54 protein-coding genes and 3 tRNA genes (1 of these 57 cut by a window edge) are annotated in these 56,194 nt (G+C 60.2%); 35 read left to right on the top strand and 22 right to left on the bottom strand.

The features are described from left to right. The 6 genes from gyrB to dnaA all read right to left on the bottom strand — a co-directional run. On the bottom strand, positions 1-1,306 hold the 5' portion of the coding sequence (gene gyrB / locus C4N23_RS08755) for a DNA topoisomerase (ATP-hydrolyzing) subunit B (protein ID WP_097839567.1). 689 nt of this gene lie to the left of the window's left edge; the window shows 1,306 of its 1,995 coding nt (coding positions 1-1,306); it begins with the start codon at positions 1,304-1,306; its stop codon lies beyond the left edge, outside the window. 36 nt (positions 1,307-1,342) lie between these two features. Further along, a complete protein-coding gene (gene remB, locus C4N23_RS08750) occupies positions 1,343-1,597 on the bottom strand; it encodes an extracellular matrix regulator RemB (RefSeq protein ID WP_055189075.1) in 255 nt (84 codons plus the stop codon). Between the two features lie 47 nt (positions 1,598-1,644). Beyond that, positions 1,645-2,778 (bottom strand): DNA replication/repair protein RecF, encoded by a 1,134-nt coding sequence (recF, locus tag C4N23_RS08745; protein ID WP_112145479.1) that lies wholly within the window; start codon positions 2,776-2,778, stop codon positions 1,645-1,647. Positions 2,779-2,781: 3 nt separating this feature from the next. Further along, positions 2,782-2,997 carry an RNA-binding S4 domain-containing protein gene (locus tag C4N23_RS08740; RefSeq protein ID WP_055189079.1) on the bottom strand — a complete coding sequence of 72 codons (216 nt, stop codon included), beginning with the start codon at positions 2,995-2,997 and terminating at the stop codon, positions 2,782-2,784. A 10-nt stretch (positions 2,998-3,007) separates the two neighbouring features. Then, positions 3,008-4,114 (bottom strand): DNA polymerase III subunit beta, encoded by a 1,107-nt coding sequence (gene dnaN / locus C4N23_RS08735; RefSeq protein ID WP_112145477.1) that lies wholly within the window; start codon positions 4,112-4,114, stop codon positions 3,008-3,010. Between the two features lie 401 nt (positions 4,115-4,515). Next, positions 4,516-5,838: a chromosomal replication initiator protein DnaA gene (gene dnaA / locus C4N23_RS08730; protein ID WP_005929139.1), complete on the bottom strand. Its 1,323-nt coding sequence runs from the start codon at positions 5,836-5,838 to the stop codon at positions 4,516-4,518. A 378-nt stretch (positions 5,839-6,216) separates the two neighbouring features. Between dnaA and rpmH the strand changes: the two genes are divergently transcribed. The 15 genes from rpmH to C4N23_RS08655 all read left to right on the top strand — a co-directional run bounded on the left by rpmH (position 6,217) and on the right by C4N23_RS08655 (position 19,116). Continuing rightward, positions 6,217-6,351, top strand: coding sequence for a 50S ribosomal protein L34 (gene rpmH / locus C4N23_RS08725; protein WP_005924258.1), 135 nt, complete (start codon positions 6,217-6,219; stop codon positions 6,349-6,351). Positions 6,352-6,594: 243 nt separating this feature from the next. Continuing rightward, a complete protein-coding gene (gene rnpA, locus C4N23_RS08720; RefSeq protein WP_055189083.1) occupies positions 6,595-7,002 on the top strand; it encodes a ribonuclease P protein component in 408 nt (135 codons plus the stop codon). Further along, positions 6,999-7,295, top strand: a complete 297-nt coding sequence (gene yidD, locus C4N23_RS08715; protein WP_112145475.1) for a membrane protein insertion efficiency factor YidD — start codon at positions 6,999-7,001, stop codon at positions 7,293-7,295. Before rnpA ends, yidD begins: the two co-directional genes overlap by 4 nt. Positions 7,296-7,385: 90 nt before the next feature. Further along, the gene (locus tag C4N23_RS08710; protein WP_242983762.1) at positions 7,386-8,456 is read left to right on the top strand and encodes a YidC/Oxa1 family membrane protein insertase; all 1,071 of its coding nucleotides are present in this window, start codon (positions 7,386-7,388) and stop codon (positions 8,454-8,456) included. Between the two features lie 5 nt (positions 8,457-8,461). Then, positions 8,462-9,619: an RNA-binding cell elongation regulator Jag/EloR gene (gene jag, locus C4N23_RS08705; protein ID WP_112145473.1), complete on the top strand. Its 1,158-nt coding sequence runs from the start codon at positions 8,462-8,464 to the stop codon at positions 9,617-9,619. Positions 9,620-9,813: 194 nt separating this feature from the next. Beyond that, on the top strand, positions 9,814-11,184 hold the full coding sequence (gene mnmE / locus C4N23_RS08700) for a tRNA uridine-5-carboxymethylaminomethyl(34) synthesis GTPase MnmE (RefSeq protein WP_097839574.1): 1,371 nt from the start codon (positions 9,814-9,816) through the stop codon (positions 11,182-11,184). A gap of 37 nt (positions 11,185-11,221) precedes the next feature. Next, positions 11,222-13,096, top strand: a complete 1,875-nt coding sequence (gene mnmG / locus C4N23_RS08695) for a tRNA uridine-5-carboxymethylaminomethyl(34) synthesis enzyme MnmG (protein ID WP_112145472.1) — start codon at positions 11,222-11,224, stop codon at positions 13,094-13,096. A 15-nt stretch (positions 13,097-13,111) separates the two neighbouring features. Continuing rightward, positions 13,112-13,666, top strand: coding sequence for a prolyl-tRNA synthetase associated domain-containing protein (locus C4N23_RS08690; protein ID WP_342587751.1), 555 nt, complete (start codon positions 13,112-13,114; stop codon positions 13,664-13,666). A 2-nt stretch (positions 13,667-13,668) separates the two neighbouring features. Then, positions 13,669-14,376 carry a 16S rRNA (guanine(527)-N(7))-methyltransferase RsmG gene (rsmG, locus tag C4N23_RS08685; RefSeq protein ID WP_112145470.1) on the top strand — a complete coding sequence of 236 codons (708 nt, stop codon included), beginning with the start codon at positions 13,669-13,671 and terminating at the stop codon, positions 14,374-14,376. Positions 14,377-14,532: 156 nt separating this feature from the next. Further along, positions 14,533-15,327 (top strand): ParB/RepB/Spo0J family partition protein, encoded by a 795-nt coding sequence (locus C4N23_RS08680; protein ID WP_055189097.1) that lies wholly within the window; start codon positions 14,533-14,535, stop codon positions 15,325-15,327. Between the two features lie 229 nt (positions 15,328-15,556). Further along, on the top strand, positions 15,557-16,393 hold the full coding sequence (locus C4N23_RS08675) for a ParA family protein (protein ID WP_055189098.1): 837 nt from the start codon (positions 15,557-15,559) through the stop codon (positions 16,391-16,393). Between the two features lie 21 nt (positions 16,394-16,414). After that, entirely contained in the window at positions 16,415-17,278 is an 864-nt protein-coding gene (locus C4N23_RS08670; RefSeq protein WP_112145468.1) for a ParB/RepB/Spo0J family partition protein, read from the top strand. Between the two features lie 81 nt (positions 17,279-17,359). Then, positions 17,360-18,691, top strand: coding sequence for a serine--tRNA ligase (gene serS, locus C4N23_RS08665; RefSeq protein ID WP_097839578.1), 1,332 nt, complete (start codon positions 17,360-17,362; stop codon positions 18,689-18,691). 185 nt (positions 18,692-18,876) lie between these two features. Continuing rightward, positions 18,877-18,953: transfer RNA gene (locus C4N23_RS08660), tRNA-Met, on the top strand. Positions 18,954-19,044: 91 nt separating this feature from the next. Next, positions 19,045-19,116 (top strand) — tRNA-Glu (locus tag C4N23_RS08655). Positions 19,117-19,299: 183 nt separating this feature from the next. Here the strand turns inward: C4N23_RS08655 and C4N23_RS08650 are convergent. The 6 genes from C4N23_RS08650 to C4N23_RS08625 form a co-directional block, all read right to left on the bottom strand. Beyond that, positions 19,300-19,968 carry a hypothetical protein gene (locus C4N23_RS08650; protein ID WP_055189103.1) on the bottom strand — a complete coding sequence of 223 codons (669 nt, stop codon included), beginning with the start codon at positions 19,966-19,968 and terminating at the stop codon, positions 19,300-19,302. 149 nt (positions 19,969-20,117) lie between these two features. Continuing rightward, entirely contained in the window at positions 20,118-20,774 is a 657-nt protein-coding gene (locus tag C4N23_RS08645; RefSeq protein WP_112145466.1) for an HAD family hydrolase, read from the bottom strand. Between the two features lie 70 nt (positions 20,775-20,844). Then, complete coding sequence (locus C4N23_RS08640) at positions 20,845-22,230, bottom strand: YdbT family protein (protein ID WP_242983761.1); 1,386 nt, start codon at positions 22,228-22,230, stop codon at positions 20,845-20,847. Continuing rightward, positions 22,221-22,658 (bottom strand): PH domain-containing protein, encoded by a 438-nt coding sequence (locus C4N23_RS08635; protein ID WP_112145464.1) that lies wholly within the window; start codon positions 22,656-22,658, stop codon positions 22,221-22,223. The genes C4N23_RS08640 and C4N23_RS08635 overlap by 10 nt, the downstream gene beginning before the upstream one ends. After that, positions 22,655-23,320: a potassium channel family protein gene (locus C4N23_RS08630; protein ID WP_097839582.1), complete on the bottom strand. Its 666-nt coding sequence runs from the start codon at positions 23,318-23,320 to the stop codon at positions 22,655-22,657. The genes C4N23_RS08635 and C4N23_RS08630 overlap by 4 nt, the downstream gene beginning before the upstream one ends. A 25-nt stretch (positions 23,321-23,345) precedes the next feature. Next, positions 23,346-23,759: a potassium channel family protein gene (locus C4N23_RS08625; RefSeq protein ID WP_055192424.1), complete on the bottom strand. Its 414-nt coding sequence runs from the start codon at positions 23,757-23,759 to the stop codon at positions 23,346-23,348. 210 nt (positions 23,760-23,969) lie between these two features. Here C4N23_RS08625 and C4N23_RS08620 point away from each other — a divergent pair, with 210 nt between their 5' ends. Beyond that, positions 23,970-24,800, top strand: a complete 831-nt coding sequence (locus tag C4N23_RS08620) for an undecaprenyl-diphosphate phosphatase (RefSeq protein WP_112145462.1) — start codon at positions 23,970-23,972, stop codon at positions 24,798-24,800. 62 nt (positions 24,801-24,862) lie between these two features. Continuing rightward, a complete protein-coding gene (locus C4N23_RS08615; RefSeq protein WP_112145460.1) occupies positions 24,863-25,987 on the top strand; it encodes a DUF362 domain-containing protein in 1,125 nt (374 codons plus the stop codon). A gap of 50 nt (positions 25,988-26,037) precedes the next feature. On the opposite strand, the gene C4N23_RS08610 is transcribed toward C4N23_RS08615, so the two are convergent. Beyond that, the gene (locus C4N23_RS08610; RefSeq protein ID WP_112145458.1) at positions 26,038-26,631 is read right to left on the bottom strand and encodes a hypothetical protein; all 594 of its coding nucleotides are present in this window, start codon (positions 26,629-26,631) and stop codon (positions 26,038-26,040) included. A gap of 259 nt (positions 26,632-26,890) precedes the next feature. Here C4N23_RS08610 and C4N23_RS08605 point away from each other — a divergent pair, with 259 nt between their 5' ends. From C4N23_RS08605 to gluQRS, 3 genes are all read left to right on the top strand, one after another. Continuing rightward, positions 26,891-28,432: a PTS transporter subunit EIIC gene (locus tag C4N23_RS08605; protein WP_112145456.1), complete on the top strand. Its 1,542-nt coding sequence runs from the start codon at positions 26,891-26,893 to the stop codon at positions 28,430-28,432. Positions 28,433-28,549: 117 nt separating this feature from the next. Further along, the gene (locus tag C4N23_RS08600; protein ID WP_055192433.1) at positions 28,550-29,860 is read left to right on the top strand and encodes a M18 family aminopeptidase; all 1,311 of its coding nucleotides are present in this window, start codon (positions 28,550-28,552) and stop codon (positions 29,858-29,860) included. Next, positions 29,857-30,801 carry a tRNA glutamyl-Q(34) synthetase GluQRS gene (gene gluQRS / locus C4N23_RS08595; RefSeq protein WP_112145454.1) on the top strand — a complete coding sequence of 315 codons (945 nt, stop codon included), beginning with the start codon at positions 29,857-29,859 and terminating at the stop codon, positions 30,799-30,801. Before C4N23_RS08600 ends, gluQRS begins: the two co-directional genes overlap by 4 nt. Positions 30,802-30,850: 49 nt before the next feature. On the opposite strand, the gene C4N23_RS08590 is transcribed toward gluQRS, so the two are convergent. From C4N23_RS08590 to C4N23_RS08575, 4 genes are all read right to left on the bottom strand, one after another. Next, positions 30,851-31,504, bottom strand: a complete 654-nt coding sequence (locus C4N23_RS08590; protein WP_242983760.1) for a phosphatase PAP2 family protein — start codon at positions 31,502-31,504, stop codon at positions 30,851-30,853. Between the two features lie 239 nt (positions 31,505-31,743). Next, positions 31,744-32,544 (bottom strand): hypothetical protein, encoded by an 801-nt coding sequence (locus C4N23_RS08585; protein ID WP_112145453.1) that lies wholly within the window; start codon positions 32,542-32,544, stop codon positions 31,744-31,746. Between the two features lie 18 nt (positions 32,545-32,562). Then, the gene (locus tag C4N23_RS08580) at positions 32,563-33,921 is read right to left on the bottom strand and encodes an MATE family efflux transporter (protein ID WP_055192114.1); all 1,359 of its coding nucleotides are present in this window, start codon (positions 33,919-33,921) and stop codon (positions 32,563-32,565) included. Positions 33,922-34,023: 102 nt separating this feature from the next. Further along, positions 34,024-34,815 (bottom strand): hypothetical protein, encoded by a 792-nt coding sequence (locus C4N23_RS08575; protein WP_112145451.1) that lies wholly within the window; start codon positions 34,813-34,815, stop codon positions 34,024-34,026. Between the two features lie 257 nt (positions 34,816-35,072). On the opposite strand from C4N23_RS08575, the gene C4N23_RS08570 reads away from it, so the two are divergent. The 6 genes from C4N23_RS08570 to C4N23_RS08545 all read left to right on the top strand — a co-directional run bounded on the left by C4N23_RS08570 (position 35,073) and on the right by C4N23_RS08545 (position 44,021). Next, positions 35,073-36,728, top strand: a complete 1,656-nt coding sequence (locus C4N23_RS08570) for a putative manganese-dependent inorganic diphosphatase (protein WP_112145449.1) — start codon at positions 35,073-35,075, stop codon at positions 36,726-36,728. Between the two features lie 341 nt (positions 36,729-37,069). Then, positions 37,070-38,500: a Wadjet anti-phage system protein JetA family protein gene (locus C4N23_RS08565; protein ID WP_055192120.1), complete on the top strand. Its 1,431-nt coding sequence runs from the start codon at positions 37,070-37,072 to the stop codon at positions 38,498-38,500. After that, positions 38,484-39,089, top strand: a complete 606-nt coding sequence (locus C4N23_RS08560; protein ID WP_055192122.1) for a DUF4194 domain-containing protein — start codon at positions 38,484-38,486, stop codon at positions 39,087-39,089. Before C4N23_RS08565 ends, C4N23_RS08560 begins: the two co-directional genes overlap by 17 nt. Then, entirely contained in the window at positions 39,086-42,424 is a 3,339-nt protein-coding gene (locus C4N23_RS08555; protein ID WP_112145447.1) for an ATP-binding protein, read from the top strand. Before C4N23_RS08560 ends, C4N23_RS08555 begins: the two co-directional genes overlap by 4 nt. Further along, positions 42,417-42,656, top strand: coding sequence for a hypothetical protein (locus C4N23_RS08550; protein WP_112145445.1), 240 nt, complete (start codon positions 42,417-42,419; stop codon positions 42,654-42,656). The genes C4N23_RS08555 and C4N23_RS08550 overlap by 8 nt, the downstream gene beginning before the upstream one ends. A 12-nt stretch (positions 42,657-42,668) precedes the next feature. Next, positions 42,669-44,021, top strand: a complete 1,353-nt coding sequence (locus C4N23_RS08545; protein ID WP_112145443.1) for an MATE family efflux transporter — start codon at positions 42,669-42,671, stop codon at positions 44,019-44,021. 42 nt (positions 44,022-44,063) lie between these two features. Here C4N23_RS08545 and C4N23_RS08540 read toward each other — a convergent pair whose 3' ends face one another. Then, a complete protein-coding gene (locus C4N23_RS08540; RefSeq protein WP_112145441.1) occupies positions 44,064-44,603 on the bottom strand; it encodes a histidine phosphatase family protein in 540 nt (179 codons plus the stop codon). 10 nt (positions 44,604-44,613) lie between these two features. Then, positions 44,614-44,823 carry a hypothetical protein gene (locus C4N23_RS08535; RefSeq protein ID WP_055192132.1) on the bottom strand — a complete coding sequence of 70 codons (210 nt, stop codon included), beginning with the start codon at positions 44,821-44,823 and terminating at the stop codon, positions 44,614-44,616. Between the two features lie 121 nt (positions 44,824-44,944). On the opposite strand from C4N23_RS08535, the gene C4N23_RS08530 reads away from it, so the two are divergent. Both C4N23_RS08530 and C4N23_RS08525 read left to right on the top strand, forming a co-directional pair. Continuing rightward, positions 44,945-45,865: a LysR family transcriptional regulator gene (locus C4N23_RS08530; protein ID WP_112145439.1), complete on the top strand. Its 921-nt coding sequence runs from the start codon at positions 44,945-44,947 to the stop codon at positions 45,863-45,865. A gap of 298 nt (positions 45,866-46,163) precedes the next feature. Beyond that, entirely contained in the window at positions 46,164-47,669 is a 1,506-nt protein-coding gene (locus C4N23_RS08525; protein WP_112145437.1) for a carbon starvation CstA family protein, read from the top strand. Between the two features lie 31 nt (positions 47,670-47,700). Here C4N23_RS08525 and C4N23_RS13815 read toward each other — a convergent pair whose 3' ends face one another. Further along, positions 47,701-47,994, bottom strand: a complete 294-nt coding sequence (locus tag C4N23_RS13815) for a hypothetical protein (RefSeq protein WP_146746478.1) — start codon at positions 47,992-47,994, stop codon at positions 47,701-47,703. A gap of 131 nt (positions 47,995-48,125) precedes the next feature. Between C4N23_RS13815 and C4N23_RS08515 the strand changes: the two genes are divergently transcribed. The 5 genes from C4N23_RS08515 (at position 48,126) to C4N23_RS08495 (ending at position 53,012) form a co-directional block, all read left to right on the top strand. Beyond that, positions 48,126-49,631, top strand: coding sequence for a carbon starvation CstA family protein (locus C4N23_RS08515; RefSeq protein ID WP_112145433.1), 1,506 nt, complete (start codon positions 48,126-48,128; stop codon positions 49,629-49,631). Between the two features lie 155 nt (positions 49,632-49,786). After that, positions 49,787-50,803, top strand: coding sequence for an ATPase P (locus C4N23_RS08510; RefSeq protein ID WP_112145431.1), 1,017 nt, complete (start codon positions 49,787-49,789; stop codon positions 50,801-50,803). Between the two features lie 93 nt (positions 50,804-50,896). After that, positions 50,897-51,925 (top strand): aldo/keto reductase, encoded by a 1,029-nt coding sequence (locus C4N23_RS08505; RefSeq protein ID WP_112145429.1) that lies wholly within the window; start codon positions 50,897-50,899, stop codon positions 51,923-51,925. A 6-nt stretch (positions 51,926-51,931) separates the two neighbouring features. Further along, the gene (locus tag C4N23_RS08500) at positions 51,932-52,723 is read left to right on the top strand and encodes an acyltransferase family protein (protein ID WP_112145427.1); all 792 of its coding nucleotides are present in this window, start codon (positions 51,932-51,934) and stop codon (positions 52,721-52,723) included. Positions 52,724-52,733: 10 nt separating this feature from the next. Beyond that, a complete protein-coding gene (locus C4N23_RS08495) occupies positions 52,734-53,012 on the top strand; it encodes a hypothetical protein (RefSeq protein ID WP_112145425.1) in 279 nt (92 codons plus the stop codon). 64 nt (positions 53,013-53,076) lie between these two features. On the opposite strand, the gene C4N23_RS08490 is transcribed toward C4N23_RS08495, so the two are convergent. After that, on the bottom strand, positions 53,077-54,444 hold the full coding sequence (locus tag C4N23_RS08490; protein ID WP_112145423.1) for an MATE family efflux transporter: 1,368 nt from the start codon (positions 54,442-54,444) through the stop codon (positions 53,077-53,079). A 220-nt stretch (positions 54,445-54,664) separates the two neighbouring features. On the opposite strand from C4N23_RS08490, the gene C4N23_RS08485 reads away from it, so the two are divergent. Beyond that, positions 54,665-54,738, top strand: a tRNA-Arg gene (locus C4N23_RS08485). A 182-nt stretch (positions 54,739-54,920) separates the two neighbouring features. On the opposite strand, the gene C4N23_RS08480 is transcribed toward C4N23_RS08485, so the two are convergent. Next, positions 54,921-55,697 (bottom strand): type III pantothenate kinase, encoded by a 777-nt coding sequence (locus C4N23_RS08480; protein WP_112145421.1) that lies wholly within the window; start codon positions 55,695-55,697, stop codon positions 54,921-54,923. 141 nt (positions 55,698-55,838) lie between these two features. Here C4N23_RS08480 and C4N23_RS14040 point away from each other — a divergent pair, with 141 nt between their 5' ends. Then, complete coding sequence (locus C4N23_RS14040) at positions 55,839-56,078, top strand: hypothetical protein (protein ID WP_181567101.1); 240 nt, start codon at positions 55,839-55,841, stop codon at positions 56,076-56,078. Positions 56,079-56,194: the final 116 nt, after the last annotated feature.

The raw sequence follows: 56,194 nt of genomic DNA, 5'->3' as shown, positions 1-56,194 counted from the left end.
GGCTGGTCTCCAGCGCGCTCTTGCGGCGGACCAGCTCACGGGCCTTCTTGGCGGCAGCGCGGGCGCGAGCGGCCTGTGTGGCCTTTTCAAAGATGGCCTTGGCCACGCCGGGATTCTCCTCGAAGAATTCCATCAGCTTGGTGTAGACCATGTTGGAGACGAGGGTGCGGATCTCGGTATTGCCGAGCTTCGCCTTGGTCTGACCCTCGAATTCGGCCTCCTGCAATTTCACGGAGATGACGCAGATCAGGCCCTCGCGGACATCGGAGCCAGAAAGGTTCTCGTCCTTATCCTTCAGCAGACCGTGGCTGCGGCCGTAATCGTTGAATACGCGGGTCAGGCTGGTGCGGAAGCCCTCTTCGTGGGTGCCGCCGTCGGGGGTGTTGACGTTGTTGGCAAAACTCAGCACCAGCTCGTTGTAGCTGGAATTGTACTGCAGCGCGATCTCCGCCATGCCGCGGTCGGTCTGGCCCTTGAGGTAGATGACGTTGGGGTGGAGCACTTCGAGGTTGCGCTTCTCATTCAGGTAGGTGACAAAGCTCTTGATGCCGCCCTCATAGCACATGACCTCGGTGCGGTAGCAGGGGTCGCCCTCCTGCCCATCCTCCAGAACGGGGGTGTAGAGTTCCCGCTCGTCGGTCAGGGTGATCTTGACGCCCGCGTTCAGGAAGCTTTCCTCCCGCAGACGCTTTTCCAGCGTCTCGAAGTTGTAGACGGTGGTGTCCTTGAACATCTCCGGGTCCGGCTTGAAGGTGACACGGGTGCCGGTGACGCCCGGCTCCACAGTGCCGATGCACTTCAGCGGGCCGTCCGGGTCGCCGCGGCGGAAGGTCTGCTCATACTCATGGCCGTCCCGGCGGACATTGACGGTCAGCCACTCGGAACAGGCGTTGACGACGGACGCGCCGACGCCGTGCAGACCGCCGGCCACCTTGTAGCCGGAGTTCTCGCCGCCGAACTTGCCGCCAGCGTGGAGGATGGTGTAAACGACGGTGACGGCGGGCAGACCGGTATCGGCCTGAATGTCCACGGGGATGCCGCGGCCGTTATCCGTGACCTGAATGATGTTGTCCTTTAAGATCTTGACCTCGATGTGGTTGCAGTAACCGGCCAAGGCCTCGTCGATGGCGTTGTCCACGATCTCGTAGACCAGATGATGCAGTCCGCGCTCACCGGTGGAACCGATATACATGCCGGGGCGCTTGCGCACCGCTTCCAAGCCCTTCAGGACCTGAATCTCACTGGCGTTGTACTCGTGGTCCGTCGCGGTTTCCACGTTGGTGCTGGTGATGATTTCCTCTGCCATATCCTTTCTCCCTTTTTGATTTTCTATCGTAAAATTTTATTGGATGGTTTGTTCAGCGCGCCGTTTCATCGCGGCGCTGGACAACTCCGAAAGATACACCGTATCCACCGGGGCGTCCGCTAACACATAACACTGGGGCAGCTCTTCCGAAAGGCTGACCACGGCCCCGTTCTTCTGGGCGTAGTTCAGAAACTCACGCCCGCGGGGGGAGATGGTGGTGGTCTCCAGATTGAAGATTCCGATGATGTCCCGATCGTTCAGAACATAGTCGCGCCCCAAGTGAATATACATTTCGTATTATCTCCATTTGTTAGCAGGGGCAGCCCTCGTCTGCCAGTTCAAGCCTTGGTCAGCACACCGCCGTTCATGCGGTAGACCTCGCCGTCCGTTTTCAGGAAGGCGGTGTCGTCGCAGCTGGTGACGAAGGTCTGCTTTTCCCGCATCCGGGTCAGCAGATACTGCTTGCGTCCATCGTCCAGCTCGCTGAGCACATCGTCCAGCAGCAGCACCGGGTGCTCGCCGGTAATGGCTGCTGCAGCCGCAGCTTCCGCCATTTTCAGGCTCAGGACCACGCTCCTCTGCTGTCCTTGACTGGCAAACACTTTGGCAGGCTGCCCATCGAGCAGCAGTTCGATGTCCTCCCGGTGGGGGCCGCAGAGGCTTTGCCCGGCCCGAAGCTCCTCGCTCTGGCGGGCACGGAGCAGGTGGGCCAGACCGCCCGGCTCAAACTGGGCAGCATAGTGCAGCTCCATCCGCTCCGCCCCATGGGAGAGCTCGGCATAATTGCTGCACGCAAGGGGGCCCAGCCGCTCAAGGTAAGCCCGCCGCCTCTGCTGGATGGCCTCGCCCTGCACGGCAAGCTCCGCATTGAGCACTTCCAGCAGGGCCGCTTTTTCAGCATAGGGACGTTCTGGCCCCGCTGCAGAACGGCGAAGCAGCGCGTTTTTCTGCTGCAACGCCCGGATGTAGCGGCGGTAGACCGTCAGGTAGCCGGGGTAGAGCTGGCAGAGCGCCGCGTCCAGAAACTTCCGCCGCCCTTCCGGCGCCCCTTTGACAAGGCTCAGGTGGCCGGGGTCGAAGACCACCGCCGGAAAGCTGCCCGCCAGCGCCGATGCCCGCTTGGGCGGTGCCCCGTTCACCGAGGCGTTCCGCCCCGGCCGGGAGGAGTCCGGCGTACCGATGGTCATCCGAATGCGGCGCTCTTCTTCAGGCTCTTCCAGCAGGAGTTCTTCCGGGTGCTGTGCGCTCAGGGTAGACGCTTCCAGCACGGCAAAGGGTTCGCCCCGCCGCACCAGTTCGGCATCCTTGCCACCCCGGAAGCTTTTGCCGCCGGTCAGCAGCCAGATGGCCTCCAAAAGGTTCGTCTTGCCTTGGCCGTTATTGCCGCAGATGACGGTCAGCTCCCGGCCCGGCGTCAGGCTGGCCGACGCGATGTTGCGATAATTTTGGACTTCCAGTGAGAGCAGACGCATGGTTTACTGGCCCTGCCCCACGGTCACGCTCTGGCCGTCCAGCTCAATGACGTCGCCCGCGCGGCACTTTTTGCCCCGCATGGTGCAGACTTCGCCGTTCACTTTGACGGCACCACCCTGCACCAGCTCCTTGGCTTCGCCCCCGGTCTCACACAGACCCGCGTATTTCAGCAGGGCATCCAGCTTAATAAATTCCGTATGGATGAGAATTTTTTGCATATTACGCCTCTCAATCGTTCTTGAAGCGGACGGGCAGGACCAGATACAGGAAGTCGCTGCCCTCGGCGGGCAGGACCTTGACCGGACTCAGAGGGCCGCTGATCTCCAACCGAACCTGCTCTGTGCGGGCGTTGCGCAGCGCATCCAGCAGGTAGCGGTTGTTGAAGCCGATCTCCACATCGTCGCCTTCGCACTGGGCGTTGAATTCATCCACCACGCGGCCAAGGTTGGTCTGGCAGCGGACGACGACTTTACCCGCAGTAAAACTGATGCGGAGGGGATTTTTTAAACGCTCTGTAATAATCAGAGAAGCGCGCTCAATGGTCTCGATGAACTCCTTGGTATCCAGCGTCACGCGGGTGCGGCTGCCGTCCGGGATGACGTTGTGATAGTTGAGGAATTCGCCCTCGATCAGGCGGCTCATGATGGTGTAGCCCGCAGTCATGAAGACGACATAGCGGCGGTTGGCGCAGATGTGGACCAGCTCTTCGTCATCGTTGGCCAGCAGGTGCGATACTTCGTTCATGGTCTTGCTGGGCACGATGATCCGGATATCCTTCACGGCCTTGATGGGGCGCTCGACGATGGCCAGACGGTAGCCGTCCAGCGCAACGACGGTCATCTTATCGGGCAGGATCTCGAATAATTCACCGGTGTGCGCAGGTTTTCTTTCGTCCTGACTGACGGCGTACAGGGTACGGTCGATGATATCCCGCAGCACGCCGGTCTGGATGGTCAGGGTCTCTTCGGCGCCGGTGTTGGGCAGTTCGGGGAAATCGGTGGCCGACATGGATTGGATCTCGAACTGGGCGACGCCGCTCTGGATGGTGGTCTTGCCGTTGTCGGCAGACTGGATCGTGATCTGGCCGGAGGGCATCCGGCTGACCATGCTGCTGAGCAGCTTTGCGTTCAGCACGATCTCGCCGGGCTCCTTGACGTTGGCTTCAATGGTGGTCACGATGCCCATTTCAAGGTCGTAGCCGGTCAAAGTCAGTTGAAAACCTTCGGCTTTCAGCAAAATGCCTTCCAGCACGGGGATGGTGGAGCGGAGGGTGACAGCTTTGGAAACGCCATCGATCGCAGCGCTCAACAGGGTCTTATCGCAGATAATGTTCAATCTATTGTCTCTCCTTTGTTTGGATTCCGGTTTTCAGGTGCTTTGCCCATGGATCTGGATGCAGAACCGCCTGATGTATATTGAACTTGTTGTAGTAACCGTAGTAGGGGGTGGGGAAGATGTTGAAAAGTCGGAAAGTTGCTGGAATCATGCCGGGCTGGGGTTTTCCACGGGATTGTGGATCCGGTGTGAAGGAATTGTTGAATCGTGTGGTTCGTGGGTTCTTTCCACAGACGATGTGGATTGTGGGTGTTGAATGTTGAAAACTCTGTGGAAAGAGTGGAAAGATTCGCCCGCTTCCCACAACATCTTGTTCCAGTTTCCACGGAAATGCCCGATTTTCTCCTATATTTTGGGGTCACGCCTCTGAATGAGTATGACTTTTCCTCCCCGGAAGGGGGTTATGCCTTCACGTTTTTGATGATGTCGCTGACGGTCTCCCGCAGGTGCTGGTCGTTCTTCATATCCCGCTCCATGGTCTTCAGGGAGTAGACGATGGTGGAGTGGTCACGGCCGGAGAACTCGCGGCCGATCTCCTCCATGCTCATGCCGGTAACTTCGCGCAGGATGTAGATGGCGACGCGGCGGGCCGAGGCGACGTTGGCATTCCGCTTGGTACCGCGAATGTCGGCGGGGGAGACGTTGAAGGTGCGGGACACTTCGCCCACGATCTTCTCGATGGTGACGGGCACCGGCTGGGTCTCGTTCAGGATGTCCTTGATGGCATTCTGCGCCACGCTGATGACAGGCTGGATGCCCTCCAGCATGTAGTAGGCGTTCAACTTCTTGACGGCGCCTTCCAGCTGGCGGATGTTGTTCTTCAGGTGGTTGGCGATGAACTCTGCCACATCTTCGGGCAGGTCAAGGTGGAGCAGCTCGGCCTTGCGCTTGACGATGGCCACGCGGGTCTCGAAATCCGGCGGCTGGACATCGGCGGTCAGGCCCCACTCGAAACGGGTGCGCAGACGCTCTTCAAGGCTCTTGATCTCCTTGGCGGGGCGGTCGGAGGCGATGACGATCTGTTTGTGGGCATCGTGCAGGGAGTTGAAGGTGTGGAAGAACTCCTCCTGCGTGGACTCCTTGCCCGCGATAAACTGGATATCGTCCACCAGCAGCAGGTCGGCCACGCGATACTTCATGCGGAAGTCCTCGGTGCTGCCCGCGCGGATGGCGGCGATCAGCTCGTTGGTGAACTGCTCACAGGTCACGTACATGATGACGAAATCGGGGTGGGTGCGCTTGATCTCGGTCTGGATGGCCGTCAGCAGATGGGTCTTGCCCAGACCGGAACCGCCGTAGATGAACAGCGGGTTGTAGGCTCCGGAGGGGTTGGCCGCCACCGCCTGCGCCGCAGCAAACGCAAACTGGTTGGACGGGCCCTTGATGAAGTTTTCGAAGGTGAATTCGTAGTTGCCCTGCGGGGAGGCGGGGTTCGCCTCGTACTGCTGGGCCAGCACGACTTCGTGCGGCGGGGTGCTGGGCACCACGAGGGTGATGTCCACGTCAAAGCCCAGCACGGTCTTGAAGGCTTCCTTGAGCAAGCCAAGGTAGCGATCCGTCACGATCTTGCAGATGAAGTCGTTCCGCACCGAGAGGGTGATGTGGCTTGAGTCCTCAAAGCTGATGGGCTCAAGACCATCGATATAGAGATTATAGGTCGGCTCGGCCATCTGCGTTTTGCAGTACGCCTGTGCGGCCTCTAAAACGTCCTTGAAAGAATCCATAAAACATCCACTCCATTGAAGTTTTCAACAATGCTGCTGATACTAGGTTAGTATACCACAAAAATCTCCCTGCGTCTATATTCTATAATGTAATTTATAATACATAAGAAAAGACGCACCTTCGCACCTCCGCGCGGCTTGTGTCCAAGAGAAAAAACAGCCACAAGATATGGTGGAAGAAAAGTTTTCCACGGGAGAAGGGTGAAAAAGTTGAAAGATTTTTCACACCCGGTTTTGAAAAAAGTTTGCTGGAAAGCGAAAAAAATGCTTGACAGAAGGGGATAGTGTGCGATATACTGTTGAATTGCAAGCCTGTCCCCATTTTGGGACCAGAATAGACCCCATAACCGGGGACGAGTTTTTACGGAGGATACAACCATGAAGAGAACTTTTCAGCCCAAGAAGCGTCAGCGCAAGGAAGTTCATGGCTTTCTGACCCGCATGAGCACCAAGAACGGCCGCAAGGTCATCAATGCTCGCCGTGCAAAGGGCCGCAAGAGCCTGACCGTCTGATCCAGCAAGCGTTGAGCGAAGGATCCGGCGCAGAATTGAACATGCGCAAAAAGGCTGCTGATATTGGATTGGCGGCCTTATTTTTTTATTTCCGCGCGGTTTGACTAAAAAATAAACCGAAGATTTGGCACAAAAAACGTCCGGACAGGCTTTTCATGTCGGCGTTTTTTTGCTATACTGAATTTTGAACTTTGCCTTTCTGGCAAATGTTCGGACTTTACCTGAAAAGGAGGCGCCGAAGGAGTGCGCTATCGTCCCATCCGCCGCAACAGCGAATATGGCCGCGTGTATGCCCGCGGCAAGTCCTATGTGAACCCGGCGCTGGTCTTGTATGTGCTCAAGACCCGCGGCAAGAAGACCCGCGTGGGCCTGACGGCCACCAAAAAGATCGGCCACGCCGTCCAGCGCAACCGCGCCCGCCGCGTGATGAAGGCCGCTATCGACGAGCATCTGGATCATAACATCGGCGGCTACGACCTGATCTTCGTGGCCCGCGGCATCACCCCGCATCTCAAGAGCTGGCAGCTCAGCGAAGTGGTAGCCAAGCTCTTTGCACAGGCCGGTCTGCCGGATAAGGCAAAGCAGCCGGGCGCAAAGGCCCCCGCTACCGTCCCGCCCGCCCGCAAAGCTGCGGCAAAGGCGAAGGAATGAGCCTTTCGCAGTTCGCCCGGAACGCGCTGTGCGTGCCCATCCGGCTCTATCAACGCTTTATCAGCCCCGGCCTTGGCCGCAACTGCCGCTTCACCCCCTCGTGCAGCCAGTACACGCTGGAGGCCATCCAGACCCACGGCTGCTGCAAGGGTCTGTTGCTGGGCGCATGGCGGATCGCCCGCTGCAACCCGCTGGGCCGCTGGGGGTATGACCCGGTGCCGCCAAAAGGGAAATGGGTCAGCCCGGAGCGGAAGCTCTCGGCTTCGAGGCTTTACCAAAAGCGGCATGAATAGCTTCTTGTGACGCACCGTACTGTGGGCGGTGTGTCCTTCGCATAAAAATTCAACGTCCCGCACCACAGGCGGGGCAGAATGGACGAAGATATGAATCCTTTATACATCCTCGGCTGGCCTCTCGGCTACGTTATGGAGTGGATCTACAAGCTGATCCCGAACTACGGCTGGGACATCATCCTGTTCACCCTGCTGATCACGGTCATCAAGATCCCGCTCCAGCTCAACCAGCAGAAGAGCATGGCCAAGATGTCCGCGTTCCAGCCCATGATCGCCGACATCCAGAAGAAGTACCGCGATAAGCCCGATAAGCAGCAGGAAGAGCTGATGAAGCTGCAGGAGCAGGGCTACAAGCCCACCGCCGGCTGTATGCCGATGCTCGTCAACTTCCTCGTCATGTTCGGCGTTATCGAAGTTGTGTACCGCCCGCTGCAGCGCATCTTCCACATCGGCGCCGATGCTCTGACCGCCGCCGGTGAGGCTCTGACCGCCCTCGGCGTCAGCTTTACCACTGTGACCCGCGATACCAACATCATCGCGCAGGTCATCGCGGGCGAGAGCACCGTGACCAGCTGCTTCACCCCGGAGCAGGTCAGCACCATCACCGAGTTCGGTCAGCACATGGACTTCTTTGGCATCGATCTGACCCGTGTGCCCCAGTACAGCTTGGCCGCAGAGAACCTGCCCCTGCTGATCCTCCCCATTCTGGCCATTGTGACCATGTTCATCTCCACCCACATCAGCATGAAGGCCTCCGGCCAGCAGATGCAGGGCGGCATGAAGATGACCATGTATATGATGCCGCTGATGTACCTGTTCTTCTGCTTCACCGTTCCCTGCGCATTCTCCCTGTACTATGTCGTCTCCAACATCCTGATGACCGTGCAGAGCATCTTCATGAAGAAGATCTACGACCCCGAAAAGATGAAGGAAGAAGTCTTGGCTGAAATGGCTGCCCGCAAGAAGGAGCAGAAGCGCGGTGTGAAGAACACCACCATCAAGGTCATCGACGAAAAGACTGGCCAGACCGTTGAGAAGAACATCTCTGCCAGCGAGATGAACAAGCGCCGTCTCGAATATGCCCGCAAGCTGGACGAAGAGCGCTATAAGGACGAGCGCACCGTTCCGCTGAGCGAGCTGAATAAGAAAGAGGAGGAATAACGGTTATGATCCATACTCAGGAAGCAACCGGCAAGACGGTTGATGAAGCCCGCGCAAAGGCCTGCGCCCTGCTGGGTGTGCAGGCTGAGGATCTGAATGTGAGCTATGAGGTTCTGGAAATGCCCCAGAAGACGGGCTTTCTGGGTCTGAAGCTGACCCCCGCCAAGGTGCGTGTCAGCGTGGAAGAACCCGATGTCCCCGCCGCCCCCATTGTGGAGGAGGCCCCGGCACCCGCTGCAGAGGAAAAGGTGGAAGCACCTGCTGAAGAAGCGGCGGCTCCCGCCCCGGCCGAGGATGTTCCCGCCGCGGAGCAGCCCGCTGCTCCGGTGGAGGAAGCTGCTGCTCCGGCCGAAGAGACGGCTGCTCCTGCAGAGGAGGCCGAAGAGGTCGAAGTTCCCATCAACATCGAAGAGAACAACAAGGTCAAGGCCGCTGTGGACTACCTGAAGGAAGTCATCACCCTGATGGGGGTCAGCGACGTGACCTTCAGCGCCGTGCAGAAGGGCGAGGCGACCATCATCCGTCTGGATGGCGAGAAGCTGGGTGCCCTGATCGGCCGCCGCGGCGAGACCATGGAGAGCTTGTCCTATCTGGCAAGCCTCGTGGCCAACCGTCTGGAAGGCGACTACATCAAGCTGGGTCTGGACGTGGCCGGCTACCGCGACAAGCGCGAGAGCGACCTGACTGCACTGGCACAGCGCATCGGCGCCAAGGTCCGCAAGACCGGCCGCAGCTTTGCGATGGAGCCCATGAACCCCTACGAGCGCCGCATCATCCACTCCGCCATCGGCAAGATGGAAGGTGTCCGCAGCGAGAGCAAGGGCGAGGGCCGTGACCGCCGTGTGGTCATCTACTCCACCGCCCCCGATGCACAGACCGACAACACCTACGGCGAGCGCCGCCCCCGCGGCAATGGCCGCCGGAACAATGGCGGTTATCGCGGTGGTTCCCGCAGCGGCAATCGGAACGGTGAGCGCAGCGGCTATCGCAGCGGCAGCCGTGGCGGCTCCCGTCCGTCGGGCAGCCGCGGCCCCCGCACGTCCAGCGTGCCGGAGCGCACCTACGCCCCCCGTGACGCTGAGAATGCCGCCCCTGTGGCACCCAAGCGCACCGAGCGCGTGGATGATTTCGCCGATTTCAACTTTGGCAAGATCGAGATCTGATCACTGAATTTTCAACCATTCTGCTCCTTTCTGGTGGAAAACTGCCGGAAAGGGGCATTTTTTGTGCCGGAGTGGGGGCTGATTCTATCTTTTTCGCGGCACACGTGTTATAATAAAAAGTGGATGTATACCGCCAAACCGGAAGATTCCCGCACCGGCGGGCAAGCCGGGCGCTGAATGGGGAGGGAACACAGATGCAGAATATGACCATTGCGGCCATCGCGACCGCACCGGGGGCGGGTGGCATCGCCGTCGTGCGCCTTTCGGGGCCGGAGAGCTATGCGGTGGCGGCGCGGGTGTTCCGTCCTGCGAACCCGAACAAGCGGGTGGAGGACGCCAAAGGCTACACCGCCTTGTTCGGAAAATTTCTGGAAGGGGAGGACGCCTTTGACGAGGGAGTGGCCCTCTTCTTCCGGGCACCCCACAGCTACACCGGCGAGGACGTGGTGGAGCTTTCCTGCCACGGCGGCAGCGCGGTGGCGCGGCGGCTGGTGGAAAGCTGTATCGAAGCCGGGGCGGCCCCTGCGGCCCCCGGTGAGTACACCCGCCGCGCTTTCCTAAACGGCAAGCTCAGCCTGACACAGGCCGAGGCCGTCATGGACATCATCTCGGCGGATGGGCGGCAGGGCGCCGCGCTGGCCAATGCGTCGCTGGGCGGTGCGCTGGCCAAGAAGATCGCAGCAGAAAAAGAGGCCCTGACCGCCTTACAGGCTCATCTGGCCGCGTGGGTAGACTTCCCCGAAGAGGATGTCCCCGAACTGGACGAAGCCCATTTGCAGACCGTGCTGGGCGGCGTGAAGGACGAGCTGGACACCCTCATCCAAAACTACGACGCCGGGGCCGTTCTGCGGGAGGGCGTGGACTGCGCCATCGTGGGCCGGCCCAACGCGGGAAAATCCACCCTGCTGAACCTGCTGGCCGGATTCGACCGAGCCATCGTCACCCCGGTGGCGGGCACGACCCGCGATGTGGTGGAACAGGCGGTGCGGCTGGGGGACATCCGGCTGAACCTCTTCGACACCGCCGGTCTGCGGGACACCGAAGACCTCATCGAGGCCGAGGGCATCCGCCGCAGTTGGAAGAAGCTGGACGAGGCGGGGCTGGTGCTGGCGGTGTTCGACGGCTCTGCGCCGCTGACCCGCGAGGACTTTGAGCTGGCCCGGAAATGCGCCGGACGCCCGGCCATTGCCCTCATCAACAAAGAGGACAAGCCGACCCAGTTCGACGCGGAGATCATCGCACCCTATTTCGCGATGGTGCTGCCGGTCTGCTGCCAAGAGGAGGGGACCCGGAAGCTGATCTCCTCGGCGGTGGCGCGGCTGCTGGGCACAAACCAGATCGACCCCCACGCCGCCAGCCTTTCGGGTCAGCGGCAGCTGGCTGCCGCCACCCGTGCGCGGGAAGCCGTTGCCGGGGCGCTGGACGCCGCCGCTGGTGGGTTCGGGCTGGACGCCGTGTCCGTCTGTGTGGACGACGCGCTGGATGCCCTCTGCGACCTGACCGGCGAAAATGCGTCGGAGGCCGTCATCAACGAAGTATTTGAACGCTTTTGTGTGGGAAAGTAACAGTTAGAGAGCAACTGTAAAATAGAGGGAAACAAACGTGAATCATTTGGGAGATTATGACGTCATCGTGATCGGTGCGGGCCATGCGGGCATTGAAGCGGCCCATGCGGCGGCCGCACTGGGCGCGAAGACGGCTGTTTTTACCATGAGCTTGGATGCCATCGGCAATATGCCCTGCAATCCCAGCATTGGGGGAACGGCAAAAGGAACGCTGGTACGTGAATTGGATGCACTCGGCGGCGTGATGGGTCTGGCGGCGGATGCCACCTACCTGCAAAGCCGGATGCTGAACAAGGGCAAGGGCCCGGCAGTCCATGCCCTGCGGGTCCAGACCGACCGCAAACGTTACCACGAATATATGAAGCACGCGCTGGAACTGACGCCCGGCCTTGCCATCCATCAGGCGGAAGTGGTTTCCATCGAGGTGGAAGACGGCCACGTGAAGGGCGTTGTCACCCAGTTGAACGGCGAGTACGGAGCCAAGTGCGTGGTCATTGCTACAGGCACCAACCTCGGTGGCAAAATTTTTGTCGGCGATGCGTGGTATGCTTCCGGCCCGGACGGGATGCACGCGGCCAACGCACTGACCGAGAGCCTGAAAGCGGCTGGTCTGCCCCTGCGCCGGTTCAAGACCGGCACCCCGGCCCGTGTCCACCGCCGGAGCATTGATTTTTCGAAGCTGGAATGCCAGCCCGGCGACCCGGACAACGAATTGCAGCCCTTCAGCTTCATGACCGATGCCCCCATGCACAACAAGGTGGAGTGCTGGATCGCCTACACCAACCCGGAGACCCACAAGATCATTCTGGACAATATCCAGCGCAGCCCGCTTTACGGCGGCATGATCGAGGGCGTCGGCCCACGGTACTGCCCGTCCATCGAGGATAAGGTCGTCCGCTTTGCGGGGAAGGAGCGCCACCCCATCTTTGTGGAGCCCTGCGGCGAAAACACCGAAGAGATGTACTTGCAGGGCGCGTCCAGCAGCTTGCCGGAGGATGTGCAGAACGCTTTCTACCGGAGCATCAAGGGTTTCGAGAACATCGAGATCATGCGCCCGGCCTACGCCATCGAGTACGACTGCGTGGACCCCACCAGCTTGGAGGCTACGCTGGAAAGCAAGCAGGTTCGCGGCCTGTATGGAGCCGGGCAGTTCAACGGCACCTCCGGCTACGAGGAAGCCGCTGCGCAGGGTCTGCTGGCGGGCCTGAACGCCGCCCGCAATGCGCTGGGCGAAGACCAGCTCATCCTGCCCCGCCACACCAGCTACCTCGGCACCTTGGTGGATGACCTTGTGACCAAGGGCGTTATGGACCCTTACCGGATGATGACCAGCCGGAGCGAATACCGCCTGACCCTGCGGCAGGACAACGCCGACCGGCGGCTGACTCCCATCGGCCGGGAATACGGTCTGGTGCAGGACGACCGCTGGGCCAAGTACCAGCAGACACAGGCTGTTTTGGACGTGGAGCGCCGCCGTCTGCACGAGACGCACCTCCGTACCGCTGACCTGCGGGCCGCCATGGAAGCAGCGGGCCTTGCCCCGGCAGCAGAGGGCGGCATTGCGGAAGAGCTGCTCCGCCGCCCGGAGATCAGCTACCCGCTCATCGCCGGTCTGATCGGCTGGGGGGAGGGGATCACCCCGATGCTGGCCGAGCGGCTGGAAACGGAGATCAAGTACGCGGGCTACATTGCCCGGCAGGACCGGATGATCCGCGACGTGGCCCGCCACGAAAAGACGCTGATCCCGGAGAATTTCGTCTACGAGAACCTGACCGGCCTGACGCTGGAAGCCCGCGAAAAGCTGGCCCGCATCCGCCCCAAGAACCTTGGGCAGGCGGGCCGCATCCCCGGCGTTTCGCCCTCGGATGTCGCCCAGCTGAGCATTGCACTGGCTGCGAAAAACGATACTTGATAAAGGGACGATACAATGGAACTGACGCTTTATAAGGGTCGCCCCCACGACTGCACCGGGCGGCTGGAAAAAGAGGTGCGCACCTACGATCTGCTGGATAAGCTCGGCATGGAATACTGGCGCACCGACCATGCCTTTATGAAAGCTGACACAATGGAGGATTGCAAGGTCATCGACGACTGCCTCGGCGCGACGGTCTGCAAGAACCTCTTCCTCTGCAACCGGCAGAAGACGAACTTTTATCTGCTGATGATGCCGGGGGATAAGCCCTTCAAAACGAAGGAACTTTCCCATCAGCTCGGCATTGCCCGCCTGAGCTTTGCCTCGCCGGAGGATATGGAGCAGTACCTCGACTGTACGCCGGGTTCCTCTTCCATTATGGGCCTTGCCAATGACCCGGAGAACCATGTTCAGCTCCTCGTGGACGAAGATGTGGTCAAGGGTGAGTTTCTGGGATGCCACCCCTGCATCAATACCTCTTCGCTGAAGCTGCGGACGAAGGAAGTGCTGGAAGTGTATCTTCCCGCCGTGCACCATGAACCGATTTACGTGAAACTGACGGGAGAATAAAAATGATCGACAAAAACAGATTGGAACAAAAGTGTTCCACATGGAACATTTCTCTGACCGGCACCCAGCTCGACCAGTTGGACGCCTTTGCCGAGATTCTTGTGGAGTACAACCAGAAGGTCAACCTGACCGCCATCACCGACCCGGAGGGCATCGAGGACAAGCACTTCCTTGACAGTCTGCTCTTTGCCTCCCAGCCCGAAGTGGCGGGGAAGATGGTGGACGTCGGCGCGGGCGCGGGCTTTCCCGGCATCGTGACCAAGATCTACAAGCCGGAACTGGAGCTGACCTTGATGGAACCCACCGGCAAGCGGGTGGAATTTTTGAAGTATGCGTGCGGCCAACTGGGCCTGACCGGCGTGGAGTTCGCCAAGGAGCGCGCCGAGGAAGCGGCCCGCAAGGTCTGGCGGGAGCAGTTTGATCTGGCCTCGGCCCGCGCTGTGGCGGCGCTGCCCATGCTGGCGGAGTATTGTCTGCCGCTGGTCAAGGTCGGGGGCAGCTTTCTCGCCATGAAAGGCGCTTCCGGCGAGGAGGAGCTGAACGCTGCCCGCGGTGCCATCAAGAAGCTGGGCGGCGAGTACAGGGAGACCCGCACCCTCCACCTGCCGGGCGGCGACACCCGCACCCTCATCCTCTGCAAAAAGATTTCGCAAACTCCGACAGCCTACCCCAGAAATGGCGGCAAAATCGCAAAAAGTCCACTGAAATAACGCTGCAACGAAAGAAATATGAAACACCCTGCCGAACGAAACTTCTGGCGGGGTGTTTTGTTTTCTGGTACACTGGGGATGGAACAGCGTAGTTTTCCACCTTTTCCTGAGAAATGGTTGAAAACAAACGCAACCTTTGGTGAAAGGAGTCACATTATGTTTGAACGCAAAAAATCAGCCGGGAAGATCTTTCTTCTCCCGGTGGACGACATCCATCCCTCACCCTATCAGGCGCGGACCAGCTTTGACGAAGCGGAGCTGGCGGGCCTCGCCCAGAGCATCCGGGAAAATGGTCTGCTGCAGCCCATCACGGTGCGGAAGACGGAAAACGGCTACGAACTGGTCGCGGGGGAGCGGCGTCTCCGGGCCTGTAAGCTGGCCAAGATGAGCACCATCCCCTCCATCCTCTGCGATTATTCGGATCACCGCACGGCGGCGCTGGGGCTGCTGGAAAACTTGCAGCGGGCCGACCTGAATCCCTTTGAACAGGCGCAGGGGCTGCGGGATGTCATGGTCCTGTGGGACTGTACCCAAGCCGAAGCGGCCAAGCGGCTGGGGATGGCCCAGCCCACCTTGGCCAACAAGCTGCGGCTGCTGCAGTTGACGCTCGACCAGCGGCAGTTCATTTTGGACAACGGCCTGACCGAGCGCCACGCGCGGGCGGTGCTGCGCTTGCCTGAAAACCGCCGCAGCGAAGCCCTCATCATGATCGCCAAGCGGAAGATGAACGCCCGCGCCACCGACCTTTACATCGACCAGCTCCTCAACGCCACAGCGCAGGGCAAGCACCATATCTCCATGGTCAAAGACGTCCGCATCTTCGTGAACACCATCGACCACGCCATCCGCCTGATGACGGACAACGGCGTGCCCGCCACCGCCCACCGCGAAGAGCGGGACGGCTATATCGAATATACCGTCCGCATCCCCACCGCCGCTGCGCAGAAGTAGGGGAGAACCCCCCTCTTTGCTGTTCCACATGGAACAATCTGGGAGCAAAATCAGAAAAAACTGCGAAAGAAACCCTGCTTTTGCGTAAAATTATGAAGAATCGGGTTCAAAAAGCCGCGCTGATGTGCTATACTAAAGAATAAAGGGGCTTGCAGACGGGAAAACGGCAGCCCGACCTCGAATGTTCCACGTGGAACAAATAAGTTTTCCTGAGAGGAAGAAAACGCGCGTGGCAAAAATAGTTGCAGTTGCAAACCAAAAAGGCGGCGTCGGTAAGACGACCACCGCCGTAAACCTGTCGTCCTGCGTTGCGGCGCTGGGCAAAAAGGTGCTGATCGTGGATCTGGACCCGCAGGGCAACACCACCACCGGCTACGGCATCCCGAAGCGGAGCGTGGAGCTGGGTACTTATGAAATGCTGATCGGCGAGGCGAGCGCCCGCGAGGCGGTCCGGCACACCGAGTTCCGCACCGACGTCATCGGCTCCAACACCCGGCTGGCCGGTGCGAGCCTTGAGATGATCGACCTGCCCGGCCGCGAGAGCCGGCTGCGCAAGGCGCTGGCCGAGGTGCAGAAGGACTACGACTTCATCTTTGTCGATTGCCCTCCCAGCCTCGACCTGCTCACGCTGAACGGCCTGTGCGCCTGTGACAGCGTGCTCATCCCCATCCAGTGCGAGTATTATGCGCTGGAGGGTCTGTCGGAACTGATCAGCACCCTGAAGACCATCCGCAAGAAGTATAACCCCTACCTCGACATCGAGGGCGTGGTCTTCACGATGTTCTCCGGGCGGCTGAACCTGACGATGCAGGTCGTGGATCAGGTCAAGAAATATTTCGGCGCGAAGGTCTATAAAACGACGATCCCGCGCACGATCCGCATTTCGGAAGCGCCCAGCTACGGCCAGCCCATCAATTTTTATGAGCCAAAGGGCAAGGGCAGCGAGGCCTATATGGACCTCGCCATTGAGTTCGTGAAGAACAACCGCCCCCACGAGCCCGCCAAGCGGCGCACCAAGGCGGCCAGCGCACCCGCTGAGAAGAAAAACGCGCTGGAAGAAGTTTGAGCAGAAGGGTAGAGGGAGAACATGGCAAAGAAACGAGGAGGCCTTGGCCGGGGATTGGAAAGTCTGTTTGAGGACGTTTCCCCCAGCTTTGAGTCCGAGAACAAAGTCGAAACTCTGCCCCTGCGGGAGATCGAGCCGGACCCCGGCCAGCCCCGCAAGACCTTCGACGATGAGGCGCTGGGCGAGCTGGCCGCCAGCATCGCGGAGCACGGGCTGATCCAGCCCATCGCGGTGCGGCCCAAGGCTGCGGGCGGCTATCTCATCGTGGCGGGTGAGCGCCGCTGGCGTGCATGCCGGATGGCGGGCCTGACCGAGGCTCCCGTCGTCGTCAAGGATGTGACCGACGAACAGGCGATGGAGCTGGCACTGGTGGAAAACCTTCAGCGCGAGGATCTGGACCCGGTGGAAGAGGCAGTGGGCATCCATGAGCTGATGGCCCGGTGCGACCTGACGCAGGAACAGGCGGCGCGGAAACTGGGTAAGAGCCGCAGCGCGCTGGCCAACAGTCTACGGCTGCTGAACCTGCCGGAAAACGTGCTGGAACTGCTCAAGGGCGGCTTCATCACGACCGGCCACGCCAAGGTGATCCTGAGTCTGCCCACAGCGGAATTGCAGGGACAGGCGGCCCAGATGATCGCCGACAACGACCTGAATGTGCGTCAGGCCGAGGCCCTGTGCAAGAAGTTGGCGAAGCCCCCCAAGGCCCCGGCAGAGCCTGCCCCCATCGACACCCTTCCCGTGGAAGTGGAGGAGAGCCTGAAGGAAGTGCTGGGCAGCGAAGTCAATGTCGCCTACCACGGCGGCAAAGGCAAGCTCACCGTGCATTTCTACTCGGACGAGCAGCTGAAGGCCTTTGCGAATCTGCTGGGCAAGTACCAACCATAACGCGATCCAAGGCGGGCTTCCGCCTTTGAACGGCACGGGGCCGCCCCCCGCGCGAATGAAATAGAGTAAGGAGAGTAAATCATGCTTGATATCAAATTTGTCCGTGACAACCCGGACGCGGTCAAGGAAAACATCAAGAAGAAGTTCCAAGACGCAAAGCTCCCGCTCGTGGACGAGGTCATCGAAAAGGATGCCAAGTACCGTGAGTGCCTGAAGGAAGTCGAGTCCCTCAAGGCTGCCCGCAACAAGCTGAGCAAGGCCAACGGCCCCCTGTTCGGCCAGTTGAAGAAGTGCACCGACGAGGCCCAGAAGGCGGAGCTGCAGAAGCAGATCGACGCCAACAACGCCGCCGTCAAGGCCGACGCCGACAAGATGGCAGAGCTGGAGGCCGAGGAGGCCGAGCTTTCCGCACGCATTCAGGAGATCATGTACACCATCCCCCAGATGATCGACCCCAGCGTGCCCATCGGCCCCGATGACAGCTACAACGTCGAGGCACAGCGCTTCGGCGAGCCGGTTGTGCCCGATTTCCCCATCCCGTACCACACCGAGATCATGGAGAGCTTCGACGGCATCGACATGGACGCTGCCGGCCGCGTGGCGGGCAACGGCTTCTACTATCTGCTGGGCAACATCGCCCGTCTGCACGAGGCTGTTCTGGCCTATGCCCGTGACTTCATGATCAACAAGGGCTTCACCTATGTGATCCCGCCCTTCATGATGCACGGCAACGTGGTGCAGGGCGTCATGTCCTTCCCGGAGATGGACGCCATGATGTACAAGATCGAGGGTGAGGATCTGTACCTGATCGGCACCAGCGAGCACACCATGATCGGCCGCTTCATCGACCAGACCCTCGACGAGAGCCAGATGCCCCTGACCCTGACTTCCTACAGCCCCTGCTTCCGCAAGGAGAAGGGTGCCCACGGCATCGAGGAGCGCGGCATCTACCGCATCCACCAGTTCGAGAAGCAGGAGATGATCGTTGTCTGCCGCCCCGAAGAGAGCGCCGATTGGTACGAGAAGCTCTGGAAGAACTCCGTTGAGCTGTTCCGCAGCATGGAGATCCCCGTCCGCCAGTTGAACTGCTGCTCCGGCGATCTGGCAGACCTGAAGGTGAAGAGCTGCGACATCGAGGCTTGGAGCCCCCGCCAGCAGAAGTATTTCGAGGTTTGCTCCTGCTCCAATCTGGGCGACGCACAGGCCCGCCGTCTGCACATCCGCATCAAGGGCAAGGACGGCAAGACCTATCTGGCCCACACCCTGAACAACACCTGCGTGGCACCTCCGCGTATGCTGATCGCATTCTTGGAGAACCACCTGCAGGCCGACGGCACCGTGACCATCCCCAAGGTGCTGCAGCCCTACATGGGCGGCCTTGAGGTCATGGTCCCGACCCACAAGAAGGCCTGATTTTTCCACGGCAGCTTCCTGAAATGTTGAAAATGCTCCACCGCTTGCAGATGCAGACGGTGGAGCATTTTTGCGTGGAAAAAAGAGCTTTGAAAAAATTTTGATTTTTTTGAAAATATCTGTTGACAAATGGTCTGCGTCTGGATATAATAATAAAGCACCGTTCAAGTGCGCAAACAAAATATGGCGGCATAGCTCAGTTGGCTAGAGCATTCGGTTCATACCCGAAGTGTCACCGGTTCAAATCCAGTTGCCGCTACCATGTTACAGAGTTTCGCTAAGATATGGGGGACGGTCATCTGCAATAGTGGATGAAGGATGTCGGAGGTTTTAGCGAAGCTCTGTATTTATAAGGCCCGTTGGTCAAGCGGTTAAGACACGGCCCTTTCACGGCTGTAACATGGGTTCGATTCCCGTACGGGTCATAAAAGCTCTCAAGCAAAATGCTTGAGAGCTTTTTATTTGACCCGTACGGGAATCGAACAGGGCGGCGGTGCGAAGCACCGTAAGCAATCAGCCCAGTGGGCTGTTGCTTAGCCCGCGGGTCCTAGCGATTTAGGAATGTCTATGGGGCGAGACTGCTGTACGAGGAATCGAACCGCTTTTCTTCATTCCCTGTACTTTTCCATCATTTCCTTGAACAGGATGGCCGGGGACGGCGGGGTGTAGGTGATGGCGTTGGCCCCGGCAGCGATGGTGGCCGAAATGGTCTCGCCGGTCTTGCCGCCGCTGGCGATGATGGGCACATCGGGAAACTCGTCCCGGATCTTTTTCACGATGCGGGGCGTGTCGGTGCTGCACGCCACATTCAGAATGGAAGCCCCGGCCTCGATGCGGGAGCGGATATTGGTGTCCTCTTTGGTCACTGTGATGATGACCGGGATATCCACCACCCGCGAAACGGCCAGCAGATTCAGGTCCGAGATGGGGGAGTTCAGGACTACGCCCATCGCGCCTTGGCTCTCGACATCGCGGGCGAGGTTCAGGGTGCGCACGCCGTGGGTGGTGCCGCCGCCCACACCGCAGAACACCGGGATGTAGGATGCCTTGATGATGGCATCGCTGATGGCTTGCTGCGGGGTGAAGGGGTAGACCGCGAACACCGCGTCAGCGTCGCAGTTGCGGATGATGGCGAGGTCGGTGGTGAAGACAAAACTCTTCAGCCGCCGTCCGTTGATGACGATTCCGCTGGCCTGATAGACCTCCTGCGGCATTTTCAGGATGTTATGGCGAAGGCGGCTCTCGACGTTGGGGGAAGCTTTCTTTTCGGTTGCCATGCAAAAACCTCCAGATCAATTTCAAATTTGGATCAAATTATAAAAAAGAACGGTCCGTAATGCAATGAACTCCCCGTAAACAATGTGAAAACAAACGTGTGTCGGAAAAAGCGGCCCTTCCCGCAAAGAGGAAGAGCCGCTTTTTGACGTCAGTGTTTTTTTGCGTAGGTAAAAATGTCCATCGGCGTGGCCGCCAGCGCATCGGCCCCGGCGGCAGTGAGCTCTGCTTCGCCCCGGAAGCCCCACAGCGCCCCCATGGCGGGCAGTCCGGCGTTGTGGCCGGTCAGGATGTCCACATCGCTGTCGCCCACAAAGAGGGTGGTTTCCGGCTTGGCACCGAGGTCGGCCATCAGGGCATAAACGCCGGTGGGGTCGGGCTTGGTGGGCACATTCGGTCTGCTGCCCCGGACGAGGGCGAACTTCCCGGCACCGAAGTAGTGTTCGATGATCTTTCCGCACAGAGGGTCTGCTTTGTTGGAGAAGACGGCGGTCTGGATGCCCGCAGCGTTCAGCGCGTCCACCAGCTCCGGGATGCCGGGGTATGGGGCGGTTTTGTCCTCCTTGTGGGCGTCGTACCGGGCCGTGAACTCGGCCAGCGTGGCGGTCAGATGTTCCGGCGTGCGGGCCTCGGCAGGGGAAAAGCGCTCCACCAGCTTTGGGATGCCGTTGCCCACCATATGCTTGAACTGCTCAACGGAGAACGTCGGCCAGCCATGCTGTGCGCAGACCCAGTTGCCCGCGTCGGCAAGGTCGTCGATGGTGTTCAGCAGGGTGCCGTCCAAATCAAACAAGATCGTTTTTATCACAGAGAAAGACTCCTTTTTGAAAACATCCAAAGTCCTCGAAAAAGCTCCCCCCTCTGGGGGAGCTGGCGCGTCAGCGCCTGAGAGGATTTTCTAAAAATTCAAAACATTTTTGCGCGTCCCGCCACGGCACGCTGCGGACGGTCAGCTTGACCCGGCCGGGAAAGGCGAAGGTCAGGTTGGTGCGGTCCACATTGGCAGCCCACGGCGACTGGTTCGCCGTCAGGCAGAGGTCCGGGTGGAAGACGCAGATGCTGTGCAGGTAGATGCCCCGCTGCCGCCGCAGGGTCAGCTGCCCGTCCCGCAGCCAGACCCCCTCCCGCCGGTAGCCCATCATGCCGCCCGCCAGCCCCGCCGCAAAGAAGACGGTGGGGAACAGCAGGGTCACGGTCAGGCTGGGCAGGGTGTAGACCGAGATGAGGGTGAGCAGGGCGCAGAGGGCGAAGGGGATGCCGGCCGGTGCGAAAAAGATGAGGCTCCGCTGTTCGGTGCGGGCCAGAAGGTCCGGCGGCATCCGAAACTCCGGCAGCAGCTCGCGGAAAAGCGCTTCCTCCCCGGAACGGTAGACGAAGAGGGGAAGCTCCGGCGAGCAGCCTCCTGCCGTGACAAAGACGGGCCAGCGCCGCAGCAGCCGCGCAAAGGGGGAGAGCCGGACGTCCGCGTAGCTGATCTCGGCCGTCTTCACCCGGATCTCGAACCGGTCGAGCCAGCCGCCGCTGCTGCCGATCTGGTCGGCGGTGTGCCAGACTTCGTAGTGGACGGTCTGGACGAAGCTGCGGATCAGGCTCAGCCCCAGCAGAAAGCCCGCAAAGGCCAGCAGCCATGCGGCACCGGTGGGCAGCCACCGCGCCGCCAGCCCGGCCAGAAAGTTGATCTGCGCAAAGGCCAGCTCGTAGCGGTCAGGGCCCTGCCGGCTCTGCCGGATGGCCAGCAGGAAGAGGGCCAGCGTCGAAAGGCCGTTGGCCCCCAGCAAGCCAAGCGCGGCCCGCTCGCCGCCCTTGGGCCGGTGGAGGCTGGGGGCTTCCACCGGCAGCAACTGGTCGGCCAGCTGTGCGGCATCGCCTTTGGTCAGGCAGAGGGTCAGGGTGCGCTTTTTCGGTTCGCCCATCGGGTAAAGGGTGACCCGGCTGGCCCCGGCCAAGCGGAAATAGAAGGGCCGCTCGATGGTCAGCGCCGCCAGAGAGGCCCCGCGCACCGTCCGGTCGAACCGGAACAGCAGCTTCCAGTGGAGGCAGAGGGTGCCGTTTTCGTCCAGCGACCAGCTGCTTGCGCGGAGGATGACCCAGCTCACGCCGCAGACCAGCAAAAACAGGACGATGTCCTGCCGCAGCGCGGCACGCAGGGCCTCCCAGTTGCGCTCAAACAGCACGTTGACCAGCGGCACAAGGTAGAGCACCAGCGTTTTGCGGAAGATCTGGAGGGCCGCAAAGGGGTGCAGCTGCTTTTCGGTCATCGGCATGGGGCATCCTCCGCAAGGGCATAGGCCAGCGCTGCGGCCTGAGCCGCCGGAACAGCGGGCACCAGCACCCGTGCGCCCGGCGCTGAGATGACCAGCACGGTGACTCCCGCCAGCCGCAGCAGCGGCGAGCGGAGCTGCTGGATGCCGGTCACGGCCCGGCGGGGCACCACCCGCCGCACCGGGAAGACGATGCCCACATAGATGGTCAGCGTCTTTGCCCCCAGCACCGCGGCGTAGCTGCACGCCCGCGCCCGCAGCAGGGCCACCAGCCCCGCCCAGAGCAGACAGAACACCACCCCGGCGGCGATGCCCTGCCAGAAGGCGAAGGGCGCAAGGAACAAGCCCACCGCAGCAGCCCATATGGAAAGGACGGCGCGCCCCTTGGGAGGGATGACCAGTGCGGTGCGGCGCAGTTCCCCTTCGGTCACTTCTCGCTGAGGCCCCAAGCCTCGGTCAGCAGATGGAGGGTGTCGTCCTGCGTCAGCAGCAGGATGCGGTCCCACGGCAGCAGGACGGTGTTGCCGTGGGGGATGATGAGCTCGGTGTCGCGGGTGACGCTGACCAAGATGGCGTTGCCGGGGATGGGAATGTCCATGATGGCTTTGCCTGCAAAGGCGAAGTTTTCCGGCAGCAGGATCTCGTTCAGGCTGGCGGTGCCGCCCCCCAGCGAAAGCAGCTGACGGATGGTGTCCGTCTCGATCTCCCGCTCTAAGATGTGGCTGAGGTTGTCGGTGCCGCAGACCACAGTGTCCACGCCGAGGGTGTGGAGCAGCTCCCGGTTCTTGGGGTTGGAGGCGCGGGCTACGGTGCGGTCTACGCCGAACTCCCGCTTCGCGAGCTGGCACGCAATGAGGTTGTCCTCGTCCGAGCCGGTCACGGCCACAAAGGCGTCGCAGCTGGCCGCATCGGCGGTGCGCAGGATGTCCATGCTGATGGAGTCGCCGCAGATCACCGGGATGTCGAGCTGGTCGGCCAGCATTCGACACTGCGCCTCGATGGGCTCAATGATGACGACGGAGTGGTGGTTGGCCAGCAGACTCTGGGCCAGATACCGCCCCACACGCCCGCCGCCGGCAATACAAATTTTCATAGAGAGGCTCCTTTATACGTTGGGTTTACTTCGAGAGGGCGCGGAACACGGCCTGTTCCGTGAGGATGGTGGGGCAGATGGTCTCCAGCCCATAAGCCTTGTGGTACAGCACCTGCAAATGCGGGTCCGAAACGCGGCAGATGACCTTCTCGCGCTGGAAGATGCTCTTGGCGATCTGGGCCGCCATCAGATTCACCGAGTCGTCCTCGCTCACGGCGGCCACAGCGTCGCAGTTCTCCACGCCGCCCTGCTTGAGCACATCCGGGTCGGTGGGGTCGCCCACCAGCGCGGTGCCGCCAAAGCTGTAATCGTCGAAGCTGTCCAGCCGCTTGAGCTGTTCGGAGTCCTTCTCGATGAGGGAGATGTCGTGCCCGATGCGCTCCAAGTCGCGAACCAGTGCGGCCCCTACCTGATCGCAGCCGATGACCAGAATATTCATATGTCATACCTCGTTATTTCAGAATGCGCCGGAGGCAGCTTTGTACACTGCCGGTCCGGTGGTTCCAGTATAGCATATTTCCAAGCGCAGATGAAGGTAAAATTTTGGGATTTCTCGTGCGCCGGGCCGCATAATATGGTATACTGAAAGGCGAAGCTGAAAACGACAAAAAACCGGCGTGCCCCTGTGCGCCGGGCTGGGAGGAAACCGATGTTTTTTGAAATTCTGAAAGCCATCCTGATGGGCGTTGTGGAGGGCATCACCGAGTGGCTGCCCATCTCGTCCACCGGTCATATGATCCTTGTGGAGCAGCTCATCAAGTTCAATGCAAGTGAAGAGTTCATGTCCATGTTCCGCGTGGTCATCCAGCTGGGTGCCATCCTCGCGGTGGTGGTCCTGTTCTGGAACAAGCTCTGGCCCTTCGGGCTGCGGCACGGCCGTGTGACCTCCAAGCCGGAGGTCTGGCAGCTCTGGTTCAAGGTGGTGGCCGCCACCCTGCCGGTGCTGGTCATCAGCCCGCTGGACGACTGGTTCGAGGCCCGCTTCTACAACTACATCACCGTTGCTGCCATGCTGATCTTGTACGGCATCCTCTTCATCGTGGTGGAAAACCGCCGCACCGCGCCCCATGTGGCCCGCTTGGAGCAGATCACCTATAAGGAAGCCTTCCTCATCGGCGTGTGGCAGATGCTGGCCATCATCCCCGGCACCTCCCGCTCCGGCGCGACCATCGTGGGCGGCTTGCTGCTGGGCCTTTCCCGCGCCTGTGTGGCGGAGTTCACCTTCTATCTGGCCATCCCGGTCATGGCCGGTGCCTCTCTGCTCAAAGTGGTCAAGTTCGCGCTGTCCGGCGTGGCCATCACTGGCACCGAGATTGCAGTCCTCGTGGTGGGCTGTGCGGTGGCCTTTGTGGTCAGCTTGGCCGCGATCCGCTTCCTGATGGATTATGTCAAGCGCCATAATTTCAAGTTCTTCGGCCTGTACCGCATCGTGCTGGGCCTTGTCGTCCTCGCCGTTGCGGCCATCAGCGCCATTGCATAAACACAGAAAGAAAAAAGAGAGTACCAAATATCACCGCACGTTCAAAAGGAAGGAAAGTACTTATGGAAGCATCGACTGTTTACTTTACGGATTTCCGCTGTCCGGTGGGCACCAGCCTGACCGAGAAGCTGCGTCGCCTCTGCCTTGCGGCGGGCATCAGGAACATTGACATGGACGGCAGGTTCGTCGCCATCAAGATGCACTTCGGTGAGCTGGGCAATCTGGCTTACCTGCGCCCCAACTACGCCAAGGTCGTGGCCGACCTGTGCAAGGAGCAGGGCGGTCTGCCCTTCCTGACCGACTGCAACACCCTGTATCCGGGCAGCCGCAAGAATGCGCTGGAGCACCTGACCTGTGCGCAGGAAAACGGCTTCTGGCCCATGACCACCGGCTGCCAGATCCTGATCGGCGACGGTCTGCGCGGCACCGATGAGGTCGAGGTGCCGGTGCCAAATGGCGAATACTGCAAGACCGCCAAGATCGGCCGCGCCATCATGGACGCCGATATCTTTATCAGCCTGACCCATTTCAAGGGCCACGAGTCCACCGGCTTCGGCGGCACCATCAAGAACATCGGCATGGGCTGTGGTTCCCGCGCGGGCAAGATGGAGCAGCACGCTTCCGGCCACCCGGCAGTGCAGGAGAGCCTGTGCCGCGGCTGCCACCGCTGCGCCAAGGAATGCGGCTCGGACGCCATCCGCTACAACGAGCAGAACAAGGCCGTCATCGATCAGGACAAGTGCAAGGGCTGCGGCCGCTGCATCGGTGCGTGCAACTTCGACGCTATCTATGCCCAGTGCGACAACGCCAACGAGATGCTGGACCGCAAGATGGCCGAGTACGCCGCTGCCGTCTGCTATGACCGCCCCACCTTCCACATCAGCCTCGTGCAGGACGTCAGCCCCAACTGCGACTGCCACGGCGAGAACGATGCACCCATCCTGCCGGATATTGGCATCTTCGCCTCTTTCGACCCGGTGGCGCTGGATCAGGCGTGCGCGGATGCGTGCCTTGCCGCCCAGCCGCTGCCCAACAGCCAACTGAGCCAGAACCTTGCAAAGCCGGGCTGGAACTGCCACCACGACAACTTCAAGGACTCCAACCCCAACATTGAGTGGAAGGCGACGCTGGAACAGGCCGAGAAGATCGGCATGGGCACCCGGAAGTACACCCTCAAAAAGATTTAAAAAAATTGAGCCCCGACATTCGTCGGGGCTCAATTTTTTTAGAGCAAAACTTAATATTCGCTGGACTGCGGCACCAGCGCGTCCACGACCTTCTGCAAAGCGTTCCAGTTCTCCTTGGAGCAGTCGGGCAGCTTTTTAGCGTTCAAGCCCGCGTCGGAGATGCGGCCCTCCATGCTGGCCTTGTCGGTCAGCAGGGTGTTGGCATCCTCCTTGATGAGGGGCCATGCGTCGGCAAAGCTGGCTTGGTCGTCGGCGCTGAGGTCATTGAACCATGTGGTGTAGGCGTCCTGAATGGCGTCGGTGGAGCGCATGGCGAGGTTGCCGCTCTCCGCCCAGCCCAGCAGGGAAGCTGCCGCGATGACCGATTTCAGCGAGCAGCCCGAAACGCCGGGGCCCCAGCCGAGGCAGGGGGCAAAGGCGGCTTCGGTGTTCTGGATGGAGAAGATGGAGTTCTCGTCCTCGTCCAGATTCGAGGTCAGCTTGCCGGTGTCCGCCTGTGCGGTGGAGGCGGGGATGCTTTCGCTGGAAGCGGCGTCGCTGCTGGCCGAGGCCGAGGAGCCGCCGGAAGTGGACGTGCAGCCCGCCAGCAGACCGGCGAGCAGGGCCGCGCACACCAGCAGGGAAAGGATACGGTTGCGAGTCATAGAGAAGACCTCCTTTTATCGGTTCCCGGTGGAAGACCGGGGAAATCTCTGGGGTACAGCTCTAGTATACTGTGCCGCCGGGCGGTTGTCAATTGGCGTGTGCAGGACGATTTTCAACCTTCCCTGTACAAATTGCACAAACTTCGCCCCCATTTTTTGCCTTCGGGCAGGATTGACAATTTTTTCGCTGGCTCGTATAATTCAGTCATAAAATAAAATGGATGCGGCGGTGTGCGGTGCCGGAAAGGGGGACAAACGAATGCAGAAACTCCTGCAAAAGCTGGAGCGTTTTTCGCAGGCGCTTTTGGCGCCGCTGTCCTATCTGACGGCGGCGGGGCTGCTGCTGGTGGTGGGTGCGCTGCTCACCAGCGGCCCGCTGCGCCAGCTCTGCCCGGCGTTGAACTGGCCCCCCATCCGGCTGGTGGGCGAGGTGCTGTACAACGGGATGATGGTCCTCATCAACAACCTCAGCGCCATTCTGTGCGTGGGCATCGCCGCCCTGCGCACCCGCACCGAAAAGCAGGAGGCCGCGCTGCTCTCCTTCATGGCTTATCTCATCTTCCTCACGGCCAACCACACCGCGCTGGATGCGCTGGGCCGCCTTGCCCAGCCCGACGGCCTGACCGGCCTTGCCGCCACGGGCCAGACCACCATCCTCGGCATTCAGGTGATGGACACCGGCGTGGCGGGCGGCGTCCTGCTGGGCTTTGCGGCGGCGTACATTTTCAACCACAGTTATGAAAAGCAGTTCAAAGGGCTGATCACGCAGGTGTATTCGGGGCTGCGATGGGCATTTTTGTGCATCGCGGCCTTTGCTGCGGCCTTCGGGCTGGCGGTCTGCTTCGTCTGGCCCCCGCTGCAGCAGGGCGTCCACGCCATCACGAGGTGGATCGCGGCGTCCGGGGAGCTGGGCATTTTCCTGTACGGCTTTTTGGAGCGGCTGCTCATCCCCACCGGGCTGCACCACCTCATTTATATGCCATTCCAGTTCTCGGCGTTGGGCGGCTCGGTGACGGTGGGCTCGGTGACTTACACCGGGGCCTATACCGTGACCATGGCCGAGTATTCCAACGGATTGCCGCTCACCGGGAACATTGTCTGGATGTACACCGGCTTTACCAAGACCTTCGGCTACCTCGGCATCGCGGCGGCCTTTATCTTCACAGCCCGGAAGGAGCGCCGGAAGCAGACGGCGGCGGCCATCCTGCCGCTGGCGGTCACGGCCTCGCTGGCGTCCATCACCGAGCCGGTGGACTTTCTCTTCTGCTTCGTCTCGCCGGTGCTCTGGGTGCTCCATGCAGCCATCACCGGCGGGTTCATGGTCCTGCTGAACGCCCTCCATGTCCGGGCGTTCACCTCCAACCTGCTGGGGTCGCTGGTCTTCAACCTGAGCGCTGCGCCGGGGCAGACCAGCCGCGCGGCCCTGCTCTATCTGCTGGGTCTGGCCGAGATCGCGGTCTACTTCGTCGTTTTCACCGTGGTCATCCGGGCGCTGGACCTGCCCACGCCCGGCCGCACACAGGAGCCGGAGCAGACGGAAAAGGAGATCGACCCGGCGGACGTCCGGCGGCTGATCGAAGCGCTGGGCGGGCCGGACAACATCCGCACGGTGGACAACTGCTTCACCCGGCTGCGCGTCACGGTGGAGGACACAAGTCTTCTGGACACGGCGGCCCTGCTGTCCATGCCCCACAAGGGCCTTGTGCAGGAGGGGCAGCGCTTGCAGCTGGTCTGCGGCTTACAGGCGGCGCAGATCCGGCGGCTGCTGGAGGAACAGCTCGAACAGTGCGCGACGGTCTGAATTGCTTCCCTTTTTCGGCAGGATGTAGTATAATGCAACAGGAAAAACGAATCTCTCCGTCTGCACTGCGGGCGGGGAGATTTTGCAGGACATAGTGAAAGATAGGAGACGACAAAAATGCAGAAATTCGAGATCGAAGGTCTGTTCGACTTTCTGAACAAGGGCGTCAGCGCCTTCCACTCCACGGCGGCGGCGGTGGAGATCTTGGAGGCCAACGGCTACGAGAACCGCCCGGAGACCGCCGCATGGGAGTTGGTGCCCGGCGGCAAATACTACACCACCCGCAACGGCTCTGCTGTGCTGGCATGGCGGATGCCCAAGGGCACGCTGACCGGCTGGCATGTCACGGCCAGCCACAGCGACTCCCCCACGTGGAAGATCAAGGAGCTGGACGGCGGCAAGGATGCCGTCTTTGCCCGCGCTGAGACGGAGGGCTACGGCGGCATGATCATGCCCAGCTGGATCGACCGCCCCCTGAGCGTGGCGGGCCGCATCCTCGTCCGGACCGAGGAGGGCGTCAAGAGCATCCTCGTCCACCCGGACCGCGCGCTGGCCTGCATCCCCAACGTCTGCATCCACTTTGACCACGAGGTGAACAAGGGCAAGAACTACAACCCGCAGGTGGATCTGCAGCCCATCTTCGGCGCTGCGGGCACCACCCTGCGTGAAGTTCTGGCCGAGGAGGCCGGGGTCAAGGGCGAGGACATCCTCGACTCCGACCTCGTGCTCTGCACCCGCGAACAGGCCGAGCGTGTGGGCTTGAAGGGTGAGTACTTCATGTCCGGCCGCATCGACGACTTGGAGTGCGCTTACACGACCCTGTGGGGCTTTTTGCAGGGCGAGGGCAAGGAAGACGGCCGGGGCGACATCTGGGTCATGTTCGACAACGAGGAAGTCGGTTCCTCCAGCCGTCAGGGCGCACAGGGCACTCTGATGGCCAATGTGCTGGCCCGCGTTGAGGAGAAGCTCGGCGTCACCCGCGAGCAGAGCATCCGCGCCTGTACCAACAGCTTGCTGCTCAGTGCCGACAACGGCCACGCCACCCATCCCAATCACCCCGAAAAGAGCGACCCCGCCCACCCCGTTACGCTGGGCGGCGGCGTGCTGCTGAAATACAATGCCCGCCAGACCTACACCACCAGCGGTTTCACCGGTTCTGCTTTCAGCGCCATCTGCCAGAAGGCGGGCGTCCCTGTTCAGGCGGCGTCCAACCGCGCGGACGTCCCCGGCGGCTCCACGCTGGGCAACCTGCTGGGGCATCAGATCCTGATCCCCATGGTCGATATCGGTCTGGCACAGCTGGCGATGCACTCCTCCATGGAGACGGCAAGCTGCATCGACGCCGAGTACATGGCAAAGGCTGTGGCCGAGTTCTATAACACCCCCATCTCCCAGCCGAAGGATGGCGAGTGGAAGCTGGGCCTGTGAGCGCCGTCGTTGGGCGGTTTGCCCCCAGCCCCAGCGGGCGGCTGCATCTGGGCAATCTCGCGTGCAGTCTGCTGGCGTGGCTGAGCGCCAAGCATGAGGGCGGGCGTATCGTCCTCCGCATCGAGGACCTTGACGCTGAGCGCTGCCCCCGCAAGTACGCCGACCTGCTGGAAGAGGATCTTGCGTGGCTGGGCCTTTACTGGGACGAGGGCGGCAGCCACGGCGGCTCCCACGGCCCCTATTACCAGAGCGAGTGCGCGGATATCTACACCGCCAGCTACGAAAAGCTGGCTGCGCAGGGCCTCGTTTACCCCTGCTTTTGCTCCCGCGCCCAGCTCCATGCGGCCAGTGCGCCCCACACCTCGGATGGCAACGTCATCTACCCCGGCACCTGCCGGAGCCTGACCCCCGCCGAGGTCGCGGAAAAGCGGAAGGCAAAAGCCCCCGCCTACCGCCTGAAGGTGCCCGATGAAGTCGTTTCCTTCACGGACGGCTGCATGGGCCCCCACAGCGAGAACCTGCTGCGGGACTGCGGTGACTTCTACCTTCGCCGCGCCGACGGCGTATTCGCTTACCAATTGGCCGTCGTTGTGGACGATGCCCGGATGGGCGTCACCGAGGTCGTGCGGGGAGCAGACCTGCTCTCCTCTACAGCCCGGCAGCTCTACCTTTACCGGCTGCTGGGATTAAAGGCCCCCCGCTTTGCCCACTGCCCGTTGCTGCTGGCCCCGGACGGGCGGCGGCTCTCCAAGCGGGACGGTGACCAGAGCCTTGAGAACCTCCGCGCCCGCTATACGGCGGCGGAGATCGTCGGCAAGCTGGCCTACGCCTACGGCTTGCAGGAGGAACCGGCCCCCCGCACGCCGGAAAGCCTCACCGCCGATTTTTCGTGGAAAAAAGTCCCCAAACACGATATCTGTCTGCCAGAAGATCTGTTTTAGGCAAAAAAATCCCTCTGCCGCTTTGCTGCGGCAGAGGGATTTTTGCGTTTCAGGAACGCTGGGGCAGACGGTATTCGCTGCGCTCCAGCGAGGAAGCAGCGCTGTCCAGCACCAGTGCCAGCAGGATGCCCAGCACGACGTCAATGCAGCTGTGCTGCTTGAGCAGTACGGTGGAGGCGATGATGGACACGCAGAGCACGGCGGCGGCCGGGCGCATCCAGCGGCGGCGGGGCTCGTCAAAGATGCGGCTGCGGTAGTAAGCCATCATCAGCGTCACCGAGTTGAAGACGTGGATGGAAGGGCAGACGTTGGTGGCCGTGTCGGTGTCGTAGAGTCGGCGCACCGTCCGGGCGAAGAAGTCCGAGCCGTACACGCGGTAAGGGCGGAGATCCAGCCCATTGGGGACGACGACATACACTGCCAGCGCGATGGTCATGCCCGCGAACAGGGGGAGGCAGAGCCGCCAGAAGTCGGCGCGGGGCGCTTTCCACAGCAGATAGAACAGGGTGAACGGGATCCAGACGAACCATGCAAAATAGGGGATGACCGCATATTTGCAGAAGGGGATCAGATCGTCCAGCCGGCAGTGGACCCAGACTTCGGGCACGGTGATGTTGGCTTCGAGCCAGTGGAACACCGAGAGATAAAATACAAGATAAAACGCCATGAACCAAATGGGATGGCGGGAAAACCAGCTTCGCATGGAACACACTTCCTTTTCTTGGAGTTGGGGGCGAATGGCCCTTAAAGTTCTTAGCAGCGTATCATTATACGCTTGTCAGGGCGCAAAAGCAAGCCCCAAACCCGACAAGTTTACTAAAAAATCCATGAAAAATTTGTGCGGGCTGAGGGATGAAAGGGCCTTCGTAAGATCATACGATCCAGAAGTGCATTTTCTTGCAACAAAATACCGCCGTTTTCGCGGCGGCGGGGAATTTTTGATTAACAAGGGATGGCAATCAGGTCAAACGAGTCGTAGTCGATATTTTTGGGTGCATAAATCGTAACGGGGAACTTGCCGTTGGCAAGAACATCCGAAGGAGAATTGACCCAAGTTGCATAAACGGTTTGACCGTTCTTTTTCAGGAGCAGCGAAACCTTGACCTTGCAAGGATAATGGCTGGTGTTGAGTGCAGTTCCGTTGATAATGTTGTAGTCGAATTTGGAGGAAGTCTTGGTTTCTTTCGCGCCGACTACTGTAATATCACTGGATTTGGCCATCTTCGGCGTACCGTCCGATTCGGTTTCAGGTGTTTTGAAGTAGGAAGAAAGAACCGGATCAACGCGACAGCCACCGATATGCACGGGGACGGAGTAGGAAGCGGAATATGCAAAGCGAACGGTGTCGCCCGGCGCAATCGACTGAATCGTTGTGTAATCCGTCAGTGGCTTTCCGTTGTTGTCTGTCAGATCGATGCTGATTTTGACGGAAGAAAGGCTGTAATTCTTGTTCGGGTTTACAACGGAGAAAACGTAATTTGCGACATACGGGTTTTTAGAGATGATTTCGGAAGTAATATAAGAAACATTGTAAGCTTCCATATAAGCCTTTGGCTGGAGCTTTGTCGCGGTGTTCCCGCCGTTGTTATTATCCTCGCTCTCCGAGTTCCCGCCATTGTTCGTGCTGCCGGAGGACGACGAGCCGCCGCCGGGCCCCGGCACATCGGGGGTGGGGGCGCAGCCCGCGAGCAGGGTGCAGAAGAGCGCTACCGTGAGGAAGAGTGCTGCAAGTCTGTGTTTCATGGAGAACCTCCCGATCGATCAGATGACCTTTTTTTCGAGCCAGCTTCCTTTTGAGAAGCGGATGGCAAAGAAGAGGGAACGGAACACCCAGTCAAGGAACATACCGCCCCAGATGCTGAGCAGGTGGGCCTGATGGAAGCCGAGGACCATCAGGTAGCAGAAGGCGACGCGGAACACCCACATGGAAAAGACGCTCACCGTCATGGTGAAGGTGGCGTCGCCCGCTGCGCGGAGGATGTTGGGCAGGGTGAAGCTGGCCGGCCAGATGAACAGGGAGATGACGTTGAACCAGCGCATCACCTGCATCGCCATGGCGGCGGACTCCGCCGAGAGGTGGAACCACGACAGCGCGATGCCGTTCAGGAAGAAGAAGGCGGACAGGTTCATGACCCATGCGCCCGCATAGGCCACCAGCATCAGGCGGCGGGCGTAGTGGCTGGCCTGTTCCTTCTCGCCCGCGCCGAGGCACTGGCCGATGACGGTGAGCACCGCCATGCCCACCGCGTTGGCCGGGATGTTCAGGAAGGTGGTGATGTTGCCCGCCACGGCGTTAGCCGCGATGGCGGCGGTGCCGAGGGTGGACGTCAGGCTGGAGACCGACAGCTTGCCGATCTGGAACATGCCGTTTTCAATACCGGCCGGGATGCCCACCCGCAGGATGCGGCGGATGAGGGAGAGGTCGGGCTTGAGGTCGGCAAGGCGGTCGATGCGGAGCATACAGGAGGGCTTTTCCAGCAGGTAGATGACCGCGAAGCACGCGATCATGCGGGAAACAAGGCTGGCCAGCGCCGCGCCCATGACGCCCATATGGAAGTGGTAGATCAAAACCGCGTTGCCGCCGATGTTCACCACGTTCATCACAAGGCTGGAAAGCATACTGATCTTGCTGTTGCCCTGTGCGCGGAACAGGGCCGCGCCCGCGTTGTACACACCGATGAAGGGGTAGCTCAGCGCCGAGAGCAGGAAGTAGGTCTCGGCGTAGGTCATCACGTCGGCGTCAATGGAGCCGAAGATGCCCCGCAGGATGCCGTGGCGGCCTACCGCGACCACGGCGGCGACCACGACGCTGAGCGAGATCATGATGAACAGGATCTGCGCCGCTGCGGCCTTGGCGTTTTTGGGCTCCCGGTGGCCGATGTACTGGCTGGCGACGACGGCGCCGCCGGTGGCCAGTGCGCTCAGCAGCTGGATCATCAGCACGTTGAAGGAGTCCACAAGGCTGACGCCCGAAACGGCGGCTTCGCCGACGGAAGAGACCATCAGCGTATCGGCCAGACCGATGGTCACGCTGAGGGCCTGTTCGGCAATGAGCGGCAGCAGCAGCGCGATGAGCTGCTGGCGGGTAAACAGCGGCTTGGATGATGTGGTGGTTGACATGAGTTCCTCCTGTTGTTCCGGAATATCCTTGGCATAAGCATAACGCGGAAGCGGGGGAAAATCAAGATGATGTATCCAACATTTTCGCAGAAAGCGGAAAAATCAGGAATAATCCGCGCTGGGGGTGCGGGCGGTGCCGTAGGAGACGATGTAGTCGTAGGGCACCGACTCATTGTAGCGGAGCTTGCCGCCGTAGGAGCGGATGGAGGCCTTCAGGCCCTTGGGGGAGTGGGGCGTGCCCGCCGAGAGGTGGTCGGAGCAGACGGAGTTCCACAGCCCTGCCGCAAAGGAGGCGCAGTTGAAGGCGGTGGACCAGTGGTCGGCGGTGGTCAGGTTCTGGTTGAGGACGGCCAGCCCCTCTTCGTCCAGCGAGACCTGCATGGAGTAGAGGTTCGGGTAGAAGGCGGAGATGTAGTAGCAGTAGTAGCCCTCCAAATTGTACCAGATGCCCTCATGCTCCGGGCGGTTGGCGCGGGTGCCGATGGTCACGCCGGTGCCCGGCGCGATCTCCTGCCCGCCCACTTCGATGGCGTGGTCGGAGACATTCCGCACCGCCACGAAGCTGTGGCCGGAGATGTCGATGGGTTCGGTGTTGTTGGTGGTCTGGCTGTAGATGGTCAGCGTCGCCACGGCCCCTTCGGCGGGGCCGGCGTCCGCGTCATCCGCCGGGCGCTTGATGGCGGCTTCTTGGAACCGGAAGGGCCCGCCGGCGCGCAGCAGGAACTCCAAGTAATCCAGCGAGGTCTGGGTGGTGTCGTTCGGTTCCACGACCTCCTTTTCGGGCCGGGTGGTGGGCGTGGCAGCCGGTGCGGCAAGGGCAGAGCTGCTGCCGAGGATGCAGAACGCCAGCGTCAGCGCGGCGGCAAGGATGCGGATATGTGGTTGCTTTTTCATGCGGACCCTCCAAAAGCGGCGAACGTTCAAGTTTTATTTCCTCTAGCATAGCGGTTTTGGGCGGGAGTGTCAAGCAAAAGCGAAAACCGTCGGCAGTGAAGCTGTTGTATCCAAGAGCCTTGCGGATTTTTAAGGGACAAAGTGGGTTTGGGAGCCTTTACCACTGCGGTGGGATGTGTTAAAATGGAACCGGACTTCTGCGCCCGGCGCAGGAGAGAGAAGGTAAATGATACGATCCATAGAGAGGGGAAACACCTATGCCAAAGGCAGCCCACAAAGTCGTGGTCATCGGGCACCGCAACCCGGACACCGACTCTATCTGCTCCGCCATTGCGTATGCGGAGCTGAAAAATAAGACCACCGACCTCGTCTGCGAACCGCGCCGCGCGGGGAAGATGAATCAGGAGACCGAGTTCGTCCTGAAAAAGTTCGGCGTCACGCCGCCCCGGATGTGCACCGACGTTAACCCCAAGATCCGGGATGTCGATTACCGCGAAATGCCCGGCATCCCCGGCTCCACCAGCCTGCGCAAGGCGTGGGAGATCATGCGTGACCAGCAGATCGACACCCTGCCCGTCACCAGCGCCGACAATGAGCTGGAAGGCATCATCACAGTGAAGGACATCGCCACCGCCAACATGGACGTCTTTGATACCGGCATCCTTGCCAGCAGCAAGACCAGCTACAAGAACATTCTTGAAACGCTGGGCGGCACGATGGAGGTGGGCGACGAGAACGCCGTCTGCACCACCGGCCACATCAAGATCGGCACCGCCACCCCCGAAATGCTGGAAAGCAGCGTGGAAAAGGGCGACATCGTCATCCTGACTAACCGCTACGAAAGCCAGCTCTGCGCCATTGAGAAGGAGGCCTCTCTCCTCATCCTCTGCAACGGTGCCAAGGTGGGCCACACCATCCGGCGCATTGCCGAGGAAATGGGTGTCGCCATCATGACGGCCCCCTGCGATACCTACGCCGCCGGCAAGCTGATGAGCCAGTGCGCCCCCATCTCCTATTATATGACCCGCGAAGATATCATGAAGTTTACCCTCGTCACCCCGGTGGCGGACGTGATGCGGGTCATGGCCAAGGTGCGCCACCGCTATTTCCCCATCCTCGACGAGGAGGGCAAGTACTGCGGCATGGTCAGCCGCCGGAACGTGATCGCGCTGCGCAAGCGCCGCATCATTCTGGTGGATCACAACGAGGCCACACAGGCCGTGGAAGGCTTCGATCAGGCCGAGATCTTGGAGATCATCGACCACCACCGCATCGGCAGCTTGGAGACCAGCGGCCCGGTCTATTTCCGCAATCAGCCCGTGGGCTGCACCGCCACCATCATCACCCAGATGTACGATGAAAACGGCGTTGAGATCCGGCCCCAGATCGCCGGGCTGCTGCTGGCGGCCATCCTTTCGGATACGCTGGCCTTCCGCAGCCCCACCTGCACCCCCGTCGATGAAGCCACCGCCAAGCGGCTGGCCAAGATCGCAGGCGTGGACATCGACGAGTTTTCCACCGAAATGTTCGAAGCCGGTGAAAAACTCGACGGCAAGACGCCCGAAGAAGTCTTCCTGCAGGACTTCAAGGTGTTCATGTGCGGCGATATTCGCTTCGGCGTGGCGCAGGGCAGCTACATGACCCGCAAGAACCTGCTGGCGGCGGAAGCTCTGCTCAAGCCCTACCTCGAAGAGGCCCGCAACAAGCAGAATGTCGAGGACTTGTACATGCTGCTGACCGATGTGCCCAAGGAGGAGAGCGTCGTCATCTGCACCGGCCGCTACGCCGCCGAAGTGCTGTCCGACGGCTTCGAGATCCAGCCCGCCGAGGATGGAAGCTGGATCCTGCCCGGCGTCGTCAGCCGCAAAAAGCAGTTCATCCCCGCCATGATGAGCGCCTATCAGGAGCTGTAAGATCTTCGAAACAAAACACGAAGCCCCCCGGAGTCCTGCATTCCGGGGGGCTGTTGTGTGATTCAGGGAGTATGGCCTGCCTGTTCAAGGGAGTAAAGAAGAACACCATTTCCAATTCTTTACAGGTAGAATACCACAAAATCGTGGTGAAATTGTGTAAATTCAAGACGAAATTCCGCAACCATGGTCGCTTATTGGTGCTGCATACAGAAAGGATCGGGCAATAACGCCCCCCAAACACCGTGCCCGCCGGGCGCGGTGTTTTTTGCTGCCCTTTTGTGACAAAGCCGGGGATTTGTGGTACAATAGAAACGGATTTTTGCGAAAGAAAGGATTTTTTGATGCAGCTGTTTGAACTGGTCAGCCCGCGTTTGTTCCGCCCGCTGGCGGGGCCGAACCGGGCCTTTTATGCGGAGCTGCTCCTGCTGCTGTGGGAGGAGTGCCGCCACACGGCAGATTACAGCATCTCCCGCGCCGAGGCCGTCTCCCGCGCGGAGGATTATTTTGCGGCGCTGGCAAAGCCGCTGGCGCTGGACGCTGACGACGCCGGGGACGAGGCCGAGCAGCCCACCCGCGACCCGCATCTGCTGGCGCTGGGTTTCCTGCTCCGGCTGCGGCGCACCGGCTGGCTGGAAGAGCAGCCCGGCAGCTACGAGGAGGAACCGGCGCTGGCGTTCCAGCCAGAGGTGACCCCTCTGCTGGAAGCGCTGGAGGAGATCCTGAACCCCCGCGTCGTTACCTACACCGGGAAGCTCTACAAAGCGTGGCAGCTGCTGCGCGGCATCGGGGAGGAGAAGAGCCCTTACGAGAACGTGCTGCGGGAGGTGGCGTCCGACCTCGACGCGCTGAACAAGTCCCTCCGGGCGCTGAATGCCTCCATCGGCCACTACATCGACCGGCTCACCCGCAACCGCACCCCGCAGGAGGTGCTGGAGCTGTTTGACCAGTATGAGGAAAAGGTGGTGGCGGCGGCTTACCACCGCTTCAAGACCAGCGACAACCTCTTCAATTACCGCGCCTACCTCGAAGAGGGGCTGGACGAGTGCGAGGCGAACTTCCTGCCCCAATTGGCGCTGGATTACGCCCGCGTGGAGCGCTGTGCCCCCAACGAGGCGGCCCCCGCCGTCCGTGCCCTGATCCAGAAGCAGCGGGACGCGCTGGAAGAGATGAGCGACCTGATGAAGCAGATCGACGCGAGCCACATCCGCTACCGCAAACGGGCGGTGCAGCGGGCGCAGTTCTTGCTGCTGAGCGACCGCTCGGCGCAGGGCAGCGTCACCACGCTGCTCCGCCGCTATGCCGAGGAGATCAAAACGCCCGACCAGCTCTTTGAGCCGGACGACGGCCCGGTGGCAAAGCGGCTCCACCTCTACCCCGTGCAGGTCTTCGGCGAAAAGCCTCTCTACCCGCCCGCCGCGCCCCGCAGCGAAACGCCGCTCAAGCCGGTGGAGACCTCGGCGCTGGACCCGGCGCAGCTGCAAAAAGAGCAGAAGCTTCTGCTGGATTACGCCCGGATGGCCGTGACGGAGGAGAACGTGGCCCTGCTGGCCAAACAGGCGCTGGCCGCCCGCAGGGCCGTCCCGGCTTCCACCCTCGCCGCCGAATACCCGGACGACTTTGCCCGCATCATCGGGCTGCACACCTACTCGCAGTCGCCCCGGCGCGATTATGACATTGAACTCACCGGAAACTGGGTCGAACGGGGCGGCTTCCGGTTCGAAGAATTCATCCTGACGCCCCGCAAGGAGGAGCCCCATGGCCGAAACGAATAAACTACTGGAAGAGACCGCAAACTATCTGCTCAACCACTGCTTCCTGCTGGGCGGGGTGGAGGACCAGCGGTCGAAATATCTCTACGTGCAGGACCACCTGAACGAGGTGCGGGCCGTCTTCGCGCCGCTGGGCTATGCGGTGCTGCTCTACCCAGCCCCCTTACAGGCCGCTGCCCTCGTCAACGAGCATGAGGGCAGTCAGGCCCGGCTGCTGAAATACGAGAGCATCCTGCTGCTGGTGCTGCGGCTGCTCTATCTTCAAAAGCGGGAGAGCCTCGCCGCCAGCGCCGATCAGGTGCTGGTGACGGTGGAGGAGGTTCAGGCGGAACTGCAGAAGATGAACCTGCCCCGGCGGCTGGACCAGCTCACCCTTGAAAAGCTGCTGCGCACCCTGCGCCGGTACAATCTGGCCCGCCCGGTGGGGCGGCTGACCGGCCTCGACAGCCGGATCGAGGTCTTCCCGACGGTGCTGCTGGCCCTGCCGGACGCCGACCTTGCCGACGCCGCAGCCGAGAGCAGCCGCACCCGCAGCGAGCTTGCCTTGTATGAACGCCCGGAGGGCGAATCCGGCACGGAGGACGAAGAATGATCGAACTGAAACGCCTGAAGCTCATCAACTGGCACAACTTTGAAAACGTCACCTTCGACTGTGCCCGCCTGACCTATATGATCGGCGTCAACGCCGTGGGCAAGACCACCATCCTCGACGCCATCCGCTACTGCCTGACCACCAACCGCAACTTCAACGCCCTCGGCAACAAGAAGAGCGGCCGCACATTGCAGGGCTCGGTCCACGCCAAGCAGCGCGGCGAGAACGCTTACCGCCGCCCCGGCCGCACCGTGGCCTACATCGGCGCGGAATTCTGGGACAGCGTCAAGCGGACGAACTTCGTCATCGCAGTCCGGGTCGAGTCTGAAGGGCCCATGCAGGAACTCCATCCCGGCGACCAGACGTGGTACATCTCCGAGGACGGCATCACGCTGGAAAAGCTGCCCTTCATCGACCCGCGCACCGGTGCCCCCAGCGCCAAGGAAGATTTCAAGCCCGCCGTGGGCCGGCTCTCCTATACCCGCAGCCCCAGCGAAGCGCGGGACCGCATCTGCCGTGCGCTGGGCATTGGCCGCGCCGCCAGCCCGCTGGGCAAAAAGTTCAATGAAGTGTTCCAGATGGGCACCAGCATGGACGAGATCCCGAATTTCCGAGAGTTTTTGTATCAATACATCCTGCCCCAGCCGGAACTGGACCTCGACGCTTTACAGGGCGACCGGGTGGAGCTGGAAAATCTCCACGCCGTCCTTGCCGAGGCGCAGACCCGCGCCGCCGCACTGGAACAGATCGTGGAATACGGCCGGGAAGCCTCGGCCAAGGAGACGGATGCCCTCGTGAACCGGGGTGCGGCCCTGCTGGCCCGCGCCGAAGCGGACGCCGGGGAGCACGAAGTCTGGCAGGGACATCTCGACGCCGGACGCCGCCAGATGGCCGAGCTGAATGCCGCCTATGAGACGGCCAAGAATGCCGAAGCCGAGGCCCGCCGCTCCTATCTGGCTGCCCACGGGGCGGCCTCCGCCAGCGGCGAAGGCCGCGCGCTGGACGCCATGACCGAGGAGCTGGCCCGCAAAAAGAGCGCACTGGACGCCGCCAGCCGGAAGGTGAGCGGTCTGGAGCAGACTGCCGACACCGTCACGAACCTGCTGACCGTGCTGAACCGCAGCGGCTTCGCCGTCGAAAAAGCGCTCTGGCCGGTCAGCCTGACCGAAGGCCGTCTGCCCGACCTGACCGCCGCCCTCGACAAGCTGGAAAAGCCGCTGGAAGAGCAGTATTTCGCCGCGCGGCAGTCCGCCGCCGACCTTGCCCGTGGGCAGGAGGAAAAGCGGGCCGAGCTGGACGCAGTCTCCGGCGGCAAATGGGTCTACCCCCACGGCGACGCTGCCACCAAGGTGCGGGACGCCGTGAACGCCGAGCTCAAGAGCCGCGGCATGACCCCGGATGCGAAGATCTTCTGCGAGCTGCTCAGCGTCGCGGACGAGAGCTGGCAGGACTGTGTGGAAGCTTGCCTCGGCGACCGCCGGTTCGATATCCTTGTGCCGCCGAACCACTACGCCGCCGCCAAGAGCGCCTTTGTGGCGCTGGGTGAGCGGGTGGGGCCCATCAGTCTGCTGGACACGCCGGGCATCCGCAGCGCGAACCGCCGGGCCGATACGCCCCCTGCCGACAGCCTTGCCGCGCAGGTGGAGAGCGAAAACCCACTGGCGGCCCAGTACGCCGACACCATCCTCCGCCGCATCGTCTGCTGCGATACGCCGGACACCCTTGAAAATTACCCGGACAGCGCCACCCGCGACCTGCTCCGGCATCATCCGTTCCGCTTGGAGCGTCTGCGCAAGCCCCAGCGGTATATCGGCCTCGACGCCCGCCGGGCCCGCGCCGGTGCGCTGGAAGAGGAGCTGGCCGCCCTCGGTGAGCGCCGCCGCGAGGCTGCCCAGACCGAAAAGCAGCTGAAAGCGGCCTACGACCAGTATCAGAACGTCCTGCGCACCCACGCGCTGGAACAACTGGCGGGCCTGTGGGCCAGCCGCGCCGCGCTGGACACCGCCAAGGCCGACTACACCGCGCAGGAACAGAAGCTGACCGACTGCCGCGAGAACCCGCTGCTGCAAGAGCTGTACAAAGAGGAAGAGGCCCGCGAAGCCGCATGGGAAGCCGCCCGCAAGGCGGTGGAGCAGGTAGGCGGCGATATCCGCGTCTGTGAAAAGCAGCTGGCTTCTTGCGAGGCGGAGCAGACCAAGGCCGTGGAAACGGCCCGCCAGAGCACCGCTGCCGCAGAGGCATTCTTCGGGAAATACCCGCTGCTGGAACCCTTGGCGCAGGAGCGCAAAAAGGGCCTGATGACCGGCGGGCGGACGGCCCGCGCAGCGGCGCAGACCGCCGAAAAGGCCCAGACCAAGCTGGACGACGGGCTGCAAAGTTATCTGTCCACGACGCTGGAGCCCGCCCAGAAGGAGTACAACGAGCGCTACGTCTGCGATTATCCGCTGGGCCTTGCCGGGGTGGAGCAGTACCGCGCCCAGCACGAGAGCCTTGTCCGCATCGACCTTGAGCGCTACGCCGCCCGCTTGGAACAGGCGCAGCGGGACTGCAAGGACCGCTTCCGCAAGGACATCCTCTTCCGAATGAAGGACGACATCTTCAACGCCCGCCGCCAGTTCCGGGAGCTGAACAAGGTGATGGAGCAGCTGACCTATGGCGAAGAGGTCTACCGCTTCGAGCTGGAACCCAGCCGCGACCCGCAGCTGGCCGCGTTCTATCAGGTCATCGTGGACAAAGGCAACCAGCAGATGACCGACACCGACTCGCTGGACAACCTCGCCGCCACCGCTGACCCGGTCTACGAGCGGCAGGTGGACGAGTTGATGGAAAAGATCATGGCCGATGTGGACGAGAACACCCGCGCCCGGCAGGAGGGCCGCACCACCTCCGGCGCGACCTTGTCGGACTATGTGGATTACCGCACCTATCTGGATTACGACATCAAGGTGACGAACACGGTCTCCGGTCAGCAGGCGTATCTCTCCCGCGTCAGCCGCGATTCCTCCGGCGGTGAGAATCAGGCCCCGTTCTATGTGGCCATCTGCGCTTCGCTGCTGCAGATCTACCAAAAGAGCGAAAACAGCATCCGCCTTGTCCTGCTGGACGAGGCTTTCAGCAAGATGACCAGCGACCGCATCCGCCCCATGATGGAGCTGTTCCGCCGTCTGCAATTGCAGGTGCTGCTCATCTCCACCGTCGAGAAGAGCACCGCCATCCAGCCTTATTGCGACATTACCTATTCCATCGTGCGCCACGGCGACGCCAACGCCATCGCACCGTTTTACCGGCTGACCGCCCCGCAGGACGCGCCGGAGAAGGAGACCGAAGATGAGTGACAACCTTGCAAAATTCTGGCTCTTTGCGACCCACTGGACCAAGCTGGACACCTTTGACAACGAGGAGGAGCTGAACGACGAGCTGGAGCTGCTCCAGCGCCAGAGTCTGCCCACCAAGGTCCGCCAGATGAAAAATAAGGAAGGCAACGAAGAATACGTCCTTTACGTCAAACAGGCTGACCGCGACTATGCCCGCTACTGCACCGGCTGGCGCCCCGGCGGGATGATGTAAGAAGGAGAACTCATGCCAAAACAACCCATTCAATTGTCCGACCACTTTACCTATTCCCGGCTGGTTCGGTTTGTGCTGCCCTGCATCGGTACCATGCTGTTCACCTCGATCTACGGCATCGTGGACGGCCTGTGCGTCTCGAACTTTGTGGGCAAAACGGCTTTTGCTGCGGTCAACCTCATCATGCCGCTGCCGATGCTGATCGGCACGGTCGGCTTCATGCTGGGTACCGGCGGCTCGGCCATTGTAGGCATCACGCTGGGCGAGGGTGACAACAAGAAGGCCGATGAATTTTTCAGCCTGTTCCTGATCGCGGCCCTCGTTGCGGGCATCGTCTTCACGGTCATCGGTCTGCTCATCATTGAGCCGGTGGCTGCGCTGCTGGGCGCAAAGGGGGAGATGCTGGACTATGCGCTGCGGTATGGCCGCATCCTGCTGATCTCTCTGCCCACCTTTATTTTGCAGAATATGTTCCAGAGCTTTTTCGTTACCGCCGAAAAGCCGCACCTCGGCTTTGCCTTTACGGTGGGCGCGGGCTGCACCAATATGGTGCTGGACGTCGTTCTGGTCGGCGCGCTCCACTGGGGCGTCGAGGGTGCAGCCATTGCGACCTTTATCAGCCAGATCGTCGGCGGTCTGCTGCCAGTGTTTTATTTTGTAAACCGGAACAACACGAGCCGGCTGCACCTCAGCAAGACCAAGTTCAACCGCCGTGTCCTGATGAACGCCTGTGTCAACGGCTCTTCCGAGCTGATGACCAACCTCTCGATGTCGCTGGTCAACATCCTCTATAACTATCAACTGCTCCGCTTTGCGGGCGAAAACGGCGTGGCGGCCTACGGCGTCATCATGTATGCGTCCTTCCTGTTCGTGGCGGTGTTCGTCGGCTATGCCGTCGGCAGCGCCCCCATCATCAGCTACCACTACGGTGCCCGCAACCGGAAAGAGGTCCACAACCTTTACTCCATGAGCTTCCGGCTCATCGGCGTGGTGGCCGTTTTCCTGACCATCGGTTCCATGTTCGTCATCCCTTATGTGGCCGCCATCTTCGTTGGCTATGACGCTGAGCTGCTGGTCCTGACCACCCGCGCCTTCCGCTTGTACGGCCTGAGCTTCCTCATCATGGGGTTCAACGTCTATGCATCGTCCTTCTTCACGGCGCTGGGCGATGGCGTGACCAGTGCGCTGATCTCCTTCCTGCGCACCCTGCTGTTCCAAGTGGCGGCGGTCCTCGTCCTGCCTGCGCTTTGGGGCATCGACGGCATCTGGCTGGCCATCACCGCCGCCGAGCTTGCCGCGCTGGCTGTCAGCGTGTATATGTTCGTGACCAAGGATAAAAAGTTCCATTACCGTCACGCAGAGTAAAAAGTAACGAGAAAGGCCGCCGGGTGCCGGCGGCCTTTCTCGTTATTCGAATGTGTACTCCACGAACTCGCAGTTTTTGATGCCGAAGGCGGCGTACTCCTCATTGGTCATATCGAAGAAGTAGGAGCGCACGACGCGGGCGATGCCGTTGTGGGCGACGAGAAGGTAGGTCTTGCCCTCGTCGGCTTTGAGTTCGTCCAGCAGATCGTAGATGCGTTGGGCCAATTGCAGCATGCTTTCGCCGCCGGAATAGCGGTCGGCAAAGTGGGTCTTGGAAATTTTGAACTCGGCACCGTCGCGGGGGGTGCCCTCGTAGCGGCCGAAGCACTGCTCCCGCAGCCGGGGTTCCGGCCGGGCGGGGATGCCGGTGGCCGCAGCGATGGCCTTGGCGGTGTCGGCGGCGCGGGAGAGGGGAGAGTACAGGATCTCGTCGATGTGCACCCCGCTGTCCCGGACATGGGCCCCCAGTGCGGCGGCCTGTTCCCGGCCGCGGGCGGTCAGCGGGCTGTCGGTCATGCCGCAGATCTTGTTTTCGATGTTCCAGACGGTCTCGCCGTGGCGGGTAAAATACAGGCTGTGCATAAGCGCTCCTTTAACATTTGGTCAGGGTGTGGTGTTCGAGCCGGACGGCGTCGCCTTCGTTGATGCCAAGGCGGGTGAGTTCGGCGTCCGGGTAGGCGAGGACCCGCCGCTGCCCGGCGGCATCCTCCAATAAGACATCGCAGCAGACGGGCTGGCCCTCCGGCAGCTCTTCGCAGCCGTATAACTGCTCGTCGATGCGCAGAACGTGGTAGATCTCCATAGCAAAAACTCCTTTTTTCTTATTATAAAACGTCGATGTGCCGCCGTCAACTTGACAGCGCGTCGGCGGGGCTGATACAATAATGAACAGATAGGATACGATGCCAAAAGGAGAGAAGAGCTTGAACATTACAGAATTGCGGTATCTGGTTGCGATCATGCAGTGGGGCTCGGTCAGCGCCGCGGCAAAGCAGCTGTATGCGGCCCAGCCCAACATCAGCAAGGCGCTGAAAAACTTGGAGGAAGAGTACAAGATCCGGATCTTTGAGCGCTCGTCCACCGGCATGATCCCCACCGAGCAGGGGCGGCGGTTCATCGAACAGGCCGAGCGGGTGTTGGAAGATGTGGATCTGCTGAGCCGGAGCGTGGAGGAGGAGCAGGAGCGCTGCGCCGAACTGCGGGTGATGCTGCCCCATGCCACCTATGCGTCCTACGCGGCGGTGGACTATCTGGAACAGGCGGCCCATCTGGAAAAGATGCACATCCACATCCGGGAGGGCGGCTCGATGGAGGCGCTGGATTTCGTGCTGCGGCGGGGCTATCATCTGGCGCTGCTGCGGTACGCCATGGAGGACGACGAGCACTACAGCCACTACTGCGCCCGGCGGGGGCTGAAGATGGAACCGGTGATGGATTTCGAGTACCAGCTTCTGACCAACCGGGATGGCCCACTGGCAAAGCACGAGGTGCACGACCTTGCGGAGCTGAATCAGTATATGGAGATCCTGCACGACGACTTCCAACTGCCCGGCGAGGAGGGCGGCGACGGCGTGCGCTGGCATGTGAATCAGGCCCGGCGCATCCATGTGTACGAGCGGTGCAGCCAGTTCTCGATCTTGCAGCGGCTGCCCACGGCTTACATGTGGGCGTCGCCCATGCCCCGCAAGGCGCTGGAGCAGTACCATCTGGTGCTGAGAAAGTGCCCGGCCCAGCGCCAGCGGATGCGGGATGTTCTGGTCTATCCGGACAAGGGCAGTCTGCGCGCCGAGGAACAGGCATTTGTCGATCTGCTCCAGAAACAGGCGGCCCAGACCGTGAAATGAGTTTCCCCCGGTTAAGAACCGGATAAGATTTCATCGACCGGAATCGTTAAAAATAGAGAAATGTGGCAAAGAAACGAAGCGAGATTTCCCGCTTCGTTTCTTTTTTGCTGATAATTGGTCGGAAAATGAACCTAAAAACGGTAAAAATTCTTAATGGCTATATAAAATCCGATATGGCCCTATACTGGAAAAATATTGTGCAGATGATGAAAAATATGTTAACATGAGACCAGAGATTTGGGGCTGCCCGGCGGCGGAATGGGGCTGCGGACAGCACCGGAAAAAGGAGGTTTCTGGTATGATTAGTTTCTTGCTCTGTCTGGCGGTTTTGATCGTGGGCTACTTCGTCTACGGTAAGATCGTGGACAATACCTTTGGGCCGGACGACCGCGAGACCCCTGCGGTGCGGATCAACGATGGCGTGGACTACGTTGTGATGCCCCAGTGGAAGCTGTTCCTCGTCCAGCTGCTGAACATTGCGGGCCTCGGCCCCATCTTCGGTGCAATGCAGGGCGCTCTGTGGGGGCCGGTGGTCTTCCTGTGGATCACCTTCGGCACCATCTTTGCAGGTGGCGTCCACGACTACTTCTCCGGCATGATGAGTGAGCGCAACGACGGCGCTTCCATCGCCGAGATCACCGGCAAATACTTAGGCCCCGTGATGCAGAACATCATGCGCGTGTTCTCCGTGGTGCTGCTGATCATGGTCGGTACCGTCTTCGCCGTCGGCCCTGCGGGCCTGATCGTCGAGCTGTGCAACCAGAGCGGTGCTTCCGGCGTGCTGACGTCGCTGTTGTTCTGGCTGATCATCATTCTGGCCTACTACTTCATCGCGACCTTTATCTCCATTGACGCGGTCATCGGCAAGATCTACCCCATCTTCGGCATCTGCCTGATCATCATGGCCATCGGCGTCATCTTCGGTATCTTCACCAATTCTGCTTACACCATCCCGGAGATCTGGGAGCACTTCGGCAGTATGCACCCGTCGGGCACCCCGATCTGGAGCTTCATGTTCATCACCGTCGCCTGCGGCGCGATCTCTGGCTTCCACTCCACTCAGTCGCCTCTGATGGCGCGCTGCATGAAGAGCGAGAAGCAGGGCCACTTCGTCTTCTACGGTGCCATGGTCTGTGAGGGCATCATCGCTCTGATCTGGGCCGCTGCTGGCTGCTCCCTGTACGAGGTCGTCGGCGGCAAGAACACCGGTCTGGCCGCTGCGCTGGCCATGGGCCAGTCCAAGGCCATCTACGATGTCTGCTCCAAGACCATGGGCGGTGTCGGCATTGCGCTGGCCATGATCGGCGTTGTGGTCTGCCCCATCACCTCTGGTGATACGGCCTTCCGTTCCGCTCGTCTGACTCTGGCCGACTGGCTCAAGATCGATCAGGACAGCTACGCGAACCGCCTGAAGCTCTGCATTCCTGTTCTGGGCGTTGGTGCTTTCCTTGGCATCGGCAACGCACTGGGCTTCATCAACTACACCGTCATCTGGCGTTACTTCAGCTGGACCAACCAGACCCTCGCTATGATCGTTCTGTGGGCGGCTTCCATGTACCTCTTCAAGGAAAAGAAGAACTACTGGATCACCGCAGTGCCCGCGACCTTCATGAGCGCGGTGTCTTCCACCTACTTCGTGCTGGCTCCTGAGTGCTTGGGCGGTCTGCTCAACAGCAAGACGGCAGAGGGCGCTACCATCTACAACACGGCGGTGGCATACCCCATCGGCATCATCTTCGCAGCGGCTATGCTGGCGCTCTTCATCCACGCCACCAAGAAAACGGCTGCGAACAAGGCTGCATAAGCTGGATCGACATTTCAATTTCATGACCCATTCATACGAAGGGCTGCTGCACAACTCCTTCCGACATCGCTTGCGCGATGCCGGAGGGAGCCGATGCAACAGCCCCTTCGTTTGTTTTGCGGAAACTCTCGTCGATCTGTGCAGAAAAATCACGGAAAATAGTGCAAAAAGCACAAAACTGGTCAAAGTGCACAAAAAACGCCCAAAAAGTTTGGAAGGAGCAACTCTGGTTGAAAAAACGGGATCGGGAACGTTTGAGGTAAAGAAAATTAGTCGAATGAACGACAAAAAATCTTTTCCGGGCAGCAAAAGGAATCTTTGCCATATACTTTTTGATATGAGGGCCATTCTCGAAAGATATTACACGAATTATGAAGAGTGTGTTAACATAAGGCCAGAAATGACCGCGCACGGCAGAATGGGGCCGGGCGTGGATCTTAAAAGGAGGTTTCTGGTATGATTAGTTTCTTACTCTGTCTGGCGCTCCTGATCATCGGCTATTTTGTCTATGGCAAGATCGTTGACAACACGTTTGGACCGGACGACCGTGAAACTCCTGCTGTGCGCATCAACGATGGCGTTGACTACGTCGTGATGCCCCAGTGGAAGCTGTTCCTCGTCCAGTTGCTGAACATTGCGGGCCTCGGCCCCATCTTCGGTGCACTGCAGGGTGCTCTGTGGGGCCCCGTGGTGTTCCTGTGGATCACCTTTGGTACCATCTTTGCAGGTGGCGTCCACGATTACTTCTCCGGTATGATGAGCGAGCGCAATGAGGGCGCTTCCATCGCTGAGGTTACCGGTAAGTATCTGGGACCCGTGATGCAGAACATCATGCGTGTGTTCTCCGTCGTGCTGCTGATCATGGTCGGTACCGTGTTCGCAGTCGGCCCTGCCGGCCTGATCGTGACCCTGTGCAAGAACAGTGGCATGAGCGGCGTGCTCACCACCACCCTGTTCTGGCTGATCATCATTCTGGTCTACTACTTCATCGCGACTTTCATTTCCATTGACGCCATCATCGGTAAGATCTACCCCGTGTTCGGCATCTGCCTGATCATCATGGCTGTGGGCGTTATCTTCGGTATCTTCACCAACCCCGCTTACACCATCCCCGAACTGTGGGATCATTTCGGCAGCATGCACCCGTCGGGCACCCCGATCTGGAGCTTCATGTTCATCACCGTCGCCTGCGGCGCTATTTCCGGCTTCCACTCCACCCAGTCGCCCCTCATGGCGCGCTGCATGAAGAGTGAGAAGCAGGGCCACTTCGTCTTCTATGGTGCCATGGTCTGTGAGGGCATCATTGCTCTGATCTGGGCCGCTGCTGGTTGCTCTCTGTATGAGGTCACCGGTGGTCTGAACACCGGTCTGGCCGCCGCTCTGGCAGAAGGCCAGTCCGCCGCCATCTATGATGTCTGCTCCAAGACCATGGGCGGTATCGGCATTGCGCTGGCTATGATCGGCGTCGTCATCTGCCCCGTCACCTCCGGCGATACGGCTTTCCGTTCCGCTCGTCTGACTCTGGCCGACTGGCTGAAGCTCGATCAGGACAGCTACGCAAACCGCCTGAAGCTCTGCGTCCCCGTTCTGGGCATTGGTGCTTTCCTTGGCATCGGCAACGCACTGGGCTTCATCAACTACACCGTCATCTGGCGTTACTTCAGCTGGACCAACCAGACCCTCGCTATGATCGTTCTGTGGGCCGCTTCCATGTACCTGTTCAAGGAGAAGAAGAACTACTGGATCACCGCTGTTCCTGCAACCTTCATGAGCGCTGTGTCCTGCACCTACTTCGTGCTGGCTCCTGAGTGCTTGGGCGGTCTGCTCAACAGCAAGACGGCAGAAGGTGCCACCATTTACAACACCGCACTGGCATACCCCATCGGTATCATCTTTGCGATCGCAATGCTGGCCATCTTCCTCCACGCCACGAAGAAGACCACTGCGAAGAAAGCCGCATAACCCATTCATGGCGGCATAACCCCCTGTAACTTCCAAACCGGCCGCTGCCCATCCCAGCGGTCGGTTTTCTTTTGGCAAAGGTTTGGAAAAGGCTCTTGCAATTTTTTGGATACAGTGGGACAATGGGATCAAACAAAACAAAAGAGGGATACACTATGCTGTTCAAACCTGCACAACTGGGTCTGGCGAAGCTCAACGCCGACGAGCTGGAAGCCGATAAAAAAGCCTGTAAGAAGATCGGCCCCTGCGGCGTGGGCAAAAAGGCGCTTTACCTCAACAGCTTCTACATCGACCGCCGCTATTATCTGCCCTACGGCAGCATCACCCGCGTCTTCAAGCGGGTGGCCATGAGCCAAGGCGGCTTTACCGGCAAGGGAATGTTCGCCTCCATGGCCTACCTCGTGGTGGAGTACGACGGCGGCAAGCAGAAGCAGTGCAACTTCAAGGATGAGCGGGACGTGGACGCCCTGCTGGATGTCCTCGCCAAGGAGCAGCCGCAGATCAAGCTGCTGAGCGCGGCGGGCGAACAGGCCGTGGCAAAACAGGCCGCAGAAAAGGCTGCCCGCAAGCTGCCGGAGCTGACCAAGGACGCCGAACACAGCCTGACCGTGCTGCGCAGGGCGAAGGAGTTCTTGGAGGCAAAGCCCGCCGTCTCGGACGAGCTGAGCGCCGCCGAGCGCCGCAAGCGTGCCCAGCTCAAGAGCAAGCCCGTGTACCGCTACGTCGCGCTGACCATCTTCATTTTTGGCATCGTGGCGGCGGCTTACGGCCTGTACGCCATCACCAACCATGTGGGCAACTACGGCATCTATTTTGCGCTGTTCGGCTTTGCGGCCATCTTCCTCTTTTCCAGCTACAATATGCTGCCCACGGCCCGCAACAACCACAACTCCATCATGAAGCGCGCCGAAAAAGCGGAACAGGCTGCGGCGGATTACGTCAAGACCTACCCCAATGGGGCTTTCCCGGTGCCCAGCTATTACGCACACCCGGTGGTGCTCAAGCGGATGATGGACGCCATTGAAGAGGGCCGCGCCGTCACCGTGCCGGAGGCGCTGGATGCCGTTAAGAACCGCCTGAAAGAGCTGAACGCCGATGTTCAGGTCGATCAGGACGAGTATGACGAGGTCGTTGTCATCAAGGCCATGTTCCTGAACCACGATTACGAATAAACAGCCAAGCAAAAGAGCCGGCGGGGCATTGCCACCGTCGGCCCTTTGCTTTATAATAGCAGAAGAGAGTCATTCGGAAACAGGAGGTTTCTTATGAAGGACATGGTCACTCTTGGCACCACCGACATCACCGTGAACAAAAACGGTTTCGGCGCGCTGCCCATCCAGCGCATCTCACAGGAAGACGCGGTGCATCTGGCCCGCAAGGCCTACAAGGCCGGCATCCGCTTTTTCGACACCGCCCGCGCCTACACCGACAGCGAAGTGAAGCTGGGCGAGGCCTTCGAGGGCATCCGCAGCGAGGTCTATATTGCTACCAAGACCGCCGCCCAGAACGCAGAGGATTTCTGGGAGGACCTGCACACCTCCCTCCGGAACCTGCGCACCGAGTACATCGACCTGTACCAGTTCCACAACCCCGCCTTCTGCCCCAAGCCCGGCGACGGCTCCGGCCTGTATGAAGCCGCGCTGGAGGCCAAGGAAAAGGGAATGATCCGCCACATCGGCCTGACCAACCACCGCCTGACCGTGGCGAAGGAGGCCATCGAGAGCGGCCTGTACGAGACGCTGCAGTTCCCGTTCAGCTACATTTCCGGCGAGCAGGAATTGGAGCTGGTGGAGCTGTGCCGAGCAAAGGACGTCGGCTTCATCGCGATGAAGGGCCTGTCCGGCGGCCTCATCACCAACAGCGCCGCCGCCTACGCCTTTGAGGCCCAGTACGACAACGTCCTGCCCATCTGGGGCGTGCAGCGGGAAACGGAGCTGGACGAGTTCCTCTCCTATATCGACAACCCGCCCCGGATGAACGAGGAACTGCGGGCCGTCATCGAGAAGGACCGCGCCGAGCTGCGCGGCGAGTTCTGCCGGGGTTGCGGCTACTGTATGCCCTGCCCGGTGGGCATCGAGATCAACAGCTGCGCCCGCATGAGCCTTCTCCTGCGCCGGTCGCCCGCTGCGGCCTACCTGAGCCCGGAGGGACAGGCCAAAATGAAGAAGATCGAGAACTGTCTGCACTGCAACCAGTGCAAGGCCAAGTGCCCCTATGGGCTGGATACGCCCGCCCTGCTGGCCCGCAACTACGAGGACTATAAGCGGGTGCTGGCGGGAGAAGTAAAGGTGTAATGAAATATGAAGCAGCGTGACAGTGATTTGGATGTGATACGCGCATTAGCAGCATTTTGTGTTGTGATGAATCATGCCGCGGAGTCTGTTTACTCTATGAGTATGGAGCAGTATCAGATGATTCCCCACAGCAGCAGCGCGTTTTATTTTGCGGCATTTACATTTGGAAGATGCGGAGTTCCGCTTTTTCTGCTCTTATCCGGCTATCTTTTGCTTCCGCAAAGTTATGATGAGAACAAAATAAAAAGATTTTATAAACACAACTTTCTGCCGATGCTGGGCGTCTGGGAATTATGGATTTTTATCTATTGTGTTTTCTTAGCATGGTATTATCAGATGCCGTTTGATGTGGCGCAATATATTCGGCGGGCATTATTTTTGGAACATGCGGGGTTGAGCCATACATGGTACATGCCGATGATTATTGGAATGTATCTGTTTTTGCCATATGTGGCGAACGCGTTGAAGCAAATACCTTGGACGCTGTTGTCTATCATGATGCTTGCTGTGTATGTGTACCTTTTCATAGTTCCGAGTGTGAATTCGTATCAGTCGATGCTGCAAATTCCGTCGAATGAAATGGTATACGCCCAAATCGACTTGAGCTATGGAGGGAATGCCTATGGCTTATATTTGATATTGGGATATGCGATTGCACGTTGCAAGAAAGTTTTATGCGAGAAAAAATATCGCATTGCAATGATTTTCGCGATTCTAATGGGGGGGGGGGTACGCGCGGACAGTGTACGCGCAACTGGCGTACTTCTCTCAGGGAATCGCGTGGCAGGTATGGTATAATTACTATCTGATGCCGTTGATCGGCGCAGGAATATTTATCACGCTGATGAACATAAAATTCCCTAGCTGGATTGAACGGCCGGCCAAAAGGCTTTCCATTTGCTCGTTTGGAATCTATTTGCTGCATGATATGCTTCTCATGGTGGAGATAAAGAACGTGGGGGTCATTGGCGACAAATCGACAGAAGTTATTGCGTTGGCAATTGGAACATATCTTTTGAGCTATCTTATCGTAGAAGGTGCAAGTAAAATTCCACATATCGGAACGCTGTTTCTGAAAAAAGGTTGAAATGGGCACAAAAAAGGCAGATGCCGCGCGATACGGCATCTGCCTTTTGTTGATCTCTGAAATGTTACAGCGAAGCGGGGACGGATACCTTGAAGATCTTCATGGCGTCCTTGTAGCAGTGGACGAAGTAGAGGATCTCTGCGAAGGCAGTCAGGATCCACGAGCAGGGGTAGAGCAGGTAGAGGGACGGGATGGTGTGGAAGTGGGCAAAGATGGTGTACACCCAGATCACCCGGAACACACAGGAGCCGAGGATGACGATGATGGTGGGCACGACAGTCTTGCCAAGGCCGCGGGAGGCGGCAATGGTGCAGTCCATAAAAGCGGAGATGCAGTAGGCAAGGCCCATGACGCCCACGCGCTTCATGCCTGCGTCGATAACGGCGGCTTCCGTGGTGAACAGGGCGAGGAACTGCCGCCCGAACAGGAACAGGCTGCCGCCCAGCAGCAGACCTACGCCAAAAGAGTAGGCCAGTGCGATGAAGTAGCTTTTCTTTACGCGGTCGGGCTTGCCCGCGCCGTAGTTCTGGCTCATGAAGCTGGCACAGGCCATGTAGAAGGCGGCCATGCAGTCGTAGATGAGGTTGTCGGCGTTGGCGGCGGCGGAGTTGCCCTTGACCATGAGGGAGTCGAAGGAGTTGACGCCCGCCTGAATGAAGAGGTTCGCGATGGCGAAGATGGCGTTCTGGAACCCGGCGGGCAGACCGAGAGCAAGGATGCTTTTGGTCATGGCGGGGTCGAGCTTGGCCTGTTTGAAATCGAGGGCGTAGCAGTCCTGCACCTTGGTCAGGGCGTGGAGGATGAGCCCCGCCGAGACGCACTGGGAGATGGCGCTGGCCAGCGCCACGCCCGCTACGTCCAGCTTGCAGATAATGACGAAGAAGAGGTTGAGCAGGATGTTCAGAACGCCCGCGATGCTCAGAAAGTACAGCGGTTTTTTTGTGTCGCCGATGGCGCTGAAGATGGCGTTGCCGAAGTTGTAGAGCGCCAGCGCCGGCATACCGAGGAAGTAGACCCGCAGGTAGAGGATGGCGCCGGGGAGCAGGTCGTCCTTGGTGTTCAGGAGCCGGAGCAGGGCGGGGGAACCCAGCAGCCCGATGCCCAGCAGCACCACACCGGCAATGAAGCTGACCACCAGCGCTGAGTGGACCGTGCACCGGACGTCGTCGCCGTGCTTGGCCCCGTAAAAGCGGGCCACCAGCACGTTGATGCCGTTGCTCAGGCCGATGAGGAAGCCGGTGAACAGGGTGACGAAGATGCTGGTGGAGCCCACCGCGCCCAGCGCCGTGGAGCCCGCGAACCGGCCTACCACGGCCACGTCCGACATGTTGAACAGCACCTGTAAGAGGTTGGAAAGCGCCAGCGGGAGACTGACCAGAAGGATCTGCTTGGCCAGAGGCCCTTCCGTCAGCGTTTGGGTGTTCGATTTCATAGTTGATGATCCCTTTTTCAAATCCTAAACCGTGCCCGCGCACACCGGGGCACAAGCTCTATTATAAAGCCCGACGGCGCTTTTGCAAGATGGGAACCGCCAAAAGACGGGTGAAATTTTGCAGAGCGGCAGAACGAATGAAAAATGGGGTGAAGATTTCTATTTGCATTTTTTGGGCAGCTGTGCTATACTACCTTATACTGAATTCGTTCAGGCATGTGCGATCGTAGCTCAGCTGGATAGAGCGTTCGGCTCCGACCCGGAAGGCCAGAGGTTCGAATCCTCCCGGTCGCATAAAAATCCCAGTACACAAATGTGTACTGGGATTTTTTGCTTCCGGGAGGATTCGAACAGGGCGGCGGCACGAAGTGCCGTAAGCAATCAGCCCGGTGGGCTGTTGCTTAGCCCGCGGTTCCTAGGCCCATAGGAATGTCTAACAAGAGGACTACCGTTTCCCATGCTTCCGGGAGGATTCGTTACCCCTTTTTATTCTTCAGCCAGATGCGGTACAAGCCATCTGTAATGAGCGTTTCGCGGTAGAGAATGTTGGTGCGGCATGCCTCGCGGATGGTGCGGGGCAGATTGCCGGTGGCGTAGAACTTCAGGTCGGGGCCAAGCTCGGCGCGGAACCGCTCGGCCAAGCCATCCAGCAGCCCGGCGGTGCCCAGCACAAAACCGTTCTGCAAACAGGCGGCGGTGTTCTTGCCCAGAATGGAGGGGGCCGCCGGTGCGGAAAGGTCGATCTGGGGCAGCTGGGCGGTTTTCTGTACCAGCGCCGCCTGTGAAAGCTGCGGGCCGGGCATAATGACGCCGCCCACCAGCTCCTGCTTCTCGTTGACGGCCATGATGGAGATGGCAGTGTCGGCGGAAATGACAGCCAGCGGGCCGGGTCCCTCGGCCAGCGCCGCCACCGCACCGCAGAGCAGTTCGGCGCCCAGTTGGGCAGGATTGTCGAGCCGCAGCTTGATGCCGCTCTTCAGCCCCGGCCCGACGGTCAGGATGCGGGCAGAAGAGAGCATTCGCAGCGCCGCCAGCACCCGGCCTGTCAGCGCGGGCACCACACTACCCAGAATGCCGCCCTCGATCCGCTCCGGCTCGACGCGATATAAGGAAAGCAGATTCAGCAGATTCATGGCGTATTCATCAATGGTCGCTGCTGTGTCGGAGTGGAGCCGCCCGCTGAATTGCAGCGCGTCGTGCTCGTAGCCGGCGATGGTGATGTGTGTGTTGCCGATGTTGACCGTCAGGATCATGGTCAGGGGCCTCCTCTGCCTTATAATGTAATTATATAATATAACACCCCGCTCAAAACTGCAAGCTCCCCTTGCAAAAGGGGAGCCGAGACGGCCTTGGCCGTCTCGGAGAGGTTCAGTTTTCTGCCCGCAAACAGAAACTTGAAGTTTTTTGAAAAAACTTGCAAAAAAGTGTTGACATTCCTCCGGGGGTATGGTATTATACCTGAGCGCCAAGCGCTGAGACAAAAGAATGACTTCCGAAGCCTCAGCAAGAAGCCGAAGAAAAGAACCAATAGACGTCAAGAAACACCAAAGAGATTTGAGAGGTTTCGGGACGCTCCAAGTTCAGAAAGTTCGACAGCTTTGAAAAAAGAGCTTGACAAAAAATCACTTCTGTGATAAAATAATCAAGTCGTCAGCCGAAAGGTTGAGGCGCTTACAGGACCTTGAAAATTGAACAATATCGAAAAACTTGTAACGGAACCTATTTTCGTGTTGGAAAAACACGGTAAACA

The organism is Faecalibacterium hattorii, from assembly GCF_003287455.1.
In the GTDB taxonomy this organism is placed as follows: domain Bacteria; phylum Bacillota; class Clostridia; order Oscillospirales; family Ruminococcaceae; genus Faecalibacterium; species Faecalibacterium hattorii.
The sequence above is the reverse complement of the archived record's forward strand: the minus strand, read 5'-3'. Positions and strand labels throughout refer to the sequence as shown.

What these genes read in the sequence shown, in the direction of transcription:
- C4N23_RS08590 (WP_242983760.1), bottom strand. Translation starts at nt 31,504, where the DNA reads ATGCGAAGCTGGTTTTCCCGCCATCCCATTTGGTTCATGGCGTTTTAT.
- C4N23_RS08535 (WP_055192132.1), bottom strand. Translation starts at nt 44,823, where the DNA reads ATGGAGATCTACCACGTTCTGCGCATCGACGAGCAGTTATACGGCTGC.
- C4N23_RS08650 (WP_055189103.1), bottom strand. Translation starts at nt 19,968, where the DNA reads ATGGCAACCGAAAAGAAAGCTTCCCCCAACGTCGAGAGCCGCCTTCGC.
- C4N23_RS08495 (WP_112145425.1), top strand. Translation starts at nt 52,734, where the DNA reads ATGCCGTTGATCGGCGCAGGAATATTTATCACGCTGATGAACATAAAA.
- C4N23_RS08630 (WP_097839582.1), bottom strand. Translation starts at nt 23,320, where the DNA reads ATGAAAATTTGTATTGCCGGCGGCGGGCGTGTGGGGCGGTATCTGGCC.
- C4N23_RS08500 (WP_112145427.1), top strand. Translation starts at nt 51,932, where the DNA reads ATGAAGCAGCGTGACAGTGATTTGGATGTGATACGCGCATTAGCAGCA.
- C4N23_RS08600 (WP_055192433.1), top strand. Translation starts at nt 28,550, where the DNA reads ATGCAGAAATTCGAGATCGAAGGTCTGTTCGACTTTCTGAACAAGGGC.
- C4N23_RS08615 (WP_112145460.1), top strand. Translation starts at nt 24,863, where the DNA reads ATGGAAGCATCGACTGTTTACTTTACGGATTTCCGCTGTCCGGTGGGC.
- C4N23_RS08540 (WP_112145441.1), bottom strand. Translation starts at nt 44,603, where the DNA reads ATGCACAGCCTGTATTTTACCCGCCACGGCGAGACCGTCTGGAACATC.
- C4N23_RS08575 (WP_112145451.1), bottom strand. Translation starts at nt 34,815, where the DNA reads ATGAAAAAGCAACCACATATCCGCATCCTTGCCGCCGCGCTGACGCTG.
- C4N23_RS08690 (WP_342587751.1), top strand. Translation starts at nt 13,112, where the DNA reads ATGGAACTGACGCTTTATAAGGGTCGCCCCCACGACTGCACCGGGCGG.
- C4N23_RS08670 (WP_112145468.1), top strand. Translation starts at nt 16,415, where the DNA reads ATGGCAAAGAAACGAGGAGGCCTTGGCCGGGGATTGGAAAGTCTGTTT.
- mnmE (WP_097839574.1), top strand. Translation starts at nt 9,814, where the DNA reads ATGCAGAATATGACCATTGCGGCCATCGCGACCGCACCGGGGGCGGGT.
- C4N23_RS08565 (WP_055192120.1), top strand. Translation starts at nt 37,070, where the DNA reads ATGCAGCTGTTTGAACTGGTCAGCCCGCGTTTGTTCCGCCCGCTGGCG.
- serS (WP_097839578.1), top strand. Translation starts at nt 17,360, where the DNA reads ATGCTTGATATCAAATTTGTCCGTGACAACCCGGACGCGGTCAAGGAA.
- C4N23_RS08620 (WP_112145462.1), top strand. Translation starts at nt 23,970, where the DNA reads ATGTTTTTTGAAATTCTGAAAGCCATCCTGATGGGCGTTGTGGAGGGC.
- C4N23_RS08610 (WP_112145458.1), bottom strand. Translation starts at nt 26,631, where the DNA reads ATGACTCGCAACCGTATCCTTTCCCTGCTGGTGTGCGCGGCCCTGCTC.
- C4N23_RS08560 (WP_055192122.1), top strand. Translation starts at nt 38,484, where the DNA reads ATGGCCGAAACGAATAAACTACTGGAAGAGACCGCAAACTATCTGCTC.
- C4N23_RS08710 (WP_242983762.1), top strand. Translation starts at nt 7,386, where the DNA reads ATGAATCCTTTATACATCCTCGGCTGGCCTCTCGGCTACGTTATGGAG.
- C4N23_RS08490 (WP_112145423.1), bottom strand. Translation starts at nt 54,444, where the DNA reads ATGAAATCGAACACCCAAACGCTGACGGAAGGGCCTCTGGCCAAGCAG.
- C4N23_RS08570 (WP_112145449.1), top strand. Translation starts at nt 35,073, where the DNA reads ATGCCAAAGGCAGCCCACAAAGTCGTGGTCATCGGGCACCGCAACCCG.
- C4N23_RS08555 (WP_112145447.1), top strand. Translation starts at nt 39,086, where the DNA reads ATGATCGAACTGAAACGCCTGAAGCTCATCAACTGGCACAACTTTGAA.
- dnaA (WP_005929139.1), bottom strand. Translation starts at nt 5,838, where the DNA reads ATGGATTCTTTCAAGGACGTTTTAGAGGCCGCACAGGCGTACTGCAAA.
- C4N23_RS13815 (WP_146746478.1), bottom strand. Translation starts at nt 47,994, where the DNA reads ATGGCAAAGATTCCTTTTGCTGCCCGGAAAAGATTTTTTGTCGTTCAT.
- C4N23_RS08545 (WP_112145443.1), top strand. Translation starts at nt 42,669, where the DNA reads ATGCCAAAACAACCCATTCAATTGTCCGACCACTTTACCTATTCCCGG.
- rsmG (WP_112145470.1), top strand. Translation starts at nt 13,669, where the DNA reads ATGATCGACAAAAACAGATTGGAACAAAAGTGTTCCACATGGAACATT.
- yidD (WP_112145475.1), top strand. Translation starts at nt 6,999, where the DNA reads ATGAGCCTTTCGCAGTTCGCCCGGAACGCGCTGTGCGTGCCCATCCGG.
- jag (WP_112145473.1), top strand. Translation starts at nt 8,462, where the DNA reads ATGATCCATACTCAGGAAGCAACCGGCAAGACGGTTGATGAAGCCCGC.
- remB (WP_055189075.1), bottom strand. Translation starts at nt 1,597, where the DNA reads ATGTATATTCACTTGGGGCGCGACTATGTTCTGAACGATCGGGACATC.
- C4N23_RS08505 (WP_112145429.1), top strand. Translation starts at nt 50,897, where the DNA reads ATGAAGGACATGGTCACTCTTGGCACCACCGACATCACCGTGAACAAA.
- C4N23_RS08480 (WP_112145421.1), bottom strand. Translation starts at nt 55,697, where the DNA reads ATGATCCTGACGGTCAACATCGGCAACACACACATCACCATCGCCGGC.
- C4N23_RS08525 (WP_112145437.1), top strand. Translation starts at nt 46,164, where the DNA reads ATGATTAGTTTCTTGCTCTGTCTGGCGGTTTTGATCGTGGGCTACTTC.
- C4N23_RS08605 (WP_112145456.1), top strand. Translation starts at nt 26,891, where the DNA reads ATGCAGAAACTCCTGCAAAAGCTGGAGCGTTTTTCGCAGGCGCTTTTG.
- C4N23_RS08550 (WP_112145445.1), top strand. Translation starts at nt 42,417, where the DNA reads ATGAGTGACAACCTTGCAAAATTCTGGCTCTTTGCGACCCACTGGACC.
- C4N23_RS08680 (WP_055189097.1), top strand. Translation starts at nt 14,533, where the DNA reads ATGTTTGAACGCAAAAAATCAGCCGGGAAGATCTTTCTTCTCCCGGTG.
- C4N23_RS08510 (WP_112145431.1), top strand. Translation starts at nt 49,787, where the DNA reads ATGCTGTTCAAACCTGCACAACTGGGTCTGGCGAAGCTCAACGCCGAC.
- C4N23_RS08515 (WP_112145433.1), top strand. Translation starts at nt 48,126, where the DNA reads ATGATTAGTTTCTTACTCTGTCTGGCGCTCCTGATCATCGGCTATTTT.
- C4N23_RS08740 (WP_055189079.1), bottom strand. Translation starts at nt 2,997, where the DNA reads ATGCAAAAAATTCTCATCCATACGGAATTTATTAAGCTGGATGCCCTG.
- C4N23_RS08625 (WP_055192424.1), bottom strand. Translation starts at nt 23,759, where the DNA reads ATGAATATTCTGGTCATCGGCTGCGATCAGGTAGGGGCCGCACTGGTT.
- rpmH (WP_005924258.1), top strand. Translation starts at nt 6,217, where the DNA reads ATGAAGAGAACTTTTCAGCCCAAGAAGCGTCAGCGCAAGGAAGTTCAT.
- C4N23_RS08580 (WP_055192114.1), bottom strand. Translation starts at nt 33,921, where the DNA reads ATGTCAACCACCACATCATCCAAGCCGCTGTTTACCCGCCAGCAGCTC.
- C4N23_RS08640 (WP_242983761.1), bottom strand. Translation starts at nt 22,230, where the DNA reads ATGCCGATGACCGAAAAGCAGCTGCACCCCTTTGCGGCCCTCCAGATC.
- C4N23_RS08585 (WP_112145453.1), bottom strand. Translation starts at nt 32,544, where the DNA reads ATGAAACACAGACTTGCAGCACTCTTCCTCACGGTAGCGCTCTTCTGC.
- recF (WP_112145479.1), bottom strand. Translation starts at nt 2,778, where the DNA reads ATGCGTCTGCTCTCACTGGAAGTCCAAAATTATCGCAACATCGCGTCG.